Below are 54516 nucleotides of genomic sequence, written 5' to 3'. Positions count from 1 at the left end.
TTTCTTCGTACCATCATTTAAATGCATGCATCTCAAAAGACCAGCAAAAAAGCGACTTGATTGAACCGCCCTTTTGTTGGTCTTTTCTTTTTACTCTTGTTGCCCTTGTTGCCGCAGAGCCTGCCATTCCTCGCGTAAAATGCCATATTTGATGGAATCCCAGTAGCGATCCTGGTAATAACGAACCTGGCGCACCCGAGCTTCTTGCTTCATCCCCACGGCTTTGGCCAAAGCGATCATCCGCTCGTTGCCAGACCAAGTCGTGATCCCGAGATGTGGCAAGCCAATCAGACCGAAAATGCGATCAATCCACTGATCCAACGCCTGCTTGCCGATGCCTTTTCCCCAATAGGATTCGTCATAAATCACAATGCCCAGGTCCAGCCACCGTTGCAAATCCCCATCTTCATAATGCGCAGAAACGTCGCCGATTAAAATGCCATCATTCCAAATGCCGTTAACAAAAGGATTGGCCACCCATTGATAGCCGGTTTGATTGGCTTGATCTTCCTGCATTTGTTTCAGTGTAGGTACTTTATCGTTAAAGTAAGGGCCGTTCCACTTGTGCCATTCTGCATCAGGATCGGAAAAGGCAACTTTCCACAATGTTTCAAGGTCTTCGGTTTGAAAATGCTTTAGCGTTACTGTCATGTTCAGGCACTCTCTCTTTCTTGATTTCAATTGCAATTTTTTTGCTGCTAGCAAGCGTTGGTTGCCGCCTTCTTCAACGCCTTTTCTAGCGACATGTACGTCAGTTTCTTAACATTGCCACCTGCGCTAAGTGTTTAGTTACAACATACCACAATTATTACCCAGGAAATAATCTAAGTCTCAAGTATGTTAATCTAATGCGTGGCATGTCCCCTATCTTGACGTGCGAGGAATGACTAAATTCTTGGGAGGGATTTTTTTGGCAGATTATATTAAGCAGATTCGTGCGAAGGTTGGCCATACACCGTTGATTATGGCCGGCACCATTGGCATTTTGACTGACGCGGCGGGTCGCGTTTTGCTTCAGCAACGCAGTGATTTCAGCGGTGAATGGGGCCTTATCAGCGGTACGATTGAATATGGCGAAACGCCTGCCCAGACGATGGTGCGCGAGTTCAAAGAAGAAACTAACTTAACGGTCGAGGTCGTCTCCTTGCTTGGCGTCAACGGCAATCTTAACCTCACCTACCCAAACGGCGATGTCGCCCAATGGTTATGTCCAGTGTTTCGCGTGGAACAATTAGGCGGCGAATTCAACGGCGACAACGATGAAACCGAGGATCTTCAATTTTTCGAACCGAATGCCGCACCACATTTGTTCAACCGCCAACACCAAGAGGCACTCGCCCATTTTATCGCTGGAGAAACGGGGTATTTTGACTGATGCATCAACTCGTGATTCTTCGTGGTAACTCCGGCAGTGGCAAGACAACAACGGCGAAGGCCTTGCACGAGCAACTCGCTGACACACTTTTGATCTCACAGGATGTGATCCGCCGCGATATGTTAGCCGAAAAAGACAAACCTAATAGTCCAAACATCGCTTTGATTGATCTCATTGCCCGCTTCGGCTTACAGCACGAAAAAGTCGTCATCGTGGAGGACATTCTTAGTGCAGCGCGTTACGGCCAGATGCTGGAGGGGTTAATTGCCGCAACTGATCGTAGTTTTGTCTACTATTATGACCTGCCATTTGAAGAAACACTTCATCGCCATGCAAGCCGAGCCAAAGCCCACGAATTTGGTGCCGACAGCATGCGTCGCTGGTTTCAGCCTCATGACTTTTTGGGTGTTCCCGGCGAACAGGCAATTCCCGCAAGTTGGTCACAAGACATGGTGGTTAGGCATATTTTAGCTGATCTTAATAGTTGAGGAAAGGTGTGGGCGTGTAACGTCTGCTTGTAAGGGCTGTGAGTGGAGCTTGCCAATGTTAATGTTATGGATTGCTGCTGGCGTTCTATGATACTTCTCTAAAACGCGTTCACCGGCGCAGAAGTCTGCGTGTAAGGACCTCCTAGCCCCAAATGGCCAAAGCCCAGCCATTTGGGGCTAGAGGCCACTTACACTGCGACTTCTAAACGCGCCGGTTCACGCTCTGGGCAAAATATTACTGATTTGATCAAGATGGGATTAGAATAGCTTGGTAGAGATGCTTTCAGATTCGTCATTCACTAAGAGTAGGAGTGATTTTAAATGACAAGTTATCCACGGCGCGATCCTGTATCAGATCGGTTGTTGACTCCGGAGAATTCGGCGTTGATTTTGATTGATTATCAGCCAACGCAGGTTGAATCCATTGGCTCCATGAACCACCATGCGCTTATTCAAAACGTGGTCATGACGGCTAAACTGGCGAAGGCGTATCAAGTGCCGATCGTGCTTTCAACGGTTAACGTCAAAAGCGGCCGGAATAAGGATACGATTCCTGATCTGAAAAAAGTCTTAGGCGATCAACCGAGTATCGATCGAACTTCGATTAATGCCTGGCAGGATCAGGATTTTGTTGAAGCGGTCAAGGCAACCGGGCGCAAAAATCTTATCATGGCCGCATTATGGACCGAAGCCTGTCTCACCTTCCCGACACTTGATGCATTAGCGGAAGGTTTTCACGTTTATCCAGTCGTTGATGCGGTTGGCGGCACGTCAAAGATTGCCCATGAAACAGCACTACGCCGGGTTGAACAAGCCGGTGCCCAGCTGATTACCAATGCACAACTAGCCTGCGAGTGGCAGCGTGACTGGAATCGAACCGACACTGTGCCTGATTTCGTCAAAATTTTGCTTGAAAACGGTGACTTCATCAACTTAGGGGCTTAATCTTTTTAAGCCGTACGTTTGATGTTCCGGCAACAGACCGTTGGGAAAAATCAATATTAGTTTCCATAGGGGCAATGGCCACAATCGCCATTGCCCCTATGATTTTCACAGAGCGTGAACTGGCGCGCTTAGGAGTCGGAATGTAAGCGGCCTAGGGTGTGATTGACCGCTCTTTGGCCAATTGCGATCGAGGTCCTTACACTCCGGCTCCTGCGCCAGCGAACGCGTTTTGGAGGGATTGACATGCAGCGTTTTGCAACAGGATCCAAACGTTGGTGGTTATTGATTGCGTTAGGCTTTTTCGCTTTTATGACGAATCTTGACGGCTCAATTGTCAACATTGCCATTCCGATTATGGCGAAGAATCTGGATGTTTCTGCGAGCCGCATGGAGTGGACGGTTTCACTATACTTGATTGTCTTGAGTGCCTTGCTGCTGCCTTTTGGCAAACTTGGCGACCGCATTGGCAAGCGGCGTATTTTTAAATGGGGCACCGGTACGTTTGTGGTCGGCTCGTTGATGGCCGGGATTAATCTTGGGTTTGATTTTCTGATGGTCGGTCGCATGGTTCAGGCCATTGGTGGTGCAATGACGCTCGCCAACACGTATGGCATTGTGACGTCTACCTTTGCTTTAGCCGAGCGCGGCCGGGCCATGGGTGTTGTCAGTACATTCGTGGCACTCGGCGGCGTGGCCGGTCCCAGTCTTGGCGGCCTTATTTTGGCGCATTTTAGCTGGCCGATGATTTTTCTGATCAATGTGCCGATTGGCGTTGTCGCTTTGGGGATCTCGCTGTGGTCAATGGACAATGGCGAACCACAACCCGGAACTTATGACAAATGGGGTATGTTGCTGCAGGCCACGGCCATTGCCAGCGGTTTCTGGGGATTGAATTTGGCTCAGCAAAGCGGGTTTGGCGATCCGGTTGTGCTCGCCACCTTTGCTTTAGCCATTGTCAGTCTGGCAGCCTTCCTTATCTTTGAAAATCATCAAGCGACGCCGTTATTGCCTATGAGTATCTTTCGGGTACGCATTTTTACCTTGGGCGTTCTGACCGTCTTCTTTATCTTCATGGTGCAATTTTTCAGTACCGTTTTAATGCCTTTCTACCTTGAAGATGCGCGCGGCCTCACGCCAGGCGCTGCCGGAACCTTGCTGTCGCTGTATCCGTTGATGATGGTGTTCTTTGCTCCGTTTGGCGGATGGCTGGCGGACAAATGGCAGGTACCCGCTGTTGCGTTACTTGGTAGCCTGCTGATTGCGGCCGGCAGTATTGTCAGCGCAACGTTAAAATTGAACGCGCCAATAACCATTTATATCATCAGTACTCTTTTAATCGGGATCGGCAGTGGGTTGTTCCAATCCCCCATCGGCGACGTGGTGATGTCAGTGGTGCCAAAAGATCAACTGGGCATTGCTGGCAGCTTCAATGCGCTTGCCCGTAATCTCGGAATGGTCAGCGGGACTGCGGTGGCAACGACGATTTTGTTTGGGACAATGAGCCAGCTGGCCGGTAGTCGGGTGATCACGTATCCGACGAATCATCCAGAATACTTTATTGCAGGTTTGCAAACGGCCATGCTGGCGGCTGCGGGGTTGGCGTTGTTGGGTGCCATTGCGATCGGGTTGACGATTAAGCCGTGGCAGGTGCATGAGAAAAATTGAATTCCACGTGCTCCTGTTCGCGCCCTTCCCAGAAGTGTTAGCATTAATGTATTAGGCACTTTTCAAGGAGGAACGTGACAGATGAAGAAGAAGCAATCAACAGCTTTGCTTACATGGGGCATCCTTTTGGTGGGTGCTAATTTGCGCTTGCCGATTACCATGATCCCGCCGTTGTTACCGACGATTGAACACGCGCTTGGGTTGCCCGCATCGATGGCTGGGTTATTGACGACCATTCCACTGTTGATGTTTGCGTTGGCATCCCCGGTGATTGCCAAAATGGGGAATCGCCGCGGTAATGAGTGGAGTTTACTAGTTGCGCTCGTGATCCTGTTGCTTGGTAGCTTGTTGCGGATCATTCCTAGTTTGGTCGCCTTAATTATCGGCACGCTGCTCATTGGCTTTGGAATTTCCGGGGGCAATGTTTTGCTACCGGCAATTATTAAAGATCAGTTTCCGCAGTCAATCGGTGCAAAAACAAGTCTGTACACTGTGACGATGGGCCTGGTTGCTTCGTTAGGTACCGGGCTGGCCGGCCTGTTAAATCAGCAATTTCATATGAAGTTAACGATGGCTGCTTTTTCACTTGTCGGTGTTGCCGGTTTGGTGATTTGGGCATTAGCGTTGCGCACCTTGCCACCAGTTAAAACCTGGCAAGATGGCGGCCACAAAAACGTGTCTGTCTCGCGCTCCTTACTAGCTTGGTGGATTGCGTTGTTCTTCGGCTTGCAGAGTTTTCTCTACTATTCCCTGCTGACATGGTTGCCCAGTCTGTGGCAGGCAGCGGGCTTTTCACAGATAGCTGCTGGCAATTTAGCCACGATTTTTCAGTTAAGCGGCATGCCCGCGACACTGTCCATCCCCTTTATCGCCGAACGTCGCCACGGTCTCACCTACAGTGTCTGGGGCATCATGCTGGGCTTTGCCTTAGGTGCATTAGGCATTCTGATTCCCGGTGCCAACTTCGGCTTAAACGTGTTCTATTCCCTCCTCATGGGCGTTGCCTCAGGAGCCGCCTTTGCCATCTGCATCGTCTTTTTCCAAAAGAAAACAGCCGATGCCTACGAAACTGCCAGTCTGTCTGGTTTCGCGCAAAGCCTGGGCTATTTATTTGCGGCAGTGGGACCGATTCTTTACGGTTTCATCCAGACGCTCACTGGCTCATGGGATTTACTTCTGTGGGTTACGGTGATTTTAACCCTGCTCATGTTTGCAGTTGGGCTAATCATCAACGCAACGCCTAGTATTTTTAATTCTGCAAATCAAAAATAGCGTTTGCACATGACGCTTACTTTTTCTAAACTGGCAGTATGCTAGGCGTATATTAACAAGCTCAAATAAGATAAGGAGGTCAACACATGGCACTTACAACAACCATCGGAAAAAGCAATGTTGTCACTGGCAAGCTTGGGTTAGGCACCAATAAGGTTGGTGGACATAATCTTTTCCCCAACCTGCATGACGAAGACGGACTGGCCGTTGTGAAAACGGCGTTGGATCATGGTATCGATATGCTTGATACTGCTTATATGTATGGTCTTGGTCAATCTGAAACCTTAATTGGTCAGGCGATTCAAGGCTATGACCGTGCAAAAATCATTTTGGCAACCAAGGCGGCACAGGATCCGCATCAAGATCTGAAACCTAACAATGATCCTAAATTTTTAACCCAAGCCATTGATGATGCACTTTTGCGGCTCAAAACTGACTATCTCGATATTTTCTACATTCACTTCCCAGATGAGAAAACCGACAAAGCCGAAGCTGTCAATGCGGTCGCCAATGCCCGCAAAGCAGGAAAAGTGCGCGCCATTGGGGTTTCGAATTTCTCACTCGATCAAATCAAAGAAGCCAACCAAGATCAGCAAGTAGACGTTGTGGAGGACAATTATAGCCTCGTGCATCGTGACGCTGAAACGACACTATTCCCTTACCTTAGAGAACAACACATCAGCTTCGTCCCTTACTTCCCGCTTGCGTCCGGCTTGTTGACCGGCAAGTACGGTTCAGGCGATGCCGAAAAGTTCAGCGGCCGTTTTTCTGCTTCCCAGTTCAAAACAATTCTAGCCGCATTGCGCGAAGTTGATGGTATCGCGGACGCCCATCAGGCAACCATTGCGCAGATCATGCTTGCTTGGTATATGAAGAACCCCGACATCGCCGTGGTGATTCCGGGCGCACGCCTGCCAGAACAAGCCGCCAGCAACGCCGAGGCCTTAAAAGTGCAACTGCGCGATCCGGAATATAGTTCTATTGATGAACTGTTCAAAGAGTTTCGGACTAAGTAAGGTTAACGGTCATGACTGATGGCGATACCCTGCTACAAAATATCAAGAATGCAAAAAGGCAGCTCGCCACTTCCGCTACTCCGGAATGGCAGGCTGCCTTTTCTTGATGTCTTCTGATAGAAAACACAATTTATTTTTTGCGGGTAAACGCTCTTTTCACGACTTGCCAGAAAGTCAACGACTTGACGATCCGATCGGCAGGAATGTGCTCACGAATGGCGCGCAGGACTTTTTTAGCATCCTTTGCCGCAAACGTATATGTGCCGTTCTTTTTGGTTTTAATGGCAAAACGGGGAATCCATTTACCCTTGAAGATGATGGACGCAATGACCCAGTCAACTTCATTCCACGGAATCTGATAAAAGTCACGCACGTTTTTTTCATTGAAAAATTCGAAGCCTTTATCGCCGATCATGATCTTGCCATAAGCCGGCATCCCCATAAAAGCTGTGCCTTCCATCACTAATTCTGATTTGGTGTTAATTGATTGAACCATTTTTTGCCATCCTTTTTAGACTGATCTTGTGTGGTGTGGTTAGAAGTTCTATGTGGGAATTTGAACCCTAAATGCCGGAGATTCTTACACAGATTTAGGCACAACCCCAAAACGCGTTCGCGTGGCCAGAAACCTGCACATAAGGACCTTGGTCGCAATGGCCAAAGACCGGCCATCACGCCCAAGGCCGCTTATGCTCCGGTTTCTAACCGGCCACGCTCACGCTCTTTCATTATAAATCAAAAGCCCAGACTTTGTGTCTGAGCTTTTGGGCGTTTTGTTCGATTTTGGTAATTTGTCTTACATCAAACCGATGACGTGGAAGACAACCCCGACAACGAACAGGCCAAGGATAATGATAATTGGAGAAACCTTCTTCTTCAGCAACCACATGCAGAATAAAGTGAGCAGTAAGCCCATTAAGCCTGGAATCAACTGATCCAAGTTATCTTGTAACGTTGTCACCTTATTCTTTGTTAGTGACAGACCTTGAGATTGCAATTCCAACGCCTTTTGGATGCCGGATTTACCGCTTGGCAATGAACTCCAGTCAATGTACGCGCCCTTCTGGTTCGGAACATCCGAAACAACTGGCGTGAACTTGACGGAAACCCATCGATTGACCAGCGATCCCAGAATGAACATACCTAGGATTGTGGCACCCTTTGTAACCTCCTGTAGCAAACCACCAGAAAGGTCTTCGGTAATCTTGCTCCCGGCTTTGTAACCAAATTCCTGAGTGTACCAAAGGAACGCCATACGGATCGCATTCCAGAGTACGAAATAAAGGATCGGTCCCATTAAGTTGCCGGCCATCGCCAGTGATGCGGCTAACGCACCGATGATTGGCTTAACCGTGAACCAGAACACTGGATCGCCGACACCAGCCAACGGACCCATCATCCCGACTTTGACACCCTGAATGGCTTTGTCATCAATCGGGGCACCATTGGCACGTTCTTCTTCCAGTGCCATCGTCACACCCAGAATCGGTGATGCCAGATATGGGTGCGTGTTAAAGAATTCCAGATGACGTTTTAAAGCAGCTGCGCGATCTTCCTTGGTGTGATACAAACGTTTCAGCGCCGGAATTAAAGTGTAAGCCCAGCCACCGTTCTGCATACGTTCGTAGTTCCAAGAACCCTGAAGGAAGGTTGACCGCCACCAAACCTTAATTCGGTCGCCTTTTGTGATATGAATTTCTTCAGCCATGTTTGTCAACCTCCTTCTCAATAATTGTCAATAATGTCGCCGACAGGATCGCCAGCACCACTATTATTTGAGCTGCCACCATTACTTGAACCGCCGCCTTGTTTGGACAGAGCCAAGTAAATCAATGCTAAGGAAATACCAATAGCACCAAGGCCGATTAAGGTAATTTCTTTGACAGTCGCCAGAACAAAACCAATAGCAAAGAATGGCCATACTTCGCGGGTCGCCATCATGTTAATAACCATGGCATACCCAACGGCAACAACCATGCCCCCGCCAATACCAAGACCTTTGGTGAGCCAATCAGGCATTTGTTCAAGCAATGCCCGCACTGGGCCGGCACCAACGGCAAGGATCAAGCCGGCTGGAATCGCAATACGTAAACCCTGCATACAGATCGCAACCCATTGCCAGAAATCAATTTTACGGAAACTACCTTCTTCGGCAGCACGGTCCATGATGTGAACGATAGCAGTTGCCAAGGTACGAACCAAAGTGGTCAGCAACAAACCGGCAACGGCCAGCGGAACCGCAATCGCGATCGCTGAGCTAATGCCTTTAGTACCTTGACCGCCAAGAACAAGAATAATAGCTGATGCAACTGATGCCAATGCAGCATCGGGTGCGACGGCCGCGCCAATGTTGGCCCAGCCTAAGGCGATCATCTGCAACTGCCCGCCAAGCATCAAGCAAGGGGTCAAGTCGCCGGTCACAAGTCCGATCAACGTGCACGCAATAACTGGCTGATGGAAGTGGAATTCATCCAAAATACCTTCCATACCAGCAAGGAATGACACGATGAGGACCAGGATGATTTGAATAAAATTCAAAGTCATAAGTCTTCTTCCTCCATTTCAAAAATTACTTCTGCGCATTCAATTCGTCTTGAGCTTTCTTCAAAATCGCGTTCATATCATCCGGATGATCGGATGGCACTTTACGAACGTCGAATTTGATGCCATCTTTGGCCAGTTCGTGGAAGGTGTCGATATCCTTCTGGTCAAAAGCCAGCACTTTATTAGGCTGAACCTTACCGACTGAATGCGACATTGACCCGATATTAAGCTCCTTAATCGGAACACCGCCTTGAATGGCGCGTAATGCGTCTTCAGGTGTTTCAAATAATAGCAATGCACGTTGACCGCCAAAATGCTTATCATCTTTGGCCAACTTAATCATCTGATCAATGGGAACAACGTGTGCCTTGACGCCAGATGGTGCCGCTTCCTTAATCAGGTTCTTCCGCAATTCATCTTTTGCCACTGAATCAGAGACAACAATAATCCGCGTCGGGTTCGTGGTCTTAGTCCAAGTAGTTGCAACCTGACCATGTAACAAACGTGAATCAACCCGGGCCAGAACATACTGGAATGATCCCGGTTGGCCAGCATTGGCTGTACTTGGTGCGGCAGCTTGAGCAGCCGGCTTCTTCACCTTGTCCAGTGATTCTGGCTTAATCTTGATACCGTCACGTCCGGCTTCAAGTAAATGTGCGGCAATGTCTTGTGCAGAATCCATTGACAGCCGCGAGCCATAAGCCTCAATCAGCATCGGCAAATTAAGTCCGGTAACAATCGCCCATTTATCCTTGTGCTCCTCATAAATCGTGTTTGCTTGGTTAAATGGTGATCCGCCCCATAAATCGATCAAAAACAAAACTTCATCGTCTGGGTCGAACTTAGCGATCGCGTCTTCGAGATGCTTGTGCAAGTCATCCGGGCCTTCATCGGGCATGAAGGTCACAGCTTCGACTTTTTCTTGCTCACCGAAGATCATTTGACCGGATTGCTTGATGCCAGCAGCGAATTGGCCATGACTAGCAAGAATGATTCCGACCATTATTACGCCTCCTAAAAATTTGTGGTTGCCTCGAAAATAATATCTGCTAAAAACAAGAATAATCTAAAATACAAGGCTTCCCAATAAATTAGTATGACTTCCTCCGCGCCGCTATGCAAGCATTTTCACTTAAAATGAAGTTTAAAAAAGAAGCGCATACATCCATTACACACTTCAAATTGGCATCTGTTGAAATTGGTATATTGGTCAATACCAATTAATTCAAAGCCCGACTAAGCTTTTTCTGACTGGCCCTCAGAATCGGTAAAGACTGGGTCGGCAATGCGTGTGCCTACCAATAAAAGCACTAATAATAACACGGCTGACAGCGCCGCCATGAGCATCCAACTTGCTGCAGCACTTACGACATTTGCCATCGTGAAGAAGACCACTTGTCCAATCGGCATACCTAACAACGCAACTAGATTAACCACACCTGCTGTCGTGCCCATCCGCTGCTCAGGAACAAGCCGCATCATCACCGTCGATAGCCGAGGATTGATTTTCCCCATGAGATAAGACGTCACAAAGCTGAATCCCATGACGGCAGCAAGCGAACGGAAGAGGCAGAAGCTAAAACTAAGTCCGATCATCGCCGCTGTTAAAAGACTCAGCAACTTGAAGGTACTAAGTCGTTGCAGGCCATCCTTGGCAAACAACGCCCCTAAAATCGTGCCCACCGAAAAGACGATGTTCAGCAAAGCAACTGTGGTACCGAAGTCGTGCGCCCACATGCCTGGTTCCTGAACCAACGACACCGACATCAAACCATCCACCGATGAGCCTAAGGTATTGACAAACATTGCAAAAATGATGACTGCTAAAAGAAAATGGTTGGTTGCAAGAAATCTGAGAACACCACCAATATTCTTGCACATTGGTTGATGTGTCTGCCCAATAACTGGCGGTTCGGCCTGTTTAAGTCGGATTTTTTCCCGGATTATAACCCATGCTGCAAGTAAAAACGTAGCGGCGTTAATCCCACCAAACAGCGAATAATTGTGGTCAAGTAGCACTATCAGGCTCGCACCGACTGCCTGAAAAACCATTTGGACCGTCGTACCGGTCGCGCTTTGAAAACTGATCGCCGTGTTCAGTTCTTTGGCAGGAATCAACCGATGCAGCAGCGGCAGTACCAAACCGTTCCCATATTGGCCTAAGGTATCGGAAACAATGTTGATGCCAAGCAATAGCAAAAACAACGGTAGGCTGGCCGGCAACAACATCATCCCTGCCAATCCAAGAAAAAGTAACGTTTGAGCAATGCGCGTGGCAATCATGTGACTGGTTTTGGTTTGCGTGCGATCAGCCAAGCTACCGGTTACCAACGACAACATCGTCGGTAAGGTGGTCGCCATCGCTGCCAAAGTAACGGCGAGACTTTTAAACGGCATTGTTGCCGCGTAAATAATGAAAACAATGTTATACAGACTATCGCCAATACCGCTCAACAAACTGGCATTTAAAATGGCACGATAACCACGATTATTGAAATATTCATGCATGTTGCTACCTCCCTGTTGCCAAGCATGTCGTTTTTGATTCCTACTTGGTTTGTACTTTGAGTGTAAGCAGGCTACACTCAAGACGAGGTGAAATTCCACTATGGTAGAAAAAATTAATCCCACCGATGGCACCGTCTTCCGTCAACTCCGGCGCAACCACCATCTGACCTTGGAGCAAGTAGCTGATGCACATAATTCCATTGCCTTCATTAGTAAGTTCGAGCAAGGCCGTTCCAATATCAGCTTTGCCCGCCTGAGCCATTTACTCTTTCGCATCAATATTTCGGTCGAAGAATTCGTCTTTATTCGCGATCTCCAAGCAGGGGCTGTGCCGCCAGCGGCCAATTCAAGATTTGTCTACAATACGTTAATTCATCGCGACTTCGAAGCCATCCTTGCCTTGCAAGACAGCTTGAGTGTTGACCACCCCACCCTGGCCGACTACGACTATTTGTTGAAACAAGAAAAGGCTTGGCAGAAACGATACGAAAACGACCACAATCGCCAAACCCAGTTTGAACTCATTAGTATTCAGATCTTTCGCCTCACCTTGATTGATCGGGTCAAGCCGCCCGACCAGCCATTTCCGTTTAAAAATGTGACCGATGCCATGGTAAAATTGCAGGAACTGGCACGGCCACTCGTCAGCTATCTCTATTCTGTGGAAACATGGAATTATTTTGAGCTTTACTGGTTCCGCCACTTGATGGTCGCCTTACCCGTCGAGACAATCCAAAATCTGTTACCGCTCGCAATGAAGCGTTCGGAAAAATATCAAGCCTTTAACCAGATCGGCAATCTACGGATTCAAACACTGTTTTCTGCCTTCACGGTGTTCGTCAACACGCGCCATCTAACCGCTGCCAAAAAAGTTCTTACTACCGTCGAAAAATTTTTGCATGACACAAACGACCTCTCAAACTCCGCCATCCTCTTATTTCTCCGTGGCTGGTACCAAGCGGTCATTGGCCAAACTTCAGCTGGCTTTGAGATGTGCCAACAGGCGATCAGTTTGGAACACATTTTGGATCAACCGACGCAAGAACGTCGACTGCGTTACTTGCTAAAGGTTGTTCACATCAACATCAAAGATCCACAAGGCGGCGCGTTCTTTATGTGAGCGTGAGCAGAAATATTTAGGAATCGGTGTGTAAGTGGCTTAAACGCGTTTCACGTGGAACAACGCTAAAAGGACTCGCAATCAACTTGATGCCGCCGATTGCGAGTCCGCCTTAGACTGCTAGTATTGAATTTCCCTAGAAATAAATATTCCTGACCTAACTGCTGCCACGACCAAATCAAGCTTCCTTGCCACACCGCTTCGCCTCAGCCAAGGCCTCCAACGCAGGCAGCCATGTTGCCGTCCACGCCGGTGCAGCCACTTCATCCAACAACGCCTTTAATTGCGCTAATTCCCGCTGTCCGCGCGCCGCGACTCTCTTGTCTGTGGCATAAGTCATCAACAGTCGTTTGGTGCAGGCAATCTGAAACTCGACACCCAGATCGCCAACTGTTGCCTGCTCGATGAGTGCCAATGTTGCCTGCGCATTATCCAGCTTTCCCGCACTAATATACCGAAGCGTGGCAGTCAAAAACGCTCGGTTGGCAAGATTCAAATGATCTTGAGGGGTATTAGGCTTCTGAACTTGATTTGCAAAAGCTTTAATCAATCCACTCAAATCCCGCGTATCAATGATGGCAGTCAACTGAAGCGCGATCAACCTGCTGAAAAAAATTTTCCCGATTAAGTGTCCGATAACCTTGTTGCATTAATTCAACATCTTGATCAAAACGTGTCAGCAATTTTAAAATAACCGCGGCACTGAGTTGAGTTTCACCCCGTTCAAACCGTGACAAAGTAGCGACTGTTGTAATCCCAGCCGCAATCTCTTCTAATGAATCATTTTCCTCAAGGCGCAGCGCCCGTAAATAGGCCCCAACTTTGATAGGCTCCTCCGCCATCAGCACCGCCCCTTTTATGAGAAGCTTATTGGACAAGCTTAACAAGTTTTGTCATTTTTTCAAAATGGAAACAGCTTTATGGGTTTCGCACTTGTTAATCTGTACGTTTTGGTTTTTAATTTTTTGTCTACTTTTATGCTTGTTAACTATTAAGACCTGTTACAATGGGCGCATATTTATGTAGTCCGATTTTTATAGCATTCAAAAGTCTAAAGAAGGATAGACAATTGGAGAAAATAATATCTATTGGCGGTTCATTGGTGAAGCGCTCACTTCTTCTCACAGGCATCATACTGCTTGATGTCTTAACTGAATTCCATGATTTTTTTACTATCAGCAGATTGCAGCGTGACCAATATGAAGTTCTGGTGATTGAATTAATATTGAAAGGATCATTCATTTGGTTTCTTCATTGGCTATATTTCCGTCAATTAAAACGTTTTAATCCAAATGACTATGGTCTAAAGCCACTTTCGGAAAAGAACATGCTTATACTTCTCATTGGGGTTGCGTCTCTTTTCGGATTGCTGTGTATTGAATCTCTCACGCCTTTCAACGCGGACAATGCCACGAATCAGGTGCTTGTTAACAAGTTCATTCGAACTGCGCCAGTATTAGCCAGTATTGACGCTGTATTAGCGGCACCTATTATTGAAGAATTTATATTCCGCGGCATTTTCTTTAACTATTTTTTCAACAAAAACACTATTATGAGCAAAATTTCCGTTGTCTTGGTCTCCGGCTTTGTGTTTGGTTTGCTTCACGAACCCCATTTCACCGTAAATCTTTTAGTCTACTGCACCATGGGATGGCTATTTGGTTCCGTCTACGCGCTTACTGGGGATTTGCGCTATAGCACCACGCTGCATATCCTTAATAACGTCTTAGCTTTTGTTTCTATGTTTTGACAGAGGTTCAAAAATACTTCTCGTAAGTATGCCTGCTAATATATCCTCTCCCACCATACACGCGTTCACATCCAATTGACATCTACCTTCCGTTCCGTTACACTCGATTTTGACATTTAAATACACCACTAAGAAATAGAGGTTGCGGTGGGTAACGAAAACTGGGGAGTGCCGGATCATGTTGAACCAGTCGTAAGTGCCACCGCCGAAATGTCGGGCCGTGTTCGGACGATCCGCATTGGGCCATGAGCGCATAACTCATGGACTGTCGAAGCAAGTTGCTTCGGGGCGCTATGATTCTGGTTTATGACTAAAATCGATGGAATCGACCTTTGTTGCTTGTTCAATAAAGGTCGATTTTTTGGTTCCAGCTCTATTTCCCCACTATAAGAAGGGAGAATGTCACATATGAAAAAACACTGGGTTGCACGTTTGGGTGTGCTTGGGCTTGCATTGAGCCTGCTACTTGGCGGTTTTGCCGCTAAACCGGTTAATGCTGCCAGCGATGACAACACATTCAAGGTCGGTATGGAGGCCGGCTATGCACCGTTCAACTGGACGCAAAATACCGACGCCAATCACGCAGTCAAGATTCAGGGGAGCCATGAGTACGCAAATGGTTACGATGTTCAGATTGCGCGTAAAGTTGCTAAAGCACTGCACAAAAAAGTGGTCGTGGTCAAAACTTCTTGGGATGGCCTTCCACCTGCTTTAACTTCCGGCAAAATCGATGCCATTATCGCCGGGATGTCGCCAACCCCGGATCGCCGGAAAACAATCGATTTTACCAATCCATACTACATCTCAAACCTAACCATGGTCGTCCGCAAAGACAGCAAATACGCCAAAGCCAAGAGCATTGCTGATTTTAAAGGCGCCAAAGTGACGGCACAACTCAGTACTTATCACTATCAGGCCATCAACCAAATCAAAGGTGTCGTCAAGGAACCGGCAATGAACGACTTTCCGGCGATGCGGGTCGCTTTGGAGTCTGGTACCATCGATGGTTACGTTTCCGAAGTGCCTGAAGGGATCACGGCAGAACGGGCCAATCCAAATCTGATGTACATCCATTTTGCCAAGGGTCAGGGTTTTAAAACCGATGCCAGTGATACTAACTTGGCAATCGGCTTGCGGAAAAATGATCCCAATAAAGCTAAAATCAATGAGCTGCTTGCCACGATTTCCAATAAAGAACGGGCACGTCTGATGAACGAGGCGGTTGACAATCAACCTTCCACCGAAAAAAGTGGCAATTGGTTCATGGCCATTATGAAACAGTATGGGCCGATGCTCTTGCGTGGTACCGGTATGACACTGTTGTTAGCCTTGGTCGGCACTCTTGTCGGCTTCATTATCGGCTTGCTGGTCGGGATTATTCGGACCATACCAAAACCCAAGAAACTGGGCCAACGCGGCCTACGAGCGGTTATCAATTGGCTGCTTTCCTTGTACATCGAAGTCTTCCGTGGCACGCCAATGATTGTTCAGGCAGCGGTCTTGTATTACGGCGCGGCCCAAGCCTGGCATCTGAACATGGATCGCACCACCGCAGCGCTTTTGATCGTTTCGATTAATACTGGTGCTTACATTTCCGAAATCATCCGCGGCGGTATTATCTCCGTCGATGAAGGCCAGTTTGAAGCAGCAAGCGCGTTAGGCATGACCCACTTGCAAACGATGATGAAAGTCATCTTGCCGCAAGCGGTTCGCAATTCCCTGCCCGCAGTCACGAACGAGTTCATTGTCAACATCAAGGACACTTCCGTGCTGTCGGTCATTTCTGTTTCCGAACTGTTTTTCAGCGGTGAAACCATCGCCGGACAAAGCTTCCAGTTCTTCCACACGTATCTGATCGTCAGCGGCATTTACCTCATCATGACCTTCACCATCAGCCGCCTCTTCCGACTCATTGAAAAACATCTCGACGGACCTAAAGACTACAACGTGATGAATAACCAGATGCAGGTCGAAACACCGAAAATCGGCACCGAATCATAACGCGTTCGCCGGCGCAAGAGTCTACGTGTAAGGGCCTTGGTCACAATGACCAAGGTCGCTTACACTCCGATTCCTAAGCGCGCCGGGTCACGCTCACTTTTTAAAGGAGGACTAACGCATGGCAGACGAACCTTTAATTCAAGTTAAAAATCTCAAAAAGAGTTTTGGGAACCACGAAGTCCTGACCGACATCAATTTCAACGTTCAGGCCGGCGAGGTTGTTTCAATCATTGGCCGCAGCGGCTCCGGAAAGTCGACCCTGCTGCGCAACATCAACCTTTTAGAAACTCCAACTGGCGGCGATATTCTTTTTCACGGCAAAAGCATCTTAGGCGAAGACGTGAAGTTAAGCACCTATCGCGCCAAAGTCGGCATGGTGTTCCAGAGCTTCAACTTATTCAACAATATGACCGTCTTGCAAAACGTGATGGTCCCACAGCAAACCGTGTTAAAACGTGACGCTGCCGCTGCCAAAACTCATGCTTTGGAACTGTTGAAACAAGTCGGCATGGATCCCTTCATTGCCGCCAAACCGGATCAACTCTCCGGTGGGCAAGAACAGCGGGTCGCCATTGCCCGTGCTGAAGCAATGGATCCTGAAGTACTCCTGTTCGATGAACCAACCAGTGCGCTGGATCCGGAAATGGTCGATGATGTCCTGAACACGATGACAGCCCTGGCCCACACCGGCCTGACCATGATCATCGTCACTCACGAAATGGCCTTCGCCCGCGATGTTTCCGACCGCGTCATCTTCATGAACAACGGCATTATTGCCGAGTCCGGTACGCCGGATCAAATCTTCGGTAATCCCCAACAAACAGCTACCAAAGAATTCCTGAAGCGTTACTTGAATCGGGTTTAACCGATTCAGGTCACAAACAGGCAATAAAAATACGGGCCAAGAGAAGGTTTTACGCTCTTGACCCGTATTTTTGTACAATTGATTGGTTAATCTCTGAACCACGTGACATGCTAGCTCTTTGGCACCACCACAGCATCCTTCAAAGTTGCTGTTTTACTTCTTCGACTTCTGCTCCCGCTTCTTTTCCCGATGCTCGTGCCATGTGTCCAGACTCACCACGATGAAGAACAGGAAGAAGCCGCCGACCACGGATTCTGCCGTTAGCAAAAGGTAGCGCCAAGCGAGGTAACCTTTTCCGGCGGTGACGTCTTGATAGCCGACATAGCCAAACGTCATTAACACCGCTAACCCCAGTACCAGTACGGTGTAAATAAGGGTTCGTTTTAAAATCGATTTGAATGTCGCCATAGACGGGCTCGCTTTCTTTTGATTCACTAACGATTATCTTTCAAAATCGTTTCAGTTTGCTTTTGTAACTTAGAAAGGACAGTCTTAGGCTCGGCCTTTTCGGAAACGGTCTGGTCAACGGCATCCAGCAGGTTGTTACGATAAGTGTTATAGCCGATGAATGGCGTTGAGGAGAACGCATTGTCATAAGCATCAACAGCAGCCTGATAGTTCGGATTGGCTTTTAAATAGGCTTGATAGTCGCTTGACTTTGTGGCGGTCGACACAACCGGCACATACCCGCTGGCTTTGGCCCACTGAGTCTGAATCTTGGCACTCATCAGAAACTTCATGAACTTAACCGCGCCTTTGATTTGATCTGCGGAGGCACCCTTGAAAACAGAAATACCATTGTTACCTAGAACCGAACTCGATTTACCATCGAAACTCGGCATCACAGCGGTTCCCCAATGCATGCTCTTAGGTGCCGTTGATGCAATCTGCTGGATCGTGGCGCTAGAGCCGAAGCCGGCAAAAATTTTACCTTGAACAAATGGCACATTAAAATAATTATCCAGTCCTGCGGTGACAGCAGTTTTATCCCGCAACATGCTGGTAATCGCCGTCATGGCCTTGATGCTAGCTGGGGTATCGATCTTCGCTTTGTATTGCGGTGTAATCAACCGATTGCCGGCATCGTAAGCCAACGTTTCAAACTCAAAATCGTAACTCCTATTAAACGCGACCCCAGTAATACCATCACCTTTGAGTTGTTGCCCGATTTTGGTAAGCTCTTCCCAAGTCTTCGGCACAGTGAGATGATATTTATCCAAGATATCCTTGTTATAAAACATCAGTCGCGTCCCGGTGGCAAACGGAATCTGATAATAATCACCATGATATTTCAGATTCGTGGCAATGCCGGGATAAATTGACTTCAACTCGGCGGCGGAAAACTGTGCCTTCACCTGCTTATCAATGTTGACCAGCATTCCATCATGGACGTATTCCGGAATAATCGTATCCGTCACCTGCCCAATCGTCGGTAAGGTTTTGGACTTCGCCGATGCCAAGTACTTCTTCTGCAGATTGTCATACGAACCCTGCGATGTTGCGACGATTTTGTATTGCTTTTGACTACTGTTAAACGTCTTGATATACCCTTCCAACGCTTTATTATAGTTACCGGTCATCCGGTGCCAGAAGGTAATCGTGACCGGACCCTTGGAAGTTTTCTGCGCAGAACTGCCACTGCTGCATGCGGTCAGCAACAAGACCATCAATGCAGTCGTCACACCAAGTAACCAACGTCTCTTCATAAGTAAGTCCCCCATTATTAAGTTGTGAGCGCATTATGACGTCGTTGCACAATGGACAAGACCCGCAAAACGCCGATCCCGTCCGGCTGCTAGTACATGCCTTTAAAACTATCTACAGTATACCAATACTGACCGCCAGCGGTATCTTTTCCAGAAAAAAAGAAAGCCGATTTTGCTTTCTTTTTGCATTTACTGCGGTATTAAGCTTGCTCTTCCGTTAATTTAAGATAGAAATTCGCCAATGTCATACTGCGGTACGGGATGACCCAGATAGAAGCCAGTCCCATCGTGATCAACTCCAGCAACCACCAGCCCAAAAAGCTGAGCAGCAACACAAAGAAATCCCACTTATGGCCATACATCAACTCCCGGCTGCGCTTGATTGCTTCGGTATAGCCGATCGGTTGGCCGCTATCAATTGCATCCCGATAAATCCACTGCGCCTGTGAATATGCCATCGCCTTAACAATTCCCGGGACAATCAGCAAGAACATCCACAGAAAAACCCAGAGCCATTGCAACAGACCGATCAACAAACTGCCTAGAAAATATTCACCGCGCTCAAAAATCTTGAACATCTGCAACCAACTGAACTGGTAATCCGACTGGCCGCGAAGACCGTCCATCATAGCAAATATGACGCCAATCATCAGCAACACGCCCAACAGGCTCAAAAAGATAACAATTGACTGCCACATCTGCCAATATTCATTCACCCGCCCGCCTGTGACCGTGAATATATCTCCTCGCAACAAGGTATGCCATTCCCCGTGATGTACTTCATGTACGGTAGAAAACGGCACAAGCGTCGCGAAGGCCATCAATAGTAACGCCGGTAAACTAATACGCAGATAATAGCTAAAGTTGGGATTCAATTCCGCCTTGGCCTGATTCTTTAGTGATGTCCGGTCCACAGACAATTCCTCCTTAACTGTGCTTGCCTCATACAGTTGCTGGGAATATCATAACAGAAAAGCCTGTGTTATTACACAAACTTGAGCGGGACCTTCGGATTGAGTCGTGGCTTCCCGCGCAAAAGCGTAAACTCATCACCGCTAACGGTTAACTCAGTTTTCGAATCGAAAAATCCGGCCGCATAGCTTTTGATTAAAACCGGTCCTACTGGGGAATCAAGGTGCGCATCAAATATATCCGGCACATTACGGCGTGGCAATATCAGGAGACTGAATTTAGCTTGAGATGTATCATGATACTGTCGCGAGTATGGCCCGATACCGTCATTTAAATCCAAAACCAACACCCGATCTGCGTGTAAAAGCGGCGCCAGTCGAGCTGCTGCCTGGGCAGATATATTAAGCTCCATATTTCACCCCCACAAGTAAAATAATCCTTGTCGCCCACATTATGAAACGGATTACTACAGGATACAACCAGCTTGTAAAAGTTTAACGAAATGCCTAAAATTGGTTTAATGAACCACGATGTTATTCTGTCAGTTAAGACGAGGTGTGCCAATGAATATCTATTCGGCTTTAAAGTTTATCCAGATCGATCATGCGCAAGTCAATCACTTGCAGGTGGTCGTCACCGACCAAAGCGGCAAGCCTGATGCCGGCATGACCGATTTATTAATCGACTGCCTCAACAAGATCGATATTTTCGTTGATCTCAGTACCACCGACCGCGTCAGTGATGTCATTGACGATCTCAACCTCCTTACGCCACTGCCATACGATGTTCTCGAAGAATATCAGAAAATTCTCGAGCAACCCATCAATGGCATTAACGTTGCGATGAAAAAACAGTTAATCGAATTTATTTATGCGCCGACTGTTTGAAACTTCATCACCGCCTGCTCATATGCTTCATTTTAACAAGCCCGCCTGTCCGCCAGCAACCACCGCTGAAAGAGACAGGCGGGCTTTTATTGACCATTTCAAAATGCCGTGGCGCCTTGAATCGCAGGCACACGACAAAAGCAGCATGATAAGTTCATTTTTATGACAGCAACAGTTTCGTTTCGCGCTATTTTCTGCTATCCTGACGAAAACGGAGGCGAAGACATGAACGAAACAGGACAGGCGTTGCCGGCCAACATTCAAACTGTCTGGCGGTTTAACGCCTTAATATGGAGCGTCATCTTCCTTATCGGCGGCTTACTTTTGCTCGCCGCCAGTCATTTTTGGCACTGGCCTTCATGGCTGGGTCTCGGCGTCATCGGGCTAACGGTGCTGCAACTAATCGTCCGTCTGGCACTCGTGCCTTATCGATATCGATTCTTGCGCTACAACATCACGCCGACTGCAGTGTTCCTGCAAAAAGGGTTCTTCTTCCGCAAAAATGAAGCGATCCCGATTACCCGCATTCAAAATGTGACGTTGGAACAAGGGCCGCTTCTCCGATGGCAGCAACTGCAACAGGTCAACATTGAAACTGCCAGCACAGCTCACGTCATTGATGGCGTGACAGCATCCGTTGCCGATCAACTGCGGACCCGGATTTTGAAGCTGGCACAGGAGGCGCGCGATGAATGACCAACCGCACCGCCTTTCTCCTATCGCGTTACTAATACTATGGGTTAAAAACGTTATCGCTTTGTGGCCGATATTTGTTGGCGGCTTTTTTTCGGTGTTCGGCTCCAAAAAGAGTTTTAAAGAATTTCTGTTTTGGCTAGGCTTGATTCTTATGGTCATTGTCTTAACGCTGGGGTGGTCAATTCTGCGTTATTTGCGCTTCACCTATGCAGTGGCGCCAGATGGCTTGACTATTCGCAGTGGCGTTTTCATCCGCAAGACCAACCATATTCCATATGATCGCATCCAAACCGTTCAACGCCAACAATGGTTCTTCCTGAAGCCGCTGGGTCTGGAACAGGTCTCCATCGAAACCGCCGGAAAAGAAACCAGAAAAGCGGAAGGCCAACTGGCAGCTGTACCGACAGCCGTTGCTGACACGATCAATCGTTATCGCCAAGGAATTGGCACGGAAGCGGCAACATCTCCGGCCGCTGAAACGGCTGATGCTGACGCTGCCACCCAGACACGCGTCATCAACGCAGAACCTGAACCGGATGCTGCCTACAAAATCAATTCCCACGACCTAAATCAATATGCGCTCACATCACTCGGTTTCATCCCCTTCATCACCGGAATGCTTTGGGTACTTAACAAAGCCCAGGAATACCTGCCCGATAGCTGGTACCAGCAAGCTGAACACGCCATTACGGGGTTAGCCATTTATCTTTTGATCGGCTTAAGCATCATCGTTTTAGTGTTGGGTTTTGCGATCTCTTATCTGAACATTATCCAAAAATATTATCACTTCACCCTCGATCGTACCGGCAACGAACTGCGCACCAGTCGCGGCTTTTTCCAAACCAACACGGTCAGTGCCCGCCTATCCCGCGTCCAGGCCATTCGGTTTAAACAAAGCATTCTCCGCCAGTGGTTTCATCTCACCACCGTTCAGGCACTACTGGCTTCGGGTGCAGCTGATGACGAGCAAAGTAATGACTTAGTTTTAATGCCGGTGATCCGGCAGCGCTCGGCCATGACCGACATGCGCAAGTTCATTAGCTGGTTGCCGGCAGTAATTCCGGATTTGCAGCCGATTCCGGTACGAAATCGCTGGTATTATGTTCGCAATATGGTATTAGGTAATCTCGCGCTTATTGTCGCACCGATTATTTTTGCCAGCGTTTTGTGGTTACAGGTTAGCTGGTGGGTATGGTTGCTGCCGGTTGGCGGGCTATGGCTGATCATCATGGCACTCCAAGGCCAGTACGCCGCAACAACCGCTGCGATCACCATTGCGCCACCGGATCAACTCGTCATCCAAGTCGGCGAAGTCTGGACCCGGCAGCGCTACTATGTCCGAAAAAAAGACATCCAGGCAATGACATTAGCGCAATCAATCTGGATGAAACCGCGCGGCATCGCTCACTTGAGCATTCATGTGCGGAAAGGCAATAGCGATCAAACGATTACGTCCCGCTACATGAAGGCTGATTTAGCCAAGCAAATTTTAAGTTGGTATCAGCCGCTGCCATAATCTAGGTACATGAGATTAGGAGTGCTGCCATGCTACTCAATAAAATTCAATATACACCGCCACGCCAGACAACATCCTATCCATTTAATCTGCCTTGGCAAGCTCATTTCCATGAACTAAGGCTGACGCAACCGGTGACCATTTTGACCGGCGATAATGGCAGCGGAAAGTCAACGTTGCTAAACGCAATTGCCGCCAACTACAACGCCATCCTGATGAGCGGCGCGTCCCTCGAAGACGATGCTGAATACGCCAATAGTCGGGCATTGGCACACCAGCTCAAGTTAACGTGGACTTATCGCACCAAGTCTGGCTTTTTATTCCGCCCGACGATTTCATTTCATTCATTCGCGCCACCCGCGGCCGCATCAAATATGCTCAGGCTCAGCTCGAACACTTGGCACCAAAAAGTCTGGAACGACTGCCTTATCTAAATACACTCGCTGAAATCCATCACCTTTATAAAGTCAACTTAGACACCTTATCACACGGGCAAGCCTTTCTCGCTTTATTTCGCGCCCGCTTACACGCCAACGCCTTGTATTTGCTGGACGAACCGGAATCGCCATTGACCCCGGGAAATCAATTGAGTTTGTTAGCATTGATTCATGAAGCGGTCACGGCTGGAGCCCAATTCATCATCAGCACCCACTCGCCTATTTTAATGGCCTATCCCGATGCGCAGCTACTGGCTTTGGGTGACACGCTTGCTCCCATTCAATACGACCAGATCGAACACATCACCTTTCTTCGCAGCTTCTTAGACGACCCGCAGCGATTCGTTTATCACCTGCTGCATGATTGAATCATTGTCATTAGCGGCGAAAATGTTTTAATGTGGCACTAGGGGCATCTTCTGGCGTTAAAAAACCATTGTTTATCGATCCTTTTCCACCGCTGGCCGATGGAGATGCCTGTGAGAGGAGAGATACCTGCATGCTTACATCAGCTTGGACCAAACAATTACCGTTAGATCATATCACCTCGATAACCCCGGTTGGCGGGGGCGATGTCAACGAAGCTTATCGGGTCAACACCACCGAAAAGCCTTACTTTCTGCTCGTTCAACCTGGCTACCCCGCCAGCTTTTATGCCGGTGAAATTGCCGGCTTAAAAGCCTTTGAAGCCGCCCAGGTGTTAGCGCCACGCGTGATCGCTAATGGCAGCATTGAAGGCGACGGTTATCTGTTGCTAAGCTTCTTGACTAGTGGCCACGGCTCGCAACGTGAGCTCGGGCGGCTTGTCGCCCACTTGCATCAGCATCACGAGCCCACTGGCCGCTTCGGTTTCGACTACCCTTACGCCGGCACAAGCGTATCATTTTCCAATGATTGGACCAATTCGTGGGCGGACTTGTTCATTCACCAACGGCTCGATAAACTGGCCGCTCATCTGCTGAAAAAGGGACTGTGGCAAGCCGACGATCAAGCAACGTTTGACCAGGTTCGCATCATTATCAGCAAAACCCTCAGTCAGCATCACAGCGAAGCATCCTTACTCCATGGCGACTTATGGGGTGGCAACTATATGTTCACAGCAGACGGTCAACCGGCACTTATCGATCCAGCAGCAGTCTACGGCGACCGCGAACTCGACATCGGCGTCACCACTGTCTTCGGCGGCTTCACGCAAGAATTCTACGCTGGCTACCAAGAAACCTACCCACTCGATCCTGGCTACCCATTTCGACTCGACTTTTACCGGTTGTATTACTTAATGGTGCACCTCGACAAGTTTGGTATGGCCTATGCCGGCAGCGTGGCAGCAGTCATGGATCGCATTCTCGACCATGGCGTGCCGGAGTATCAGGGACAAGACGATTAACATACCCAAGCGTGACTGGGAAAACATTGCAACTCGGCGCCAACTATTTCCCGGGAAATGTTCGAAATTACCAATCAAAAAAAAGGTTCAGCAGAGACAACTTTGTCTCACTGAACCGTTTTTGTCGTGTTACGGCAAAGCCTTGCCGTAACACTAACCTTTAAGCATTCAAGACCTTATTCAAGAAGTTCTTGGTTCGCTCTTCTTTTGGATGCTCAAAGATATCTTTAGGCTTGCCTTGTTCAAGGATGGTGCCGTTGTCAAAGAAGACGACACGATCGGCAACTTCTTTGGCAAAGCCCATTTCGTGGGTCACGATCACCATGGTCATCCCTTGCTTTGCAAGACGGCGCATAACCCCCAGAACATCCCCGACCATTTCCGGATCCAACGCACTGGTCGGTTCGTCAAACAACATGATATCCGGATGCATGGCCAAGGCCCGCGCGATGGCGACACGTTGTTGCTGCCCGCCGGAAAGCTGCGCCGGCATCGCATCCGCCTTGTCTGTCAGACCAACCACTTCTAGCATTTCCTTGGCCTGCTTGACCGCTTCGTCTTTGCTGGCAATGCCCAGCTCAGTCGGTGCCAAGGTAATGTTCCCCATCACCGACATATTCGGGAAAAGATTAAAATGCTGGAACACCATGCCTATCTTTTCACGTACCTTATTGATATCAGTGCCTTTATGGGCAATATCCTCGCCATCAATAAGGATTTCGCCGCTCGTGACGGTTTCCAAACCGTTAATCATGCGCAAAACGGTACTTTTACCGGCACCGGAAGCGCCGATCATGACGACGACTTCATTGTTGGCAACATTCAGATTGACGCCTTTGACCACATCGTTATCGCCGAAGCTTTTGTGGACATTTTTCATTTCTACTCGATACTGACTCATGCTTTCACCTTCTTCTGAACCCAGTTACTTAGCCAGGTTAATAGCGTAATAATAATTAAGTAAATCAATGCCACCATGGTCCAGATCTTAAAGCCTTCCATGTTCCGGGCAATAATGATCTTCCCGGTTTGGGTCAACTCTAAAAGACCGATGATCGACAGGATGGAGGTATCCTTCAACGTAATAATAAACTGATTGATGAAACTTGGGATCATGATCTTAATACCTTGTGGCAGGATGACCTTGCGCATGGCTTTCCCAAATGGCAGCCCTAAGCTGCGCGCGGCTTCCATTTGCCCGGGATCAACCGCTTGGATGCCGCCTTTAACGAAGGCCGCTGTATAGGCCCCTTCATTAAGCGTCAATGTCACGATGCCGGCGATGAATGCTGGAACTTTTGACCCGATCAGACTCGGCACCCCAGTATAGATAAACAAGGCTAGGACCATGAGTGGTAAACCACGGAAAATGTAAATAAACGTTGTTGCCGTGCCTTGGCATAACTTGTTCGGAATAACCCCTAAGAGTCCGACCAGAATTCCGACCAATGTCGCAAAGAAGATCGCAACAATTGTCAACACCATGGTCTCACGCAAGCCACCCATCAAGGTTGACCAATTGGCTTTTAACAACCCGATGAACGAGCGGTCAGTTGTTTGACTGTTACCGGCAGCAGCTTTTTGTGATTTTGCACTGCCGTTGCCTAAATAACGTTCGATGATCTTGTCGTATTGACCATTGGCCCGCAGTTTCTTAAGACCGATGTTGAACTTATTCATCAATGCCTGATTGTTCTTAGAAGTGGCAAAACCATAGGCCCCTTCACGCGCCGGTTTACCGACAATCTTTAGCGCCATGCCATTATTAATGCCATATTGCATCACCGGCTGATCCTCAAAACAGGCCGCCGAGTTACCAGTCGTCACATCTTGATACATGTTATTGGAGTCATCAAAAGTAACGGTTGAAAAGCCGTACTTTTGTTTGATGCTGTTGGCATAATCCGCTGAGTCCGTACCGGTTTTGATGGCAACCCGTTTGCCGCGTAAATCCTTCAATGATTTGATCGAACTTTTCTTAGCCACGGCCATCACAACGCCGGACTTATAATACGGATCGCTCATCAGAAACTTCTGTTTTCGCTCTGGCGTGATTGACATACCAGCGATCACGCCATCGATTTGCCTAGCTTCAAGTGCCTGAACCGCTGCGTTGAATCCCAACGGTTTGATCTCGACCTTGAACCCTTCTTCCTTGGCAATCGCCTTGATGAGATCAAGGTCAATCCCCACATACTTATTATCCTGGTTCGCAAACTCAAACGGTGCAAAGGTGACATCCGTCCCTATCGTATACGTCTTCTGTGCTGCCGCCACCGTCTTGCCAGGGAGTAGTGCCCCAAGCATTAAAGGCAAGGCGATCAGCAAACTTAGCAGCCACTTTCGCTTCAACCCAAACACCACGCTTTCTAATGATTACAAGCCCATTAGGCCGTTATTGCATGCGCCAGTTGCAGGACAACTGGTTGTGCGCTAAGCCCGTGTCTTGTCGAATCGTGACACGAGTTTGTTTCAACCACGCTTCTTCAAGCACGCGGCTAAGCGCAGCTCATCTCCTCGCATTTTGGTCGATTTTAAATCTACTGTTTATGCTAGCGGAATGGAATAGCGACTGTCCAGCGTTGATGTTAACTTTTCTGACATTTGTCACATTATTTTACGCGACCGGACTAGACCTTCATACGCCGTTGTACCCAGTTACTGAGCCAGGTCAGGAGTGTGATAATAATCAAGTAAATGAGCGCGACCATGGTCCAGATTTTAAAGCCTTCCATGTTACGCGCAATAATAATTTTCCCAGTTTGAGTCAACTCCAAGATGCCGATAATCGACAGAATCGAGGTGTCTTTTAACGTGATAATGAACTGATTGATGAAACTTGGAATCATAATTCTAATTCCTTGTGGCAGAATCACTTTCATCATAGCTTTCCCAAACGGCAAGCCCAGACTGCGCGCTGCCTCCATTTGCCCGGCATCGACTGCTTGAATGCCGCCTTTTACAAAAGCTGCCGTGTATGCACCTTCATTTAGCGTCAACGTGATAATGCCGGCGACAAATGCCGGAATCTTTGAACCGATCAAACTTGGTATACCTGTGTAGATGAACAGTGCCAACACCAACAGCGGCAATCCACGAAAAATGTAAATAAACGTCGTGGCAACTCCCCGGGCGAAGCGATTCGGTAAAACACCAAGGAGTCCAACGAGAATACCGACAATCGTTGCAAAGATGATGGCCACTAAGGTCACAACCATCGTTTCCCGCAGCCCATTCATCAAGGTACCCCAGTTTTCACGTAACAAACCGAGAAAACTGCGATCCGTATCCTGTGTTTTGGCGCTGGTCTCTTTTTGGGCCGCTTGCGTCCCGTTACCTAAATATTTCGCGATAATTTTGGCATAGGTGCCGTCAGCCTTCACTTTTTTCAAGCCGGCATTAAATCGCTGATCCAGTTTGTCACTGCGCCCTTTTTGCGTGGCAAAGCCGTAATAGCTCGCTTTGCTTTCAGGACCGGCAAGCTTCAGCTTCAACCCGGTCGCAATAGCGTATTGCAATACCGGCTTGTCATCAAAACAAGCCACCGAGTTCCCTGTGATCACGTCCTGGTACATATTATTGGAATCATCGAATGTCACGGTATGAAAGCCGTACTTGCCTTTTAGACTCATGGCAAAATCTGCAGCGGCTGTGCCGGTCTTTAAAGCCACCCGCTTGCCGCGCAGATCCTTAAGGCTTTTGACGTCGCTGTTTTTTGCAACAGCCATCGCCACCGCAGTTTTGTAATAAGGATCGCTCATGGCAAACTTCTGCTTGCGCTCCGGCGTAATCTGCATGCCGGCGATGACCCCGTCAATCTGGTGAGCTTCAAGCGCCTGCACCGCGGCATTAAATCCCAGTGGCTTGATATCCACTTTGAAACCTTCCGCCTTGGCCACTGCCTGCATGAGATCAATATCAATCCCGACATAGCGGTTATTCTTGTCTGCAAACTCAAACGGTGCATAGGTGACATCCGTGCCGATCACATATGTTTTTTTCGCCGCCTGCGTTGATACCGGCATGGTCAAGCCAATCGCCAATATCAACGCTGCTACCCCGGCGACACACCACTTCCAAACCCGTCTCATAAAAACACCATCTTTCTCAGTTGAATCCTAATGCAACGCTAAACCATTCAATGTGAAGTCATCATCACGTGCTGTGGGCAAAAATAGCTCGCACTGTCAACATTCACAGGTAACAAGTCTACCGATTTTATGAGAGCTTGTCTACGCGCGCTGAACGCAAGATTGTTTTATACTTAGAGAAACTAATAAGAAAATGGGATGAAATGATGTTTAGCTATTTAATTGACTATGATCTTAAACTCGCACTGCCGCGCCCGGAAATTGACGGTCCGCTTCTATTCGAACAAATCGAAACCAGTCGTGAAACTTTAGCTGCGTATCTGACTTGGATGGATGCAATGCTCACTGCTGACGATGAGATTAATTTTTTAACAACCGCGTTAAAGTCTTTCGGCGAGCAAAAGTCATTGACGTTGGTCATTCACCAAGCCGACGCTCCTGTTGGACTGATCACCCTAAACACCATTGACCAACTCGTCCACCAAAAAGCTGATATCGGTTATTGGTTAACCGTACCAGCACGCGGCAAAGGCGTGATGCACAAATCCGTCAAGGCCATTGCAGATATCGCCTTCCACGATTATCACCTGAACAAGCTGATTATCAACACCGCCGTCACTAACGACGCCAGCAACCACGTCGCCGAAAAAGCCGGTTTCCATCTGGATGGGATCCTGCGCCAAGAAGATCCGAGTCCTCGTGGCGGTTTCTTCGATGTGAACACTTACTCGTTATTGCGCTCAGAATGGTCGTAGTGTTCCACGAGAAACATTTTGTGAGTCAAGTTGTTTTTTCGTAAAAATAAAACCCCGCTTGCATTGGCGGAGTTTCTTGTCTTGAAACGTTTCGACTGTATGCTGGTCACTGCACGATCAACCGTAAAAGTACCGGCGTAATGAAGCCTTCGATGATTGCCGCAAAAGCAATCACTGGCACCACGATACCGAAGTACTGTACCGCAATGGCTTTGGCATCCAACGGTGATTTTTCATACTGGGGATTGGCAAAGAACCGTTTGATCGATTGGCGTAGCGCCTTGTTGACTTGCGCCGCAAGCGCCACAGCGACGATCATCCCGCTCATTTCAAAAATTCCATGTGGCAGAATACCCAGCACAAACGCGCCAAAAGCACTGCTGAGTCCGAGTTTCGCCGCATAGATACCAAGAACCAGGCCGACTGAGGCGCAAGTGACCACATACGAAATCCAGTATAGGAATGGAATTGGAATCATACCCACTAGCATCATCGTGAAGGTGACCCGCTCGTTGTTCAGCAGAATCACCCAGAAAGCGTGCCAATTATCGGTCGCCCCAGGGAACTTAGCTGACAACCCGCTCATGATACCACGGATAAAATGCGGATTCGATTTCATGACGATATAACTTAACAGGCCAACTAGGATCGTCATCACGATGAAAATCAGCCAACCGATCAAGAGATATTGTCCAATCACATTCAGGTGATACTTCAGTCGTTTCTTCATTTGCCTGCCCCCATCTTGGATGCTTACTGGTTATGGTCACAGTATACCGCAGGCGAAAATGTGTCGCTATCGAGAAGATCCCGGTGACAAAACGAACCCCAAAGTACATCTACTCGTCAGCAGCGTACCAATCGTCGCCCGGTCTGCAATCGATACACTCATATTTTTTACAACACGACACGGCAGGACACTTGCTGTTTGGTTCTTTTTCCTGAATAATGGCGGCATGGAGGAATCACAATGGAAATCAATGAAGCGCAATCAATCTTTTCGGCAGCGCAGCAGCAAGTCGCGACCATTGTGGTTGGCAAGCCGATGCCGATCAAGCTGGCTTTTACAGCATTACTAGCCAATGGCCACGTCTTGTTTGAAGACATTCCCGGCGTTGGCAAGACGACCTTAGTGCAGGCGATCGCTAAAACGCTGGCAATGCCGTTTTCCCGAATTCAATTCACACCAGATATGTTGCCTAGCGATGTTCTCGGTACGTCTATTTTCAATCGGGCTACGAACGCATTTGAGTTTCAGCGCGGTCCGATTTTTACCAGCATCTTACTGGCAGACGAAATCAATCGCGCCACCCCACGCACTCAGGCTGCTTTACTGGAAGCAATGGGTGAACGCCGCGTCACCACCGACGGGCGTACCTACCCATTGTCGCCCGACTTCTTTGTCATGGCCACGGAGAATCCAACTGACTATGCGGGAACCTATCCTTTGCCTGAGGCCCAACTGGATCGATTTATGTTGCGCCTATCGCTTGGTTATCCCGACGCCGCTGCCGAAAAAAGCCTGCTTCTGAGTCCAGATCGCCAAACCATGATTACCGCTTTGAAACCATTACTTGATCCCGACACGCTAGCAGAGAGCAAAAAGCTTGTCACGACTATTACCGTGACCGATGCAATTGCTAATTATGTTCTTGCACTTGTCGAAGCGACCCGAACAGACCAACGTATTCGTTTAGGCATCAGTCCGCGTGGCGGCATTGCGTTGGTGAGCGCCGCGAAAGCCTTCGCTATGCTCAATGGCCGCAATTACGTGACCCCTGAAGATATTCAAGCCCTGACGATCCCGGTCTTTGGCCATCGCTTGATCATGAAGGATCCGACCATCTCACCAATCGATATTTTAACCGACATTCTACAAAACACTGCCACACCAGTACGGGGGTGACACGATGCATTGGCGAAATTTTTTTATCAATAGTGCACTTGTCGTCATGTTCGGTCTGCTTGTTGGCTTCGGAATGACGTTTAATTCATCGAGCAGCTGGTTTGTGAGTGAATTTGCTTTGATGCTTCTGCTGTTGCTCGTGTTGCCGCTGCTCTGGCCGATACGTGGACATTTACGCTTCAGGCCTAATCACACGACAATGATTGCCGAGCGCCCGACAACACGCCATTTGACGCTAACACAGGGTAGATGGTTACCCAACTTATTTTTACTAGACGCCACCAAAACCAGCACCTGGCATCTCCTGGCTGGTCAACGCACAGCCAAAGTTACCTTGCAACTGCCACGTGGCGTTTATGATCAGCTGCCATTCACCGTGACTGTCACGGATTTTTTCGGCTGGTTTCGCAAAACGCTCCCTCTACAACTCACAACGCCGATAACAGTTGGCCCAGTCCGCCAACCCGAGACTGCTGCCAAAATTGCCATGGATTTTTCACAAAAAATGGCGGCGGCTGACGCTGGTTTACCCAGCGATCGCATTAAAAATTTCCGCGAATATTTCCCGGGTGATAATATCCAACAAATCGCCTGGAAAATTAGCGCCCATGCTGATTCTTTGATTGTTCATGATGATGAATATGAAGGCCAAACTGCTTGGACGTTGCTGCTTGTTGTGACGCCTTCGCTTCCACTTGAATCAGCCTTGAGTCTTTTTGCCAGTTTGCTGGACACTGGCATTTTCAGTGGTGACGGCCTTTTGTTGGATCAGCGATTAACCTGGATTACCCGTGGACAACAAGATGCGCTACTAGCTGGTTTTCATTCTGAAGGGGTGGCCGATCCCGCAACCTTATCCGACTCGGCTTCACCACAACATCATCGGGCTTATCTAGTGCTAGCAACAGACTCAGTTACAGCAAAGCCGTTTTTGCAGGCACTCTCTCCCGCCGCTACCGCTTTGATTTCTTTGTCAGGAGGTGGCGTTCATGCCTAAGTGGTTGCAACGATTCATCATGGTCTTATTAACATGGTGGCTTTTATTTTTGTTTTTGCAGCCATTTGCCGATATTAATCCGATTGGCCACCCGCGTGCGCTCGTGGTTTATGTGATCGGCATCAGCCTCATCCTTTACGTCGCCACATTCTGGCCGCAGTGGTGGCCTTTTTGGGGCATCATCACGATTGCTGCCATGATCGGCGGACTTTGGGCCATTGTGCCGTTAAAACTGCCATTTGGCCTCTCTTGGTTGACTGCTTATCTGCGGACATTTTCCGCAGCGACCTCAAAGTTTTTACGTGTCGGTGGTATCGATGTGCCGACTGTGCTTAGCATGACGTTGATTATTACTTTGGTGGCATTTCTCCTACTTTTGACAGTTGTCGTCCGGTTTTATCCCGGAGCCATTGCCATTGTGCTCAGCTATCTGCTAGCCGTTCATATTTTCAACGGCAATGATCTCACGACCCAATTCATTCAACTCGCAGTCCTCACCGGCTTGATGGCAATGCTGCACCTGTATGGCAATCATTGGTGGCCGCTTTTAATTGGCTGCACCCTTATCAGTGGGGTCACCCTCGGCTTGGCTTGGTTGTCTACATCAACCTCCTTGAATGAACAATTAGCCGATATATCCGTTCCATTTCGTGATCGTTTAAATCAGCGCGGTTTCTACGCAGGCATTCAAACTTACATCAATGGTTCCAGGCGCACCGGATATACGGAAAACAGTCGCGTGTTAGGCGGCCCGGTTTATGATGATCCAACGCCTGTTTTTACAGCCACCAGCGCCGAAGCCAGTTACTATCGCGTGGCGGTTGATGCAACATACACCGGCACCGGTTGGCAACCTGGCGTTAATCAAAGTCAGACCGTGCCGTTGGATGGGGCCATCATGCGCGATCCAAATGCTTCTGTTGACTATGGCCCAGCTCAAAGTACAACCTTGATCTTCAACGGAAGCAAATCATTTTTGCCGCTTCCTTATGGGCAATTGACGTTTACTGGCGGTCAACCTGATCCCACGACTGACTTTCTGCTCAACACCGCCACCCGACGCGTCAGCACAATCAATCAATCCCGATTTCAACGCATAGATATTCAGGTGCAACCAAAACAAATCACGTCGGCACAATTAACTGCAGCAACCAGCAATCGTCAGCAGGTTGGCAGCCGCTACCTACAATTACCATCAACGCTGCCGAAACGCGTAAAGCAGCTTGCCGAAAAAATCACGGCCAAGGCCCAGACACCGTATGAAAAAGTGCTTGCAATTCAAAACTATCTCAAATCCGACCCCCGCTTCACCTACTCCAAAACTGATGCGCAGCTGACACCACCCGGTCACGATTATGTTGATTACTTTCTTTTTGATGCGCCAATCGGCTACTGTGATAATTTTTCATCGGCAATGGTCGTGCTATGTCGTAGCATTGGCTTGCCTGCTCGGTGGGCCAAAGGATTCAATACCGGGACTTTCATTGGCGGATCAGGCCAACATAAAGAATATGTGATTCGCAACAGTAACGCTCACTCGTGGCCGGAAGTTTACTTCACCAATTTAGGTTGGCTACCATTTGAACCAACGCCCGGCTTTAATGATCCCGCAACGCCGCAAGAAAATATTCCTGCAGCATCCGCTAATAACAGCGTCTTTGATAGTACGCCATCATCATCAAGTGTAAGTTCATCCGCCCCTGTATCGCGTAAACCATCCACTAGTTCGCCGTCTGCAACGAAAACGCATTCTCGGTCGTCTCTCAGCAACGTTCCTTGGCTCGTTATTTCGCTCCTTATCGTCAGTTTGTTACTGATCATACTTGCATTCTGGCAACTCCCTGCACTTGTTGCTTGGCTCATCGGCATTGGCCTTACGACAACCAGATTTCCACGCCGCTATCGGTTATTGCTTTGGAGCTTACGGCGAATCCAGCATCGTCCTGCCAGTCAAACCTTAAGTGCGTATGCCAAAATAATTGATACACGTTTGGGCGAACAAACCAATATGTCCAGGCTAACCCAAGCTTACGAGCAAATGATCTTCGGCAAAACGACAGTAAATCCGGAGACGTTAGCCTTGTCTCTGCAGGCGCTTCGCCGGCAACTCTTCGCCTACACGCAGCGAGCGTTTCACGTGAAACATAATTAACCTCATGAATTATTTTGCGTGTTCCACGTGAAACTAATCAAAACATGTCAACGCCTCAATACTTTGAATGAAACAATCCATGTCTTCTGTTCCCAATTGGCTACTGATTCTTTTTGGTTGTTTCAAGGCCGTTCCCGGAAAGCTTATTTGTCATGTTTCTATCCGAATCCAAGCGCCGAAACTTCTCAATTTGTAAAATTAAGTTATGCATTACTTAAGCGTTTTCTTAACGTCACGCTGATTTTCACGTGAAACAAAACACGAGCCATTAATGGAATTCTCATGGCTCCCCCTTTTCCAATATGTACCCCACTCGTTAACCCTTGATATGTCAGCCTTCCAGCGAAAAAACTTGCACTTACTAATAAAAAGCGTGTATGATAATATAAACGGTTTTGAATATTGCTTCGAAAGCTGTTCTGACCCCGCTACTATTTTTAGTAGTCGTGCCACTTCGACTGGACGCTGCAGTCAGTTCGTAACGTACTCAGAAGAAAGGGGGGAGCCGCTGATCGTTAGCGGCGAACACTTATGAAAGTTATGATCGTTCTTGAAAACATCGTGATGGATGGCGTTAAGCGCGCTTCAACGGTTTTAGGTAACAATCTTGTTAAGCAGTATGATGTTAGTTTCTACACCTTGGCAAACGCCCCTGCTTATTTTGAATTGGATGCACCTTTACTTGTCGCGCGTCGGCCTACCGATCCTAAATTGCTGAACTTTTTTGGCAGTGATCCATATGATCATTATCACGACCAAATTGAAGATCTCATTGCTACGATTCGTGACCAACATTTCCAGACCGTCATTTTGCCAGCAGGCTTGACCACCAGTTTTGCTCCGTTAATTAAGCGGGCTTTGCCAGATGTTAACCTGATTGGCTGGATGCACAACAACTATGCTACTTACATGGAAGATTACTACGTCCAGATGCAAGCCGAGTTTGAAGGTGGTCTTCAGGCTGTCGACACGCTGGTGACATTGACCGAAAGCGATTTGAACTCGTACAAACGCTTTAACCCTCGCACTATTAAAATCTACAATCCCCTCACCCTAGTACCAACTGGTGAGGCGGACCTCAATGCTCACCGAATTGCGTTCACCGGCCGCATTGCCATTGCCCACAAAGGTATCGACTTCCTGCTGGAGGCCGCCGTTTCCTTACCTGATGACTGGAAAATCGCTATTGCCGGTGGCGGTACCGATGAAGACATGAAAAACTTTTACGATTTGATTGATTACTTCCACGTGAGCGATAAACTCATTTATCAGGGACCGTTGAAGGACCAAGCGCTTCGAGATCACTATCGCGCCGCCTCCATTTTCGTTTCAACCTCACGTTGGGAAGGCATGCCGCTTGTTATCGGTGAGGCCATGGCCTCTGGACTTCCCGTAGTCGCCATGGAAAACACCGGATCGCGCGAGTACCTCGGCAACAATCAATATGGTCTACTCACCAAGGCTCAGGATGTCCCGGACTTTATTGCCAACCTCAAAAAAATGATAGCACAACCAGAATTACGGAAACACTATGCTCATCAAAGCCTGGAACGCGCCAGTCATTTTAGCCCGGAAAATATTGTGTCGCAGTGGATGCCAATTATTGAACATCAGCCAACCAGAACCAAGGTTGCCGGCTAATACTTGTTCGAAATTACCTATGACGACATAAAAAAGACGCTTACGGTAAAAATGCCGTAAGCGCCTTTTTGATTTGTTCGGTAATAACAGTGACCATTTGTTGGCCGTGTTTCACGTGAAACTCCGACTCTCACACTCAAAGTTCCACATGAAACTCAAAATAATAATTCGACTGTTTCATGTGGAACACCAGCTCCCCCAGAACCGTCCACCTTATCGCTTGTTCCCAGCAGCCTCCTTCTGAACTGGCTCTTCATTTGTCATCACATCCGGTGAAAAGAGGTGAGCAATCAAGGTATCAGGTAACTGATGCTGGCGTCTAAGCAGTTCCGGAATCGCCACATGCTTTTTAAGACTGGTTTTGACGAGTTTCGTCGTTGCTTCATAGCCTAGATACGGGCTTAAAATCGTGGCACTAATCGCTGAATGCCCAACATTTTCGGCACACTGCTGTCGGTTAACTGTTAAGCCTGTCACACAGTTGGCGGTTAGCGTATCGATGCCGCGCGCCAAGTACCGCTCCCCCTGCAACAAATCGCGGAAAATAATCGGCTCGAAGGCATTTAGTTCCAATTGTCCTGCCTCGGCAGCCATACTGATCGTGACATCCTGACCAATCACCTGAAAAGCGATTTGATTGACTACTTCCGGAATCACTGGATTAACCTTCCCTGGCATAATTGAGGACCCCGCCTGCTTGGGCGGCAGATGAAGCTCGTTCAACCCTGCCTGAGGACCGCTACTCAATAAACGTAAGTCGTTGGCAAACTTCGACAAATCAGTCGCCAACCCCTTCATCGCACCGGAAAAAGCAACCAAAACATCGCAATTCTGCGTTGCATCAACCAGGTCTTCCGCTTGCTCAAGGTTTAAATCTATCAAGTGATTGACTTGCCCAACAATATGCTCCCGGTAATACGGCGAAGCATTTAAGCCGGTACCAATTGCGGTGCCACCTAAGTTGACATGTCGCAAATCATCAGCAGCTCGAGTTAGGCGCACCTGATCGCGCTGAAACAAGTGCGCATATGCCTGAAAGGTATGGCCAAACGTTGTCGGAACAGCGTCTTGCAACTGAGTTCGCCCGACTTTGACAACATCAGCAAATTCGTCCGCTTTAGTCAGCAGTGATTTCACTAAGAATGTCAATGCCTGTTGCAACGATGGCAATGCCTGCAAAGCCGCCATTTTCCCGGCTGTCGGATAAGTATCGTTTGTTGACTGGCTCTGATTGACATCATCATTGGGGTGTACAGGTTTAGCTGTATGGTGACTCGCCAAATTGGCAATGACCTCGTTCACATTCATATTTACCGATGTGCCGGCACTCCCTTGAATGGCGGGCGCAACCAATGCGTCATTGTGCTCCCCCATCAGCAGACTATTGCACGCCGCAACAATCGCCTTAGCTTTCGGTGCCGCCAGCGTCCCAGCCGCAGCATTGACTTGAGCCGCGGCCTTTTTAATGATAATCAAGCTCTTGAAAAGCAACGGATCGGTCCGTTCATGACTAATCGGAAAATTCGCCAGTGCGCGGGTGGTGTGGATCCCGTACAAGACATCCTCGTCTACTGCCAACTTGCCAATACAATCTTCCTCGATACGCATTGTGAACTCCCTTTCATATACCAATATTTACGTTATCAGTATATGCGTGTCACAACGCGCGTCAACATTTAGTGTCAGGTAGTCTGACAAAGACGCTAAAAAGTATACCAATGCTTAAAAAATTACCGCAAATTTCATGCTCAAACATCAGACACAGGCAATCTTCCCCCATCATTCCACTGACCGATCATTCGATGTGCCTGACACGCATTGGCAAACTTAGTCAACCGCTGGCGAAACAACTTTGGCTGATGACATTTAATTTGAATGGTGTCACATCGGACACGTTGATATAATGCCAGACATGATTGAAAATAAGCCCACGCACCAGGCCGTCTCTTAAGAGCACGAACGATGCTAGCATCAATTTTAAAACTATTAGGATCCATATTTGGCAATACGGCATATCCGGCTGGCGTCATCCGCCCCAAAAGGATCATACGCCGACATCGCTCTTTATTTAGCTCCGACCAAATACTCCCAGTTTGTCTAGGAACAAATCTTTGTGAAGCCGGTTGATCCGGGGCTAATTTTTTGTATGTACTATCAATCCATCCAAAACACATGGCCTCTTCAACAGCATCAACATACCAAAAAGTGCCATCCGGTTTGGGCACGCCGCGTTTAACATCCACCCAACATTCAGTAGCATCTTGATAATGAGTTGCTAACCACTTTCTAAACTGCTGACGATTAGTAACGGTTAGATGATTAACAATCTTTTCTACCAACATTCTTGCTCCCTATACTGAACTTTAACTATTGATAATAATAAAAATTCTACGTAAATAAACAACTTTACGTAGAATCCGGATTTGATTAAGCGTCAACTGTCAATGACCGCGATGCTTCTCCAAACGTTTGGCCTGTTTCTTCAAACGAACTTCACGAGCATGCGGATCTTTTAACTGCTTTCGTCGTTGCTCTTTCAACCGCAAGTTCTGTTTGTGCTCTAACTTCAAAAGTGTTGATGCTCGGCCTTTTTTGGAGTCTCGAACCTCTTTTCGCGCTTGCCGACTGCGCCTCTTCGGGTTCGTCGTCAGTGGCACTTCAGAAAGAACGCTTTCTTGGGCCGCTACCCAATGCAAGCTGCCCCATCGTTGTTGAATCAAACACAACAACTCATTCGCTGTAGGAACCTACGTACCAAAAGTAACCTTGGCAACACGATACGTGTCCACCCACCACTTGTTCGAATAGCCCCCGAGAAAAGGGCTGTTCAAAATAAACTGTTAGCTTGCCTTGATTTTTCAAACTAACACCTCCTTTAAGATTTTCACGCAATCCGGACATCCAAGGAGGAAGGATACTGACGACCTAAGCCGCGTCTGGACTACCAACCAGACTGTGTTTTTGATAACGCAGTGTTATTGTCTGACTTTGACGAGGTTGTGTCAAATAGAGGCTTTTGTTGGTATACTGCTCGCGAGAAAATAAACAATCCGTTCGAGAACGCTAACCACTGTGTTATTCAGAGAGACCGCACTGGTTCCACGTGAAACACCTTTTGACCTTAAAAATAGACCGATCACAGCCACTAACGCCGTGAATCGATCCATTTTTGTATCGTGCAGCCTCATTTTTTCGAAGCGTCCGGCAACGCCGTTTTCTTATTCGTAATATCAATAAACTGCGCCTCACCGGCAACGGAATCAACGGCTTTTTGCAGCCGTCGCATTGCTGCGCTGGCAATTGGTAAGTCGACAAAGTCCTTGGTCGCATTGTCCAGCTCGACTTCATCAGCGACGGAATCTTTAAGAGGCCGCGGGTTACTTTCGTCCAAAGCGCGAATGACGACTGGCTTAAGTGGGCCCATTTGTAATAAGTCCAAGGTCGTGGCGTAGTCAATGCCATACGCATCGGCAAGATCCAGCGTTTCGCGAATCCCTGCCTCTGCCGCCATGATCGCAACATTCGTGATCAGTTTAAGCTTGGCACCATTGCCTTGCTCGCCGACATACTTGACAGTGCCGAATGTTTTCAACACCGGAAGCACCGCGTCAACTGCCTGCTTGTCACCGGCTGCAATCAAAACAAGATTGGCTTCACGGGCATACTTCACACCGCCAATCATTGGCACATCCAGCAGTGTGGTGTTTGCCGGCATCACAGCCTGAATCGCCGTAATTTTGCGCGGATCCAACGTTGACGTGACAAGCAGCGAGCTGCCTGGCTGCAAATAATGCACGATGCCGGGATGCTCCGGCGTGCCGATATGCAACGCCGGTACGTCAGCGGACATAACCGACGTGATCACAATTTTAGACGCGGTCACCGCATCTTCCAACGAATTTGCGGCCCGCACATGATCGCCTGCCAAAGCGGTCATCTTGGTCGCTACTTTGTCCCAGACCACCACATCATAACCGGCTTTTGCCAAATGCGGGACCATATGACTCCCCATATCGCCAACACCAATAAATGTTATCTTCATGTTTTTTCTTCCTTCCCGTGACAAAGCCTGCACTATTCGCGCGGCACATAAAAAACACAATTTTCCCAACTAGCTCATTGTGTCAAAAGAACGCGTTATCGAATGATCATGATTAAAACTAAAAGCTGTTCGTCTACACGCTTTAAGCTAGCATGATCACAATTTGATTTCAATAACAAAGCTCGCGTGGCTCATGGCTTACGGTTGCTCTTTTCCAAGTAAATACCGCCGTTAAAAATTACTCCGGCGCAGTCCCTGCTACCCGTGTCAGACTAACGGTCAAAATATTATCCGCATTCGTATCGTAATCAGCCAAAATGCCTTTGACGATCCCCTTAGATGGCTCATGTGTTCGTGTGGTCTCCTCATAATTTTGGATCCATGTGCTGACCGCGCCGAAACCGAACTCGAACCCTTCGAAAACCTGCATGTACACCGAGGAACGCGGATCGGTGGTCACAATCGTTATCTTCGTCACCCGCCCACCGGCAATCTGCATCGTGAGCTTAATCAAACCATCATCAAAGAACTTCACGGTGCCGTCTTTAGCGATTGTCGGCAATTGATAATTCGCCAGTCGCATATTGGCATTGTAAACCCGCTGGACATAGACATAACTTCCCAGATCTTCGTGCATTTTCTCACGGCCTTTCTGTCATCGCATCACGCCGGCATCCTCATGAGAAGCAGCATTTTTGCGTTATCTATAGTGTACAATTTAATGACAAAAAGAAGAATCAAACAGCTCGGTTAATACTCGACTGCCGAAAATAGTCGCCGATCCACCTTTAGGCTTCTGGGGACAAAAGGCAGATGCCGCCTGTTTCTAATATGAGAAGTCGCGGAAATTTAGCGATTAATGGATCTTGCCATGCGCTGAATCGTATGGCGCTCGCCGCGGATGGCCTTGCTGACGGCATACAGGTTATCGACCGGCGATTCGAAGCCCCACGCTGAGTCGCCGACATGCTGCATGTCCACGCCGCAGATTTTACTGCGAATGGCCATGTCCTGAAGCACATGGCTGCCACTGCCCTCCTGACTCGTCCCGATCGCACTCATGACCAAGCCGCCAGCCCGATGCACCACCTGCACCACCGCCTTCAAAGCTGCTTCATCAAAACCCGGAATCGATCCAACAGCTGGCGCCAAAATAACGTCGGCCCCTGCATTGATAAATTTTTTGGCGGTTTCTTCACTCATAAGTGACTCATCAACGCCCGAAGCATGCATTTTCCCGGCAATAATTAAGCCACTGAAGTACGTTTTGGCCAAAGCAATACTGTGGGCGATTTCCGCATTCGTGACGCCGGTGCCCGGGTTACCGGTTAAGACCATAAACTGGAAGCCCATCTCCTCAGTCTTCTTGATCACCGCTTCGCTGGCCGTACAACCAGGCAAAATGGAAATTTGATTCTCCATCATATTTGGATGGTCCCCAATCGGCTCAATGTTGATGCCAATAGGCCGCCCCACCAACTTCTGAAGTCGCGCAATGCTCGCTTTACCATCGTGTTTAGGCGCGCTATACAAGTCGCGTTCACCGGGATACAGTCCAAAAATTTTCGGATTGTACACATCGAGTCGATTGCAAAGAATCATATCCGCCCCAAATGCCGCAGCAATCTCAGCGGTGGTAATACTATCCAGATTCTCTTGTGTCACAATATTTTCGCTAACAATAATGCGCCCTTCACTCGCTTTAATGCTTTCCTTAAGCTCTTGCCCATTGAATTGCATCACTTCGCTGGTACTCGCACTCAAAAGTCGTTTGACCATTTTTCTAGAACCTCCTGTTTAATGATTCCAAATTGACGTGAATGTTCTTCTTACTATGCATTATACTTCGGCGGCAGCTTCGATTTCGTCCTCATCAAACATCGACTCGTCAATTCCCCAGAGCCAATTAAGGACAAACGAAACGATTGTTGTCAGCAATAATCCTACAACAGCAAGTACGAAATTATTACCGCCTGCTGGGTTTATGAACTGCGGCAAACTAAGAATCGACACCGTTACAAGAGAAAAGACTTTAACTTGGCAGAGTCCAAAGAATAAACCGCCAACCCCTGAAGCAATAATTGACGGAATAATCGGCCGTTTCATTTTCAGCATCAAGCCATACACTGCAGGCTCCGTGATCCCTGACGCCGCAATGGAAAATGCCGCCGTTGCGGAAAAAGTCTTCACGCTGCGCTTCTTACCTTTTACCAAAATTGCCAGCGCCATCCCGAGTTCAGCAAAGTTCCAAACTGCAAAGGCTACCGCAAAAAGGGATCACATTTAAACTGGCCGAAATCGACCAGTTTAAAACTTGAACATTACCTCTTGGTGAAATCACCTTGCGCAAACTACTTAGCCCCGTCAGCTTATTTTTCCTGCCCAAAACAAAACCGCGACCCACAAGCGTTTATCTACGCTCATGAATCGCGGTTATGTTTATATTCTGGGTGGTCAGGGGAAACGTAACTGTTTCACATGAAACGCCTTAACCATGCGCCATAGAGCTGTTACCAACCAGCCTTAAAACCTCCGTGGTTTTCTCTGTGGTTTTCTAATTCAATTTTGCATATATTTGGCAAGTGCAGCGGTGGCCTCTGATTCCTGCTTTGCACTGACGTGAGCATACACACCCAGCGTAATAGTCGGATCTGTGTGTCCTACCAGTTTTTGTACTGACGTAACAGGAACACCAGCAATCAATAAATTAGATATAAAACTATGCCTGAACCCGTGAATGGTTATTCTGGGTGTAAGTCCATTGTCATCTTGCAGCTTATGCAGTCGCTTAGACGGTGTATTTAATGACTGATACCCGTTTTTAGTATTAGTGAAAAGCAACTGATTCGGTTGCATCGTATTAATACCTAGCTGTATGAATGTTTCCTGCTGTATTCTACGCCACCGTTTCAAGTATGCCATCGTTTGACCGTCTACCGGAATGGTGCGCCTTCCAGCGCGTGTCTTTGGTGCCTGAACGATCTGATGGCCTTTATCACCTTGCGTTAGTGTTTTGTTCACTTTAATACTGTTTTCTTTAAAGCTTACATCATTCCACGTCAACGCTAATAGTTCACCGCGACGAACGCCTGTAAAGGCTAAAACTCTAAACATAATGAAGACATCGAAGTGGTTCTCTTGGTCGATACAGGCAAAGAATTGATTCATTTGTTCCTTAGTCCAAAAGTTTTCAGGCTTATCACCAGCCAGATCGTCATGGTGCGGTAAAACAACGGCTTTGGCGGGGTTCTTATCCATATACCCTTGTCGAACTGCATAGTCCATAACCGATGAAACATAGTTATACCACCGCTTATAGTTAGCAGACGTGAATTCAAACCACCTCTTAACAGCCTTCTGCACGTCCTTAGTGGTTATCGTGGCAATTCGCTTACCGCCAAATGCCGGTAGGATGTGATTATTGAACATTCCAGCAGTTCGGGCCCATGTGGACTCTCTTACCGTATTAATGTAGTTTCCATACCACTCCTCATATACATCCCGAAAGAACACGGGCTTTGGTTTTTCATTTTCTAAGTCACCGTTGCTAATTGCCAGTTCAAGTCTAGCTGCTGCAACAGTGGCTTCTTTTTTTGTCTTAAACCCACGCCGCACCTTGTACTTCTTGTGGCCAGTCTGTGGATCGTTACCAGCAAAGACCTGAACGCGCCAGAACTCTTTGCCGTCTTTCGTTGCGTACTTTTTAATTGATGCCATATTCTTCTCCTATCCTTCACGCTGGGCAGGCGGTGTTAGATTGGAGAGTTTTCGCCGAAAATGGCGAAAAGGTGGCGGCCTAAAATTCGGCCATGATATAAAAAGACAAAAAATTAAGAATTATGTTACATAAACGCAACAGTTAAAAGATTCAAACTTGAACCATTTTGACAGATTCAAGTGGATCTGGTTGTTCTCGCAGCAAATCGTCATCAATTACCACTCTTCCGTCTTTGATTGAAAAGTTCTTAATCATAGTTTCGCCTGCAAGCGCTGCTAGGCACGGAACAACGCTTCTGGAATTATCAAACACCATAAAGTTATTTGATGCTTTTGCTGCCAACATTGTTGTATGTACTAAGTGTGTCAGAAAAGCTTCTTCAACTTTTTTTGACCGGGATAGCACCGTCAACGCTTTTTGAGCAGCAAAGAAGGTTTCAGGATTTTCTTTTGAATTAATATTTTCAAAGTCCTGAACAAAAAACGCTATTGAATATCCGCCATTAGTCGTAACGGTCGACATAACAGGATAGACGAAAGAGGCATTTGTGTTCTTATCTATGACGAGTATAAACAGCTGAAGCGTTGGAAAACTCATGCTTGGGTTAAACTTTTGCACCGGTTTAAAGTCAGATGTAAATGGTCTCTGCGAAAAGCGAAATTCAATATCGTCTTTAGCTCTGACGATTATGTCGCTAACATTCTTTTTGAAAAAATTCATCAACGATTCAAGCGTGCTAAGTTGAATCCCTTTGCTATCATTATTTGCTAGTTGTGACAGAGTTTTTCTCGACAAGCCCGTTTTCGTCGCTAGATCTGTAATAGAAATACCTTGCGACTGCATAAGCTGTTTTAAATTGAATTTGAGCATATGGAACCCCCTTTTATGACTACGATGTTACCACAATATCATAAATTTGTAACCTATAGGTTGCATTTCTTTTTTCAACATGTATACTGTAGGTGTCAAGAACAAAGAAAATGTAACCCATGAGTTCCTGACAAACATATTAAGGGGGGTGAAATGATGACAGCAATGAAAGCGCAAATTACTTTACCAATTGATTTTGACAAAATGCTGCAAGAGCGAATTCATCAAGAAGTAGTCCGCGTGATGAACGAGAATAAGCAGCAGCCAGTGCCGAAAAAGTTGAACATCGGTCAGGCGGCAGCTTATGCCGGTGTTGCTCGTAACACACTTTTGTCTTGGACTAAGAAAGGGTTGTTGGTACAGGTCGTCGGTGGCGTAAAACGTATCAATACCGCAGACATAGACGATTACATGAATAACCACGGCAAGTAATCACGCTGGGCAGGCGGCAAATTGTAAGCAACTTATGGCAGGCACATAAAGCCAGAAAGGGAAATATATGAAAGTAGTTTATCCGTCAATCGTGGAGCAATTCTATGAGGGTTTGAAATCTGAAGGCGTATCAATTGGTAAGGACGAGGTTTATCGCACCATGGTCGAGACCAACTTAATTGACGAAAACGGTGTTCCTACACAATACGCATTGGATAATGGTTTTATCAAATATGTGGACAACGAGCCGGAAAGCCTAGCGGAGTTCAAGGCACTTAATCCGAACCTTCAGAAATACTCAGACGATCATTTTATGAAGACTGACGAAGGCTGGTGCATTGACGCCTTTGTAGCCCGTAGCGAATCTATGCTTTTATTGAACGATCCGGCTACGTCCGAAACAGACAAGCAGAATGCTCGGATCGTCCTTAACTATCTCAAGGAGGATGATGCCGATGACTAGCCTTATTACGTGGATATTTATCCACCCGACAGTTATACCCGTCATGCTGATGGTTTTCATGAACGGGGGCGTGCTGGGAGCGTTTCTACAGTTTAGAAAGGATGATGGCCATGCCGAAGATGATTAACAGCAAGTTTGGCTGGACGTGGCCGCAGTTTGTAAAGGCTGATGCCGATTGTGACCGGTATTGGCAAGCTAAAAAAGCAGAAAAACGCTCACTAATCGAGGCCACAAAAAAATCGCCAAGAGCGGCAACTCAAGGCGAGAAGAAGACAAGCGAAAAGATTCGTATTCTTTTCTAGCTTGCCTCTGGGTAGATGCTTTTGTCAAGGAAAATGGAGGCAATTAATATGAAGAATGTTTCAACTACTGTTAAGAAACCATTAGATTTGGGTGATTCGCTGTACGACTTGCGCAAAGCAAAAGGGGCACTATCTGCACTATGCGATGAACTAGATGAGTTCGGTATCTCAGTTTGCCATTTCGATAACAATCACTCGCACGACAATGCCACATTGGTAGCTTTAGAGGCCTTACGAGACTTTGATACGTGGAAATGTCTAGTCTTTTGTGCTCGAGATATTATCACCGATCAGATTACCGCTATTGACTTCCCTGAAACTGATGAGGGGGAAAAATGATGAAGGAAGATTACTATACAACCGCTCAGGCACTTTTAAGCGATACAAGTGCAATGGTGAATATCTTGCGACATCAGATCAATAATGAACAGCAATCAGCACTGGCCGACACAGTCGCTGACATGATCATTGATGCTCGTCGTCTACTTTTGGAGGGAGATGCTGTCGATGGTCGACGTGCTTAAAGTAGCGCTTGGATACCAGCAGCATGGCTTTGCAGTCTATCCACTTGCGCCCGCGACCAGAACACCTCTTGCTGGTTCCCACGGATATAAGGACGCCACCAAAGACCCAGAACAGGCCAAGAAATGGTGGGGCGAACATCCTAACTACAATATTGGTTTAGGGCTTGATGGCGTTCTGGTGTTTGACATTGATATGGGGCATGAAAGCGGGGCTAATGGCAATGAGACGTTGGCTAAATTGAGCGCTGATGGTCGTGCTGATCAAATTCCATCTACCTATATAGAAACAACGCCAAACGGCGGACTTCATATTTTCTTCACCTATCCCAAAGAATTGAAGCTAACCAGTCGATCGGATTTGTTCTCTAAGAATGGCGAGAAAACTGGCCTTGACTATGTTGCGACTGGTGTACCAGTTTTCCCTAGCATTCGCGAGAACGGCATGTATCAACCACTGAGAGGGCACAAGATCACCAAGCTAGCCCCAGTACCTCAGTGGTTGCTCGATGAAATACAGCGCCAACGTCACCCGATCATGAGCAATTATCACAATAACGCAGATTCATGGTTTGGACATTTTGTTAATCGTCTGGTAGATGGCACAGATGAAGGAAACCGCAACCAGTGGCTGGCAAGCATTGCCGGTTCAGTCTTTCGTTCCGGAGCTGATCCAGATAACTGTGCCGATCTCATTCAAACTATCAACCAGCGCTATGTTCGTCCTCCCTTGCCTAATGGCGAGTTAGTTAAGATTATTAAGTCAATCAGCAAGCGCGAAATCGCGCGTCGAAGTTAGGCGGTGAAGCATACGGACAGTTTGAAAGAAGCATTAAACAAGTCGCCTGAGTTTACTCAGCTCAAAGTCATTGCTAAAAGCACATTGGAACCATTTGACGTGAACAAGTATCCAGATCCGCCAGATAAGACTGAAAAAGGAATTCGAGCGTACAACAAGGAACTGGCGAAAAAGCTGCCAAGTTGGCTAAAAGTGTGGTTTCAGTCAGAACAGAAAGACGAAAACGATCCTAAAAGTGTGATCATTCATCGGCACATCAAGGTGGACTTTCTCACCTACGGCTACCACTTCATGGATAAAACACGAGTAGAGAGTTTTCCCGGGTTGAGTGAAGGCGCGATATATGAGCCCAGCAAAGGGACATGGCGCACATTTGGCAAGGGCGAGTTCACTAAGACCACCGAGAGCCGAACCACCAAAGAGATGCTCAAATGGGGGCTGTATCGTGAGAGTGATATTACAGGCGCCAGACGATTCTTGCAACGCATCAGCTACAACGAGGACTATGGTAAGCGATCACCATTTGATGAGAACCCACATCCAGAACTAGTTGCATTCACCAACGGCACATACAGCATACTGACCAACAAGATGCAGGAGAGTAGCGCTGACAATTACATGCTGAACGCCCATGAGTACGCGGTCGATCCAGATAGGGACGATTGTCCAGAGACTGAACGACTGCTTGCAGCTATGATGGGCGATGCCGCGATCACATTTGAGGAATTCATCGGTTATATGTTCTATCGGTCTTATCGTCCATTCCAAGCGTTTCTGTGGTTGTATGGTACCGGCGGTGAAGGCAAAAGCACACTTATTCGCAGAATTACTAACCTCATCGGGCGTGACAATGTGTCAGCATCAAAGCCAGCAGACCTCGCCAATGGTGACCGTCGTTTTGAAACAGCCAACCTATACGGCAAGGAAGCTAATATCGTGGCAGACGTTGGGGCAGATTACCTCAAGAGTACAGCTGTGATTAAGTCGCTAACTGGTGGTGATTATATACCAGCGGAGTTTAAAGGCATTCAGAACTTTAAGTTCATGAATTATGCCAAGCTACTGTTCAGTGCCAATGAAATGCCCGCATTCAGTGACCATAGCAGCGGTTTTGCTGATCGGGTGACCGTGATCAAGATGATTAACGGTGACACCCGACACACACACTGGTGGGATCAGTTTGACGATGCCAAGATGGACGAAGAAACGCCACGCTTCGCTATGAAATGCATGCATATGTTTGCCAAGGCGCTTAAAAGCGGTGGCCTGACAAAACCTGATTCGGTAGTAAATGCAAGCCAAGAGTGGCTGGACGCAAACGATCACTTTAAAGAATTCCTTGACCAGTACGCTGAAATTAACCTAAATGAAGATCGCGGTGAAGCATCCACGGTGGTGACGGCTGAATATAAACGTTTTTGCCAAGACAACAACTATATGGACAAAACGACGACACAAGCCATCACTAAGAAGCTCGATGCTTACGGAGTGAAAAAAGTAAACAGCCGCCGAGGGTTTGAAAATGACACTTTTGGCAACACCCGACGATATATTGGCTTACGTCTAACTGGATCACTGATAAATCCAAGATTTAACTGAAAATCAAACGAATACCAATATTTTCGGTAACTTTGGTAACCGCCTTACTCTCCCAAGGGTTTAGGCCACATAGTTTTGGTAACAGGCGTTACCGAAATTCGGTAACAGTCGCTCAAGCCCTACGCACTCAACGGATACAGAAAAACAATTTCGGTAACAGTAGTTGTCTTTAATCCTTTTGTTACCAAAAACGTCTTTTGTTACCAAAACTTCGGTAACACGTTACCGAAAAATATTGAAGTTCGGTAACAGAAAAACGTTGATATGAAGGCGTTTATAAGCGTTTGTTACCGAAGTACCGAAAATTTCGAGATTTTACCAAATATTTTTACAGGAGGCATAGCATGAAGAATTATTCAATTGCCCGCCTGAACAAGGTGGCTGAAATCGGTAAGACAGTCAATCACAAGACTGGAGCAGGTATTAACATCTCTACATTTGAGCCGACTGGCACCCTGTTCTATGGATCATATAACCGTACTGTGACACAGACCTACCAGATCACGGGCACAGACCTAGCAGACACCATAGCGATCGTAGTACGCCACACTGACGCGATAGATGACAGCACACAGGTAAAACTTAATGGCACCCTGTACGCGATCCAGTCTATTGCGTACGATGATGATCCCAATGCGTTCGATGTTGTGACACTCAAGAAGACAACCAAAGGGGCTTAGAACGATGAAACTATTTGAATATACTGCGCACCAAGGAGAACTAAACGGTATCATCGACAAGTTCATGACGTTACACAGGTGGCAAGTCGGATTCATTCGGGTATACTCTGCACCAGATAATATGATAACCGTTCAGCTTTACTATCGCGATGATAAGCCTGAACCAGAAACGGCAGGCGTGTTGTCATGATTATGAAGCTGTGTAACCATGCTGGGTGCAACACCATGGTGCCGTTCAATCAACGGTACTGTGATAAGCACCAGCCAGAACCACGAGCGTCCGACAACGAACGCTATGCATATCGCAAAGCAATCGGTGGTCGTTACTTTAAGTTCTACAAGTCCAAAGCGTGGCGCAAGCTGTCTTACTCGTACCGTCTAGCACATCCACTGTGTGAACGATGCCAAGCAAAGGGCTTATACGTACAAGCTGACGTGGTAGATCATATTGTGCCGATACGTGTGGACTGGAACCGCAGACTGGACGAGAGCAACTTACAAAGTCTGTGTAATGCCTGCCACGGAACCAAAACGAAAGTAGAAGACGCGGCGCGCTACCCCCACTTAAACACGGGGGCTAGGTCATTTGGTCTTGGGAACCAAGCATAGGAGTTTCGTTGTTGAAAATCCGTGATAACCGCAATATATCATGGGTATTTGGTGCTGTATGTTATAATTAAGTTAGATAAGTCTAATAGTAAATATAATGAAAGGACGTGATCGAGATGGGAGCACCACTGAAATCTATTACGCAAATGCGCGGCGCAATGAGCAAAAAGAAGCTTGCAGACCGGCGCGAAATGGAAGAATCACTGTTCACCTATCAAGAATTAGTTGACCAGCCCCCCGCATGGCTTGATGACTATGCAGTGACCGAATGGCAACGCATTGTACCATTGCTCAAAAAAGACATTCCAGTGAGTGAACTAGATGCTGCCCTGATTGCCAGTCATTGCCAAGCCTATTCTGACATTCAGAAAGCTGCCGAGCTGATTCAAGAACAAGGCATGATGGTTGAAACCACTGATAGTGTGAAAGCTAACCCAGCAGTCAAAATGAAACTTGATGCCACTAATCAGATGATCCGTATTGATGACTTGCTTGGCTTGTCAGTCTACAGTCGGGCAAAGTTGGCAGTGAAGAATGAGACTAAGAAGAAGCCTGACGATCCGTTCGCGGATCTGATGTCATCATGAACTATGCGACTGAATACACTGACAAGGTGCTAAGCGGTGAGATTGTCGCTTGTAAAAAGATTAAGCAAGCAGCAAGACGTTATCGCAGAGACTTGAGAGCCAGCAAGCGCAAAAAGAATCCGTGGCCGTATTACTTTGATGAGGACTTTGCCAACAAAGCCATTGAGTTTATCGAACTGATGCCGGCACGTGATGGATCACCACTAAAGCTAGAACTTTTCCAAAAATATTTGGTCTCAGAGCTGTTCGGGTGGAGAGACAAAGAAACCGGCAATCGTCGTTATGATCGAGCCTACATTAGTATGAGCCGCAAGAACGGAAAATCGTACCTAATGGCCTGCCTCGGCGCACTGTATCTCCTCATGGAAAACAAGCCAGCCATGAACCGAGAGATTGTCTACACAGCCAACAGCAACGCCCAAGCCCACTTAGCCTTTGATATGCTGTCTAGTGGTTTGCGTCAGGTCTCTAAGGTGTCTAAATCGGTGCGTGATCGTTTGAAGATCAACCGTAACGAAATCATCGACTTGCCGAGCAACAGCCGCGCTGTTCCGCTTGCCTCTGATCTGCACAGCCTCGATGGATACCAAAGTGACTTGGCTATTATTGATGAGTTCGCCTTAGCTCGTACTGATGAGATTCTGCGAACACTCAAATCTGGCCAGATCAACAGCGACAACAGTTTACTAGCCGTCATCTCGACCACGGGGCCAGACCTGAATGGTCCTATGTATAAAGAATATAAATTTGTCTCCAAAATCTTAACCGGTCGCGAACAAGCTGATCGGTATTTTATTGCCATTTTTGAGCAGGATAGCAAGGATGAAGCCTTTGCACCAGAGACTTGGGAGAAGTCGAATCCGCTACTGGCTAATGCTGAAAGAGCAAAGACGATGCGGCCCAGCTTGCAAGCTGATGTTGATCTAGCATCCAAGCAAGGAACCCTGCGGCCAATTCTCGTCAAGAACATGAACATGTGGCAATCAGCCAGAGCAGACAGCTACATTAGTCTGGATGACTGGGAGAAAGCCACTATCGAGCCACCAGACACTAGAGACAAGGACGTGTATATCGGGCTGGATCTCTCTAAGTCTAGCGACCTGACCAGTATTTCGTGGTTGGTTCCAGAAGATGGCTACCTGTATGCTGACAGCCATTCATTCGTGGGGACTAAATATGGTCTGGAAGAAAAGATCAAGCGTGACGGGTTCAATTACATCAGTGGTGCCAGTCGCGGTGAGTGCAGCATTACCAAACTGGAGAGCGGCATGATCGACTATGACGAAGTGCTACGCTTCATTCTCGACCTGATCGAACGTAACCAGTGGAACGTGCGTGCCATCTGTTATGATCCCTTCGCCATGGGCTACCTGATTCCAGAGTTTGAAAAACGAGATATGCCAATGGTTGAGGTACGTCAAGGCCAGCTTACGTTGTCAATACCAACGGTGCGGTTCCGTGATGATCTGTACAACGGTCTCATCAAGCACCCTAACAACCAGTTACTAGCCTATGCAGTGAACAATGCCATTCTGAAATATGATGCTAACAACAATCCAATTATCAACAAGACAAAAAATGCCACGAAGATTGATCCGCTGGCAGCACTGATGAATGCTTACACAATTGCAATGAATCAAAGCAAGGAAAGCGAGGCAGCAGACAATGACTTTTATTCGAGCGATGACTTTAGTTTTTAATGTTCAGACCGTGCTATTGCTGCTGGGACTGATCTGTATGGTTGTCGGTATCTGGTGGCTATTCGGGTTTGGCGTTGGTATGTTAGCAGTCGGCACGGCCTTGATCTCTGTCGCAGTCATTATCAACTTCAACAAAGGGAGGTGAAACAATGAGCTTTTTCACGAATGACACAACACAACCACGCGATGACAACAGCGAACCGTTCTTAGATGCGCTTGTCAGCATGACCAGCAACGACAGCGGCCTATATGTGGGTATTGGTGCTTTACGTAATTCGGATGTGTTTACGGCCGTGCGCGTGATTGCCGGTGATCTTGCAACCAATCCGATTGAATACAGTGACAAGCGTATCAGCGTGCTTCTTAACAAGGCACCCAATGACCATATGACCGCGTGGGGGTTCAAGTTTGCCCTAGCTACTAACATGCTGCTAAATGGTAACAGCTTTGCACGGGTTACTAAGAATCCCAGCGGACAAGTTACTGGCTTCGAGTTAATCCCCAACAGCCAGATGGTGGTTAAACAAGACGATACGACCGGAATTATCAGCTACGAATACACGCCTGACAACGGCCGCTCACAGCGTTTAAATGCCAGTGAGGTATTACACTTCAAGTGCTTCACACAAGACGGTTACAAAGGAATATCGCCGCTTTATAGCCTCCATGATGAGGTCGGGGTACAAAAGTCTGGGCATGCGTTGCTGAAAGGTTTCTTCAACTCCGGTGTCCAAGGTACAGGCATTCTTAAGGTCAACAAGACTCAACTAGACACCAAGGCCAAAGAAAACATCCGGAATAAATTTGAAGCTGCCAACAGTGGTGATAATGCCCTCAAGACCATCATTCTCGACAATGATATGGATTACAAGCAACTCGAAGTTAATACTGACGTACTGAATCTAGTCAATTCTAGCGATTGGACAACGAAGCAGATTGCTAAAGCATTCGGGTTGCCACTGGATCGGCTGGGTATCGAAAGCGAACACTCTAATGCCGTACAGTCGAATCTGGTTTATCTGCAAAACACACTGATTCAGTATTTTACCTGCTTCACGAGTGAGATGGACGCTAAACTTTCGACTGGTGACAACAGGTTCAGCTTCAACACTGACAAGCTGTTCAGTGCCGACCCAGCAACGATGCAAGAACTAGCAGTTAAGGGGCTGCAAGGCGGTGTTCTGACCACTAACGAAGCACGAGCCAAGTTAAACTTGCCACCAATTACCGGTGGAGATGAGATCATGGCCAGTCTGAACTACACGCCACTAAGCAACCTTGTCACTTATCAAGATAAACAGAAAGGAAGTGCGTCTAATGAATCAAGATGACGTAGAAAAACGCCTGAATCCTGACGCTGATCTGACTGCCGCTGATCCTAACACAGCAGACGACAGTCAAAACCAAGACAATCCAGACACACAGCAACAGGACGACACCACTAGCAGTCCAAAGAAACTAAGTGGTTATGCAGTAGTTTTCAATAGCCCAAGTAAAGACCTCGGTGGTTTTAAAGAAGTCGTTGATCCGCACGCATTCGACAATGTGGACTTATCAGACGT

At 47.5% G+C, this 54516-nt stretch carries 55 protein-coding genes, 5 pseudogenes and 1 riboswitch; of the genes and pseudogenes, 35 read left to right on the top strand and 25 right to left on the bottom strand.

The window, feature by feature from the left end:
* Positions 1-90: 90 nt before the first annotated feature.
* On the bottom strand, positions 91-651 hold the full coding sequence (locus BVJ53_RS12975) for a GNAT family N-acetyltransferase (RefSeq protein ID WP_129302767.1): 561 nt from the start codon (positions 649-651) through the stop codon (positions 91-93).
* A 259-nt stretch (positions 652-910) separates the two neighbouring features.
* Here BVJ53_RS12975 and BVJ53_RS12970 point away from each other — a divergent pair, with 259 nt between their 5' ends.
* The 6 genes from BVJ53_RS12970 to BVJ53_RS12945 all read left to right on the top strand — a co-directional run bounded on the left by BVJ53_RS12970 (position 911) and on the right by BVJ53_RS12945 (position 6761).
* Entirely contained in the window at positions 911-1375 is a 465-nt protein-coding gene (locus BVJ53_RS12970) for an NUDIX hydrolase (RefSeq protein ID WP_129302766.1), read from the top strand.
* Positions 1375-1863, top strand: coding sequence for a kinase (locus tag BVJ53_RS12965; RefSeq protein WP_129302765.1), 489 nt, complete (start codon positions 1375-1377; stop codon positions 1861-1863). The genes BVJ53_RS12970 and BVJ53_RS12965 overlap by 1 nt, the downstream gene beginning before the upstream one ends.
* Positions 1864-2184: 321 nt before the next feature.
* Complete coding sequence (locus BVJ53_RS12960) at positions 2185-2808, top strand: hydrolase (protein WP_129302764.1); 624 nt, start codon at positions 2185-2187, stop codon at positions 2806-2808.
* Between the two features lie 243 nt (positions 2809-3051).
* Positions 3052-4473, top strand: coding sequence for an MFS transporter (locus BVJ53_RS12955; RefSeq protein ID WP_129302763.1), 1422 nt, complete (start codon positions 3052-3054; stop codon positions 4471-4473).
* Between the two features lie 81 nt (positions 4474-4554).
* Positions 4555-5745, top strand: a complete 1191-nt coding sequence (locus BVJ53_RS12950; RefSeq protein WP_129302762.1) for an MFS transporter — start codon at positions 4555-4557, stop codon at positions 5743-5745.
* Between the two features lie 86 nt (positions 5746-5831).
* Complete coding sequence (locus tag BVJ53_RS12945) at positions 5832-6761, top strand: aldo/keto reductase (RefSeq protein ID WP_129302761.1); 930 nt, start codon at positions 5832-5834, stop codon at positions 6759-6761.
* Between the two features lie 130 nt (positions 6762-6891).
* On the opposite strand, the gene BVJ53_RS12940 is transcribed toward BVJ53_RS12945, so the two are convergent.
* The 5 genes from BVJ53_RS12940 to BVJ53_RS12915 form a co-directional block, all read right to left on the bottom strand.
* The gene (locus tag BVJ53_RS12940; RefSeq protein ID WP_129302760.1) at positions 6892-7257 is read right to left on the bottom strand and encodes a DUF956 family protein; all 366 of its coding nucleotides are present in this window, start codon (positions 7255-7257) and stop codon (positions 6892-6894) included.
* A gap of 300 nt (positions 7258-7557) precedes the next feature.
* Complete coding sequence (locus BVJ53_RS12930; protein WP_129302759.1) at positions 7558-8469, bottom strand: PTS system mannose/fructose/sorbose family transporter subunit IID; 912 nt, start codon at positions 8467-8469, stop codon at positions 7558-7560.
* 17 nt (positions 8470-8486) lie between these two features.
* Positions 8487-9305 carry a PTS mannose/fructose/sorbose transporter subunit IIC gene (locus BVJ53_RS12925; protein ID WP_129302758.1) on the bottom strand — a complete coding sequence of 273 codons (819 nt, stop codon included), beginning with the start codon at positions 9303-9305 and terminating at the stop codon, positions 8487-8489.
* Positions 9306-9330: 25 nt separating this feature from the next.
* Positions 9331-10308, bottom strand: a complete 978-nt coding sequence (locus tag BVJ53_RS12920; RefSeq protein WP_129302757.1) for a mannose/fructose/sorbose PTS transporter subunit IIA — start codon at positions 10306-10308, stop codon at positions 9331-9333.
* A gap of 233 nt (positions 10309-10541) precedes the next feature.
* Complete coding sequence (locus BVJ53_RS12915) at positions 10542-11813, bottom strand: MFS transporter (RefSeq protein WP_129302756.1); 1272 nt, start codon at positions 11811-11813, stop codon at positions 10542-10544.
* Between the two features lie 100 nt (positions 11814-11913).
* Between BVJ53_RS12915 and BVJ53_RS12910 the strand changes: the two genes are divergently transcribed.
* A complete protein-coding gene (locus tag BVJ53_RS12910) occupies positions 11914-12933 on the top strand; it encodes a helix-turn-helix domain-containing protein (RefSeq protein WP_129302755.1) in 1020 nt (339 codons plus the stop codon).
* Positions 12934-13111: 178 nt separating this feature from the next.
* Here the strand turns inward: BVJ53_RS12910 and BVJ53_RS12905 are convergent.
* Positions 13112-13537: pseudogene (locus tag BVJ53_RS12905) on the bottom strand (helix-turn-helix domain-containing protein); the annotation flags it as partial.
* Positions 13518-13775, bottom strand: a pseudogene (locus BVJ53_RS12900) (helix-turn-helix domain-containing protein); the annotation flags it as partial. The pseudogenes BVJ53_RS12900 and BVJ53_RS12905, both read right to left, overlap by 20 nt.
* Before the next feature lie 227 nt (positions 13776-14002).
* Between BVJ53_RS12900 and BVJ53_RS12895 the strand changes: the two are divergent.
* The 3 genes from BVJ53_RS12895 to BVJ53_RS12885 all read left to right on the top strand — a co-directional run bounded on the left by BVJ53_RS12895 (position 14003) and on the right by BVJ53_RS12885 (position 17549).
* Positions 14003-14683 (top strand): CPBP family intramembrane glutamic endopeptidase, encoded by a 681-nt coding sequence (locus tag BVJ53_RS12895; RefSeq protein WP_158280514.1) that lies wholly within the window; start codon positions 14003-14005, stop codon positions 14681-14683.
* A gap of 128 nt (positions 14684-14811) precedes the next feature.
* Positions 14812-14985: riboswitch (Lysine riboswitch) on the top strand.
* A 97-nt stretch (positions 14986-15082) separates the two neighbouring features.
* The gene (locus BVJ53_RS12890; RefSeq protein WP_167470209.1) at positions 15083-16684 is read left to right on the top strand and encodes an ABC transporter permease subunit; all 1602 of its coding nucleotides are present in this window, start codon (positions 15083-15085) and stop codon (positions 16682-16684) included.
* Between the two features lie 118 nt (positions 16685-16802).
* Positions 16803-17549, top strand: a complete 747-nt coding sequence (locus BVJ53_RS12885; RefSeq protein ID WP_129302752.1) for an amino acid ABC transporter ATP-binding protein — start codon at positions 16803-16805, stop codon at positions 17547-17549.
* A gap of 153 nt (positions 17550-17702) precedes the next feature.
* Here the strand turns inward: BVJ53_RS12885 and BVJ53_RS12880 are convergent, their stop codons facing one another.
* From BVJ53_RS12880 to BVJ53_RS12865, 4 genes are all read right to left on the bottom strand, one after another.
* Positions 17703-17957: a hypothetical protein gene (locus tag BVJ53_RS12880; protein ID WP_129302751.1), complete on the bottom strand. Its 255-nt coding sequence runs from the start codon at positions 17955-17957 to the stop codon at positions 17703-17705.
* 26 nt (positions 17958-17983) lie between these two features.
* Positions 17984-19255, bottom strand: a complete 1272-nt coding sequence (locus BVJ53_RS12875; RefSeq protein WP_129302750.1) for an ABC transporter substrate-binding protein — start codon at positions 19253-19255, stop codon at positions 17984-17986.
* A 200-nt stretch (positions 19256-19455) separates the two neighbouring features.
* Positions 19456-20169, bottom strand: coding sequence for a DUF975 family protein (locus BVJ53_RS12870; RefSeq protein WP_129302749.1), 714 nt, complete (start codon positions 20167-20169; stop codon positions 19456-19458).
* Between the two features lie 71 nt (positions 20170-20240).
* Positions 20241-20579 carry an iron-sulfur cluster biosynthesis family protein gene (locus BVJ53_RS12865; RefSeq protein ID WP_129302748.1) on the bottom strand — a complete coding sequence of 113 codons (339 nt, stop codon included), beginning with the start codon at positions 20577-20579 and terminating at the stop codon, positions 20241-20243.
* 151 nt (positions 20580-20730) lie between these two features.
* Between BVJ53_RS12865 and BVJ53_RS12860 the strand changes: the two genes are divergently transcribed.
* The 5 genes and pseudogenes from BVJ53_RS12860 to BVJ53_RS12840 all read left to right on the top strand — a co-directional run bounded on the left by BVJ53_RS12860 (position 20731) and on the right by BVJ53_RS12840 (position 25090).
* Positions 20731-21054 (top strand): hypothetical protein, encoded by a 324-nt coding sequence (locus BVJ53_RS12860; protein WP_010490443.1) that lies wholly within the window; start codon positions 20731-20733, stop codon positions 21052-21054.
* A 225-nt stretch (positions 21055-21279) separates the two neighbouring features.
* The gene (locus BVJ53_RS12855; RefSeq protein WP_129302747.1) at positions 21280-21750 is read left to right on the top strand and encodes a PH domain-containing protein; all 471 of its coding nucleotides are present in this window, start codon (positions 21280-21282) and stop codon (positions 21748-21750) included.
* Entirely contained in the window at positions 21743-23266 is a 1524-nt protein-coding gene (locus BVJ53_RS12850) for a PH domain-containing protein (protein WP_129302746.1), read from the top strand. Before BVJ53_RS12855 ends, BVJ53_RS12850 begins: the two co-directional genes overlap by 8 nt.
* 29 nt (positions 23267-23295) lie before the next feature.
* Positions 23296-24071, top strand: a pseudogene (locus BVJ53_RS12845) (AAA family ATPase).
* Between the two features lie 131 nt (positions 24072-24202).
* The gene (locus tag BVJ53_RS12840; RefSeq protein ID WP_129302745.1) at positions 24203-25090 is read left to right on the top strand and encodes a fructosamine kinase family protein; all 888 of its coding nucleotides are present in this window, start codon (positions 24203-24205) and stop codon (positions 25088-25090) included.
* Positions 25091-25250: 160 nt separating this feature from the next.
* Here the strand turns inward: BVJ53_RS12840 and BVJ53_RS12835 are convergent, their stop codons facing one another.
* The 3 genes from BVJ53_RS12835 to BVJ53_RS12825 form a co-directional block, all read right to left on the bottom strand.
* Positions 25251-25991, bottom strand: coding sequence for an amino acid ABC transporter ATP-binding protein (locus tag BVJ53_RS12835; protein ID WP_129302744.1), 741 nt, complete (start codon positions 25989-25991; stop codon positions 25251-25253).
* Positions 25988-27442, bottom strand: a complete 1455-nt coding sequence (locus BVJ53_RS12830) for an amino acid ABC transporter substrate-binding protein/permease (RefSeq protein WP_129302743.1) — start codon at positions 27440-27442, stop codon at positions 25988-25990. The genes BVJ53_RS12835 and BVJ53_RS12830 overlap by 4 nt, the downstream gene beginning before the upstream one ends.
* A gap of 278 nt (positions 27443-27720) precedes the next feature.
* Entirely contained in the window at positions 27721-29181 is a 1461-nt protein-coding gene (locus tag BVJ53_RS12825; protein WP_129302742.1) for an amino acid ABC transporter substrate-binding protein/permease, read from the bottom strand.
* A 206-nt stretch (positions 29182-29387) separates the two neighbouring features.
* On the opposite strand from BVJ53_RS12825, the gene BVJ53_RS12820 reads away from it, so the two are divergent.
* Positions 29388-29936 carry a GNAT family N-acetyltransferase gene (locus BVJ53_RS12820; RefSeq protein WP_129302771.1) on the top strand — a complete coding sequence of 183 codons (549 nt, stop codon included), beginning with the start codon at positions 29388-29390 and terminating at the stop codon, positions 29934-29936.
* 106 nt (positions 29937-30042) lie between these two features.
* Here the strand turns inward: BVJ53_RS12820 and BVJ53_RS12815 are convergent, their stop codons facing one another.
* Positions 30043-30666 carry a stage II sporulation protein M gene (locus BVJ53_RS12815; protein ID WP_129302741.1) on the bottom strand — a complete coding sequence of 208 codons (624 nt, stop codon included), beginning with the start codon at positions 30664-30666 and terminating at the stop codon, positions 30043-30045.
* Positions 30667-30906: 240 nt separating this feature from the next.
* Between BVJ53_RS12815 and BVJ53_RS12810 the strand changes: the two genes are divergently transcribed.
* The 4 genes from BVJ53_RS12810 (at position 30907) to BVJ53_RS12795 (ending at position 36632) form a co-directional block, all read left to right on the top strand.
* Positions 30907-31842, top strand: a complete 936-nt coding sequence (locus tag BVJ53_RS12810; protein WP_129302740.1) for an AAA family ATPase — start codon at positions 30907-30909, stop codon at positions 31840-31842.
* 4 nt (positions 31843-31846) lie between these two features.
* The gene (locus tag BVJ53_RS12805) at positions 31847-32839 is read left to right on the top strand and encodes a DUF58 domain-containing protein (protein ID WP_129302739.1); all 993 of its coding nucleotides are present in this window, start codon (positions 31847-31849) and stop codon (positions 32837-32839) included.
* Positions 32832-34991 carry a transglutaminase TgpA family protein gene (locus BVJ53_RS12800; protein ID WP_129302738.1) on the top strand — a complete coding sequence of 720 codons (2160 nt, stop codon included), beginning with the start codon at positions 32832-32834 and terminating at the stop codon, positions 34989-34991. The genes BVJ53_RS12805 and BVJ53_RS12800 overlap by 8 nt, the downstream gene beginning before the upstream one ends.
* Before the next feature lie 531 nt (positions 34992-35522).
* Entirely contained in the window at positions 35523-36632 is a 1110-nt protein-coding gene (locus tag BVJ53_RS12795; protein WP_129302737.1) for a glycosyltransferase family 4 protein, read from the top strand.
* 213 nt (positions 36633-36845) lie between these two features.
* Here the strand turns inward: BVJ53_RS12795 and BVJ53_RS12790 are convergent, their stop codons facing one another.
* The 9 genes and pseudogenes from BVJ53_RS12790 to BVJ53_RS12750 form a co-directional block, all read right to left on the bottom strand.
* On the bottom strand, positions 36846-38240 hold the full coding sequence (locus BVJ53_RS12790; RefSeq protein ID WP_129302736.1) for an aspartate ammonia-lyase: 1395 nt from the start codon (positions 38238-38240) through the stop codon (positions 36846-36848).
* 140 nt (positions 38241-38380) lie between these two features.
* The gene (locus BVJ53_RS12785) at positions 38381-38971 is read right to left on the bottom strand and encodes a YdeI/OmpD-associated family protein (protein ID WP_129302770.1); all 591 of its coding nucleotides are present in this window, start codon (positions 38969-38971) and stop codon (positions 38381-38383) included.
* A 102-nt stretch (positions 38972-39073) separates the two neighbouring features.
* A pseudogene (locus tag BVJ53_RS12780) lies at positions 39074-39494 on the bottom strand (YjdF family protein).
* 322 nt (positions 39495-39816) lie between these two features.
* The gene (locus tag BVJ53_RS12775) at positions 39817-40674 is read right to left on the bottom strand and encodes an NAD(P)-dependent oxidoreductase (protein WP_129302735.1); all 858 of its coding nucleotides are present in this window, start codon (positions 40672-40674) and stop codon (positions 39817-39819) included.
* 238 nt (positions 40675-40912) lie between these two features.
* Positions 40913-41311, bottom strand: coding sequence for a hypothetical protein (locus BVJ53_RS12770; protein ID WP_167470206.1), 399 nt, complete (start codon positions 41309-41311; stop codon positions 40913-40915).
* Positions 41312-41523: 212 nt separating this feature from the next.
* Positions 41524-42453: a DUF7916 family protein gene (locus BVJ53_RS12765; protein ID WP_129302734.1), complete on the bottom strand. Its 930-nt coding sequence runs from the start codon at positions 42451-42453 to the stop codon at positions 41524-41526.
* A gap of 60 nt (positions 42454-42513) precedes the next feature.
* Positions 42514-42939, bottom strand: a pseudogene (locus BVJ53_RS12760) (PTS transporter subunit EIIC); the annotation flags it as partial.
* A gap of 294 nt (positions 42940-43233) precedes the next feature.
* On the bottom strand, positions 43234-44391 hold the full coding sequence (locus BVJ53_RS12755; RefSeq protein WP_129302733.1) for a site-specific integrase: 1158 nt from the start codon (positions 44389-44391) through the stop codon (positions 43234-43236).
* A 151-nt stretch (positions 44392-44542) separates the two neighbouring features.
* Entirely contained in the window at positions 44543-45262 is a 720-nt protein-coding gene (locus BVJ53_RS12750) for a helix-turn-helix domain-containing protein (RefSeq protein WP_129302732.1), read from the bottom strand.
* A gap of 156 nt (positions 45263-45418) precedes the next feature.
* Here BVJ53_RS12750 and BVJ53_RS12745 point away from each other — a divergent pair, with 156 nt between their 5' ends.
* From BVJ53_RS12745 to BVJ53_RS12675, 15 genes are all read left to right on the top strand, one after another.
* The gene (locus BVJ53_RS12745) at positions 45419-45694 is read left to right on the top strand and encodes a helix-turn-helix domain-containing protein (RefSeq protein ID WP_129302768.1); all 276 of its coding nucleotides are present in this window, start codon (positions 45419-45421) and stop codon (positions 45692-45694) included.
* 67 nt (positions 45695-45761) lie between these two features.
* Positions 45762-46157, top strand: a complete 396-nt coding sequence (locus tag BVJ53_RS12740) for a hypothetical protein (RefSeq protein WP_129302731.1) — start codon at positions 45762-45764, stop codon at positions 46155-46157.
* Between the two features lie 110 nt (positions 46158-46267).
* A complete protein-coding gene (locus BVJ53_RS12735) occupies positions 46268-46459 on the top strand; it encodes a hypothetical protein (RefSeq protein WP_129302730.1) in 192 nt (63 codons plus the stop codon).
* A gap of 48 nt (positions 46460-46507) precedes the next feature.
* Positions 46508-46798 (top strand): hypothetical protein, encoded by a 291-nt coding sequence (locus BVJ53_RS12730; protein WP_129302729.1) that lies wholly within the window; start codon positions 46508-46510, stop codon positions 46796-46798.
* The gene (locus BVJ53_RS12725) at positions 46795-46983 is read left to right on the top strand and encodes a hypothetical protein (protein ID WP_016373194.1); all 189 of its coding nucleotides are present in this window, start codon (positions 46795-46797) and stop codon (positions 46981-46983) included. The genes BVJ53_RS12730 and BVJ53_RS12725 overlap by 4 nt, the downstream gene beginning before the upstream one ends.
* Complete coding sequence (locus BVJ53_RS12720; protein ID WP_129302728.1) at positions 46967-47779, top strand: bifunctional DNA primase/polymerase; 813 nt, start codon at positions 46967-46969, stop codon at positions 47777-47779. The genes BVJ53_RS12725 and BVJ53_RS12720 overlap by 17 nt, the downstream gene beginning before the upstream one ends.
* A 3-nt stretch (positions 47780-47782) precedes the next feature.
* Positions 47783-49378 carry a DNA primase family protein gene (locus BVJ53_RS12715; RefSeq protein WP_129302727.1) on the top strand — a complete coding sequence of 532 codons (1596 nt, stop codon included), beginning with the start codon at positions 47783-47785 and terminating at the stop codon, positions 49376-49378.
* Between the two features lie 344 nt (positions 49379-49722).
* On the top strand, positions 49723-50058 hold the full coding sequence (locus tag BVJ53_RS12710; protein ID WP_016384963.1) for a phage head closure protein: 336 nt from the start codon (positions 49723-49725) through the stop codon (positions 50056-50058).
* 4 nt (positions 50059-50062) lie between these two features.
* Entirely contained in the window at positions 50063-50248 is a 186-nt protein-coding gene (locus BVJ53_RS12705) for a hypothetical protein (RefSeq protein ID WP_129302726.1), read from the top strand.
* Positions 50245-50667 carry an HNH endonuclease signature motif containing protein gene (locus BVJ53_RS12700; RefSeq protein ID WP_129302725.1) on the top strand — a complete coding sequence of 141 codons (423 nt, stop codon included), beginning with the start codon at positions 50245-50247 and terminating at the stop codon, positions 50665-50667. Before BVJ53_RS12705 ends, BVJ53_RS12700 begins: the two co-directional genes overlap by 4 nt.
* A gap of 116 nt (positions 50668-50783) precedes the next feature.
* Entirely contained in the window at positions 50784-51254 is a 471-nt protein-coding gene (locus BVJ53_RS12695) for a phage terminase small subunit P27 family (RefSeq protein ID WP_129302724.1), read from the top strand.
* Positions 51251-52954, top strand: coding sequence for a terminase large subunit (locus tag BVJ53_RS12690; protein WP_129302723.1), 1704 nt, complete (start codon positions 51251-51253; stop codon positions 52952-52954). Before BVJ53_RS12695 ends, BVJ53_RS12690 begins: the two co-directional genes overlap by 4 nt.
* Positions 52920-53099: a hypothetical protein gene (locus tag BVJ53_RS12685; RefSeq protein WP_003604811.1), complete on the top strand. Its 180-nt coding sequence runs from the start codon at positions 52920-52922 to the stop codon at positions 53097-53099. Before BVJ53_RS12690 ends, BVJ53_RS12685 begins: the two co-directional genes overlap by 35 nt.
* A 4-nt stretch (positions 53100-53103) precedes the next feature.
* Positions 53104-54285, top strand: a complete 1182-nt coding sequence (locus BVJ53_RS12680) for a phage portal protein (RefSeq protein WP_129302722.1) — start codon at positions 53104-53106, stop codon at positions 54283-54285.
* Positions 54272-54516 (top strand): HK97 family phage prohead protease (locus BVJ53_RS12675; RefSeq protein WP_191983450.1); only part of this gene is annotated, 245 nt, incomplete at its 3' end. The genes BVJ53_RS12680 and BVJ53_RS12675, both read left to right, overlap by 14 nt.

This window comes from Lacticaseibacillus chiayiensis (assembly GCF_004123795.1).
Lineage (GTDB): Bacteria > Bacillota > Bacilli > Lactobacillales > Lactobacillaceae > Lacticaseibacillus > Lacticaseibacillus chiayiensis.
Note: the sequence above shows the minus strand (reverse complement) of the source record. Positions and strands in the feature narration are given on the sequence as shown.

Excerpts from the sequence above, each read along its gene's own strand:
- BVJ53_RS12700 (WP_129302725.1), top strand. The coding sequence starts at position 50,245 with ATGATTATGAAGCTGTGTAACCATGCTGGGTGCAACACCATGGTGCCG.
- BVJ53_RS12795 (WP_129302737.1), top strand. The coding sequence starts at position 35,523 with ATGAAAGTTATGATCGTTCTTGAAAACATCGTGATGGATGGCGTTAAG.
- BVJ53_RS12930 (WP_129302759.1), bottom strand. The coding sequence starts at position 8,469 with ATGGCTGAAGAAATTCATATCACAAAAGGCGACCGAATTAAGGTTTGG.
- BVJ53_RS12855 (WP_129302747.1), top strand. The coding sequence starts at position 21,280 with ATGAACGAAACAGGACAGGCGTTGCCGGCCAACATTCAAACTGTCTGG.
- BVJ53_RS12725 (WP_016373194.1), top strand. The coding sequence starts at position 46,795 with ATGATGAAGGAAGATTACTATACAACCGCTCAGGCACTTTTAAGCGAT.
- BVJ53_RS12875 (WP_129302750.1), bottom strand. The coding sequence starts at position 19,255 with ATGAAGAGACGTTGGTTACTTGGTGTGACGACTGCATTGATGGTCTTG.
- BVJ53_RS12770 (WP_167470206.1), bottom strand. The coding sequence starts at position 41,311 with ATGCACGAAGATCTGGGAAGTTATGTCTATGTCCAGCGGGTTTACAAT.
- BVJ53_RS12695 (WP_129302724.1), top strand. The coding sequence starts at position 50,784 with ATGGGAGCACCACTGAAATCTATTACGCAAATGCGCGGCGCAATGAGC.
- BVJ53_RS12710 (WP_016384963.1), top strand. The coding sequence starts at position 49,723 with ATGAAGAATTATTCAATTGCCCGCCTGAACAAGGTGGCTGAAATCGGT.
- BVJ53_RS12680 (WP_129302722.1), top strand. The coding sequence starts at position 53,104 with ATGAGCTTTTTCACGAATGACACAACACAACCACGCGATGACAACAGC.
- BVJ53_RS12775 (WP_129302735.1), bottom strand. The coding sequence starts at position 40,674 with ATGAAGATAACATTTATTGGTGTTGGCGATATGGGGAGTCATATGGTC.
- BVJ53_RS12910 (WP_129302755.1), top strand. The coding sequence starts at position 11,914 with ATGGTAGAAAAAATTAATCCCACCGATGGCACCGTCTTCCGTCAACTC.
- BVJ53_RS12800 (WP_129302738.1), top strand. The coding sequence starts at position 32,832 with ATGCCTAAGTGGTTGCAACGATTCATCATGGTCTTATTAACATGGTGG.
- BVJ53_RS12975 (WP_129302767.1), bottom strand. The coding sequence starts at position 651 with ATGACAGTAACGCTAAAGCATTTTCAAACCGAAGACCTTGAAACATTG.
- BVJ53_RS12925 (WP_129302758.1), bottom strand. The coding sequence starts at position 9,305 with ATGACTTTGAATTTTATTCAAATCATCCTGGTCCTCATCGTGTCATTC.
- BVJ53_RS12915 (WP_129302756.1), bottom strand. The coding sequence starts at position 11,813 with ATGCATGAATATTTCAATAATCGTGGTTATCGTGCCATTTTAAATGCC.
- BVJ53_RS12840 (WP_129302745.1), top strand. The coding sequence starts at position 24,203 with ATGCTTACATCAGCTTGGACCAAACAATTACCGTTAGATCATATCACC.
- BVJ53_RS12865 (WP_129302748.1), bottom strand. The coding sequence starts at position 20,579 with ATGGAGCTTAATATATCTGCCCAGGCAGCAGCTCGACTGGCGCCGCTT.
- BVJ53_RS12950 (WP_129302762.1), top strand. The coding sequence starts at position 4,555 with ATGAAGAAGAAGCAATCAACAGCTTTGCTTACATGGGGCATCCTTTTG.
- BVJ53_RS12960 (WP_129302764.1), top strand. The coding sequence starts at position 2,185 with ATGACAAGTTATCCACGGCGCGATCCTGTATCAGATCGGTTGTTGACT.
- BVJ53_RS12740 (WP_129302731.1), top strand. The coding sequence starts at position 45,762 with ATGAAAGTAGTTTATCCGTCAATCGTGGAGCAATTCTATGAGGGTTTG.
- BVJ53_RS12730 (WP_129302729.1), top strand. The coding sequence starts at position 46,508 with ATGAAGAATGTTTCAACTACTGTTAAGAAACCATTAGATTTGGGTGAT.
- BVJ53_RS12850 (WP_129302746.1), top strand. The coding sequence starts at position 21,743 with ATGAATGACCAACCGCACCGCCTTTCTCCTATCGCGTTACTAATACTA.
- BVJ53_RS12690 (WP_129302723.1), top strand. The coding sequence starts at position 51,251 with ATGAACTATGCGACTGAATACACTGACAAGGTGCTAAGCGGTGAGATT.
- BVJ53_RS12890 (WP_167470209.1), top strand. The coding sequence starts at position 15,083 with ATGTCACATATGAAAAAACACTGGGTTGCACGTTTGGGTGTGCTTGGG.
- BVJ53_RS12920 (WP_129302757.1), bottom strand. The coding sequence starts at position 10,308 with ATGGTCGGAATCATTCTTGCTAGTCATGGCCAATTCGCTGCTGGCATC.
- BVJ53_RS12885 (WP_129302752.1), top strand. The coding sequence starts at position 16,803 with ATGGCAGACGAACCTTTAATTCAAGTTAAAAATCTCAAAAAGAGTTTT.
- BVJ53_RS12820 (WP_129302771.1), top strand. The coding sequence starts at position 29,388 with ATGTTTAGCTATTTAATTGACTATGATCTTAAACTCGCACTGCCGCGC.
- BVJ53_RS12965 (WP_129302765.1), top strand. The coding sequence starts at position 1,375 with ATGCATCAACTCGTGATTCTTCGTGGTAACTCCGGCAGTGGCAAGACA.
- BVJ53_RS12810 (WP_129302740.1), top strand. The coding sequence starts at position 30,907 with ATGGAAATCAATGAAGCGCAATCAATCTTTTCGGCAGCGCAGCAGCAA.
- BVJ53_RS12955 (WP_129302763.1), top strand. The coding sequence starts at position 3,052 with ATGCAGCGTTTTGCAACAGGATCCAAACGTTGGTGGTTATTGATTGCG.
- BVJ53_RS12765 (WP_129302734.1), bottom strand. The coding sequence starts at position 42,453 with ATGGTCAAACGACTTTTGAGTGCGAGTACCAGCGAAGTGATGCAATTC.
- BVJ53_RS12835 (WP_129302744.1), bottom strand. The coding sequence starts at position 25,991 with ATGAGTCAGTATCGAGTAGAAATGAAAAATGTCCACAAAAGCTTCGGC.
- BVJ53_RS12805 (WP_129302739.1), top strand. The coding sequence starts at position 31,847 with ATGCATTGGCGAAATTTTTTTATCAATAGTGCACTTGTCGTCATGTTC.
- BVJ53_RS12945 (WP_129302761.1), top strand. The coding sequence starts at position 5,832 with ATGGCACTTACAACAACCATCGGAAAAAGCAATGTTGTCACTGGCAAG.
- BVJ53_RS12720 (WP_129302728.1), top strand. The coding sequence starts at position 46,967 with ATGGTCGACGTGCTTAAAGTAGCGCTTGGATACCAGCAGCATGGCTTT.
- BVJ53_RS12825 (WP_129302742.1), bottom strand. The coding sequence starts at position 29,181 with ATGAGACGGGTTTGGAAGTGGTGTGTCGCCGGGGTAGCAGCGTTGATA.
- BVJ53_RS12745 (WP_129302768.1), top strand. The coding sequence starts at position 45,419 with ATGACAGCAATGAAAGCGCAAATTACTTTACCAATTGATTTTGACAAA.
- BVJ53_RS12735 (WP_129302730.1), top strand. The coding sequence starts at position 46,268 with ATGCCGAAGATGATTAACAGCAAGTTTGGCTGGACGTGGCCGCAGTTT.
- BVJ53_RS12940 (WP_129302760.1), bottom strand. The coding sequence starts at position 7,257 with ATGGTTCAATCAATTAACACCAAATCAGAATTAGTGATGGAAGGCACA.
- BVJ53_RS12860 (WP_010490443.1), top strand. The coding sequence starts at position 20,731 with ATGAATATCTATTCGGCTTTAAAGTTTATCCAGATCGATCATGCGCAA.
- BVJ53_RS12790 (WP_129302736.1), bottom strand. The coding sequence starts at position 38,240 with ATGCGTATCGAGGAAGATTGTATTGGCAAGTTGGCAGTAGACGAGGAT.
- BVJ53_RS12815 (WP_129302741.1), bottom strand. The coding sequence starts at position 30,666 with ATGAAGAAACGACTGAAGTATCACCTGAATGTGATTGGACAATATCTC.
- BVJ53_RS12880 (WP_129302751.1), bottom strand. The coding sequence starts at position 17,957 with ATGGCGACATTCAAATCGATTTTAAAACGAACCCTTATTTACACCGTA.
- BVJ53_RS12750 (WP_129302732.1), bottom strand. The coding sequence starts at position 45,262 with ATGCTCAAATTCAATTTAAAACAGCTTATGCAGTCGCAAGGTATTTCT.
- BVJ53_RS12705 (WP_129302726.1), top strand. The coding sequence starts at position 50,063 with ATGAAACTATTTGAATATACTGCGCACCAAGGAGAACTAAACGGTATC.
- BVJ53_RS12685 (WP_003604811.1), top strand. The coding sequence starts at position 52,920 with ATGACTTTTATTCGAGCGATGACTTTAGTTTTTAATGTTCAGACCGTG.
- BVJ53_RS12755 (WP_129302733.1), bottom strand. The coding sequence starts at position 44,391 with ATGGCATCAATTAAAAAGTACGCAACGAAAGACGGCAAAGAGTTCTGG.